49 protein-coding genes and 12 tRNA genes (2 of these 61 cut by a window edge) are annotated in these 56217 nt (G+C 66.4%); 40 read left to right on the top strand and 21 right to left on the bottom strand.

Annotated elements, in window-relative coordinates:
• Positions 1–219, bottom strand: partial view of a glycine C-acetyltransferase gene (gene kbl / locus LZ605_RS11510; RefSeq protein ID WP_249841816.1) — the 5' end (the start) only. Its footprint begins 990 nt before the window's first position; 219 of the gene's 1209 nt are visible here — the first part of the coding sequence; it begins with the start codon at positions 217–219; the stop codon falls past the left edge of the window.
• A gap of 198 nt (positions 220–417) precedes the next feature.
• Here kbl and LZ605_RS11505 point away from each other — a divergent pair, with 198 nt between their 5' ends.
• Positions 418–1110, top strand: coding sequence for a TorF family putative porin (locus tag LZ605_RS11505; protein ID WP_106551236.1), 693 nt, complete (start codon positions 418–420; stop codon positions 1108–1110).
• Between the two features lie 180 nt (positions 1111–1290).
• Here the strand turns inward: LZ605_RS11505 and tdh are convergent, their stop codons facing one another.
• The gene (tdh, locus tag LZ605_RS11500) at positions 1291–2313 is read right to left on the bottom strand and encodes an L-threonine 3-dehydrogenase (protein WP_249844903.1); all 1023 of its coding nucleotides are present in this window, start codon (positions 2311–2313) and stop codon (positions 1291–1293) included.
• A 294-nt stretch (positions 2314–2607) separates the two neighbouring features.
• On the opposite strand from tdh, the gene LZ605_RS11495 reads away from it, so the two are divergent.
• The 7 genes from LZ605_RS11495 (at position 2608) to LZ605_RS11465 (ending at position 11214) form a co-directional block, all read left to right on the top strand.
• A complete protein-coding gene (locus LZ605_RS11495; protein ID WP_249841815.1) occupies positions 2608–4773 on the top strand; it encodes a S46 family peptidase in 2166 nt (721 codons plus the stop codon).
• A gap of 240 nt (positions 4774–5013) precedes the next feature.
• A complete protein-coding gene (locus LZ605_RS11490) occupies positions 5014–5658 on the top strand; it encodes a histidine phosphatase family protein (protein ID WP_008268389.1) in 645 nt (214 codons plus the stop codon).
• A 41-nt stretch (positions 5659–5699) separates the two neighbouring features.
• Positions 5700–6971 (top strand): bifunctional tetrahydrofolate synthase/dihydrofolate synthase, encoded by a 1272-nt coding sequence (gene folC, locus LZ605_RS11485; protein ID WP_249841814.1) that lies wholly within the window; start codon positions 5700–5702, stop codon positions 6969–6971.
• Between the two features lie 81 nt (positions 6972–7052).
• Positions 7053–8078, top strand: a complete 1026-nt coding sequence (locus LZ605_RS11480; protein ID WP_249841813.1) for an SPOR domain-containing protein — start codon at positions 7053–7055, stop codon at positions 8076–8078.
• A 43-nt stretch (positions 8079–8121) separates the two neighbouring features.
• Positions 8122–8883, top strand: coding sequence for a CvpA family protein (locus tag LZ605_RS11475; RefSeq protein WP_249841812.1), 762 nt, complete (start codon positions 8122–8124; stop codon positions 8881–8883).
• Between the two features lie 30 nt (positions 8884–8913).
• A complete protein-coding gene (gene purF, locus LZ605_RS11470; protein ID WP_057497638.1) occupies positions 8914–10380 on the top strand; it encodes an amidophosphoribosyltransferase in 1467 nt (488 codons plus the stop codon).
• A gap of 18 nt (positions 10381–10398) precedes the next feature.
• The gene (locus LZ605_RS11465; RefSeq protein ID WP_249841811.1) at positions 10399–11214 is read left to right on the top strand and encodes a ferritin-like domain-containing protein; all 816 of its coding nucleotides are present in this window, start codon (positions 10399–10401) and stop codon (positions 11212–11214) included.
• A 66-nt stretch (positions 11215–11280) separates the two neighbouring features.
• Here the strand turns inward: LZ605_RS11465 and LZ605_RS11460 are convergent, their stop codons facing one another.
• Positions 11281–12738 carry a phospholipase effector Tle1 domain-containing protein gene (locus LZ605_RS11460; protein WP_249841810.1) on the bottom strand — a complete coding sequence of 486 codons (1458 nt, stop codon included), beginning with the start codon at positions 12736–12738 and terminating at the stop codon, positions 11281–11283.
• A 226-nt stretch (positions 12739–12964) separates the two neighbouring features.
• Between LZ605_RS11460 and LZ605_RS11455 the strand changes: the two genes are divergently transcribed.
• The gene (locus LZ605_RS11455) at positions 12965–14218 is read left to right on the top strand and encodes a M12 family metallo-peptidase (protein WP_249841809.1); all 1254 of its coding nucleotides are present in this window, start codon (positions 12965–12967) and stop codon (positions 14216–14218) included.
• Between the two features lie 87 nt (positions 14219–14305).
• On the opposite strand, the gene lpxH is transcribed toward LZ605_RS11455, so the two are convergent.
• The 11 genes from lpxH to LZ605_RS11405 form a co-directional block, all read right to left on the bottom strand.
• Positions 14306–15052, bottom strand: coding sequence for a UDP-2,3-diacylglucosamine diphosphatase (gene lpxH, locus LZ605_RS11450; RefSeq protein ID WP_249841808.1), 747 nt, complete (start codon positions 15050–15052; stop codon positions 14306–14308).
• Between the two features lie 94 nt (positions 15053–15146).
• On the bottom strand, positions 15147–15686 hold the full coding sequence (locus tag LZ605_RS11445) for a phosphatase PAP2 family protein (protein WP_249841807.1): 540 nt from the start codon (positions 15684–15686) through the stop codon (positions 15147–15149).
• Complete coding sequence (locus LZ605_RS11440; RefSeq protein ID WP_249841806.1) at positions 15667–16812, bottom strand: glycosyltransferase family 4 protein; 1146 nt, start codon at positions 16810–16812, stop codon at positions 15667–15669. The genes LZ605_RS11445 and LZ605_RS11440 overlap by 20 nt, the downstream gene beginning before the upstream one ends.
• 172 nt (positions 16813–16984) lie before the next feature.
• The gene (locus LZ605_RS11435; protein ID WP_249841805.1) at positions 16985–19924 is read right to left on the bottom strand and encodes a TonB-dependent receptor domain-containing protein; all 2940 of its coding nucleotides are present in this window, start codon (positions 19922–19924) and stop codon (positions 16985–16987) included.
• A 317-nt stretch (positions 19925–20241) separates the two neighbouring features.
• Positions 20242–21768, bottom strand: a complete 1527-nt coding sequence (gene ppx / locus LZ605_RS11430) for an exopolyphosphatase (RefSeq protein ID WP_249841804.1) — start codon at positions 21766–21768, stop codon at positions 20242–20244.
• Between the two features lie 216 nt (positions 21769–21984).
• Complete coding sequence (locus LZ605_RS11425) at positions 21985–22818, bottom strand: IS3 family transposase (protein WP_404830271.1); 834 nt, start codon at positions 22816–22818, stop codon at positions 21985–21987.
• Positions 22815–23108, bottom strand: a complete 294-nt coding sequence (locus LZ605_RS23200) for a transposase (RefSeq protein ID WP_019338990.1) — start codon at positions 23106–23108, stop codon at positions 22815–22817. The genes LZ605_RS11425 and LZ605_RS23200 overlap by 4 nt, the downstream gene beginning before the upstream one ends.
• Before the next feature lie 248 nt (positions 23109–23356).
• Complete coding sequence (gene ppk1 / locus LZ605_RS11420) at positions 23357–25444, bottom strand: polyphosphate kinase 1 (RefSeq protein WP_249841802.1); 2088 nt, start codon at positions 25442–25444, stop codon at positions 23357–23359.
• A 4-nt stretch (positions 25445–25448) separates the two neighbouring features.
• On the bottom strand, positions 25449–26780 hold the full coding sequence (gene phoR, locus LZ605_RS11415; RefSeq protein ID WP_107229993.1) for a phosphate regulon sensor histidine kinase PhoR: 1332 nt from the start codon (positions 26778–26780) through the stop codon (positions 25449–25451).
• A gap of 106 nt (positions 26781–26886) precedes the next feature.
• Complete coding sequence (gene phoB / locus LZ605_RS11410) at positions 26887–27576, bottom strand: phosphate regulon transcriptional regulator PhoB (protein ID WP_005408258.1); 690 nt, start codon at positions 27574–27576, stop codon at positions 26887–26889.
• 116 nt (positions 27577–27692) lie between these two features.
• Positions 27693–29393, bottom strand: a complete 1701-nt coding sequence (locus tag LZ605_RS11405) for a M48 family metalloprotease (protein WP_249841801.1) — start codon at positions 29391–29393, stop codon at positions 27693–27695.
• 88 nt (positions 29394–29481) lie between these two features.
• Here LZ605_RS11405 and grxC point away from each other — a divergent pair, with 88 nt between their 5' ends.
• The 6 genes from grxC to LZ605_RS11375 all read left to right on the top strand — a co-directional run bounded on the left by grxC (position 29482) and on the right by LZ605_RS11375 (position 34196).
• Complete coding sequence (gene grxC / locus LZ605_RS11400; protein ID WP_049400919.1) at positions 29482–29772, top strand: glutaredoxin 3; 291 nt, start codon at positions 29482–29484, stop codon at positions 29770–29772.
• On the top strand, positions 29769–30161 hold the full coding sequence (locus LZ605_RS11395) for a carboxymuconolactone decarboxylase family protein (protein ID WP_249841800.1): 393 nt from the start codon (positions 29769–29771) through the stop codon (positions 30159–30161). Before grxC ends, LZ605_RS11395 begins: the two co-directional genes overlap by 4 nt.
• A 321-nt stretch (positions 30162–30482) precedes the next feature.
• On the top strand, positions 30483–31487 hold the full coding sequence (locus LZ605_RS11390) for an isocitrate dehydrogenase (protein WP_107229995.1): 1005 nt from the start codon (positions 30483–30485) through the stop codon (positions 31485–31487).
• Positions 31488–31712: 225 nt separating this feature from the next.
• Positions 31713–32456, top strand: a complete 744-nt coding sequence (locus LZ605_RS11385; protein ID WP_249841799.1) for a cysteine hydrolase family protein — start codon at positions 31713–31715, stop codon at positions 32454–32456.
• 53 nt (positions 32457–32509) lie between these two features.
• On the top strand, positions 32510–33418 hold the full coding sequence (locus LZ605_RS11380; RefSeq protein WP_249841798.1) for a LysR family transcriptional regulator: 909 nt from the start codon (positions 32510–32512) through the stop codon (positions 33416–33418).
• Between the two features lie 25 nt (positions 33419–33443).
• Complete coding sequence (locus LZ605_RS11375; RefSeq protein WP_249841797.1) at positions 33444–34196, top strand: sulfite exporter TauE/SafE family protein; 753 nt, start codon at positions 33444–33446, stop codon at positions 34194–34196.
• Positions 34197–34303: 107 nt separating this feature from the next.
• Here LZ605_RS11375 and LZ605_RS11370 read toward each other — a convergent pair whose 3' ends face one another.
• On the bottom strand, positions 34304–35062 hold the full coding sequence (locus tag LZ605_RS11370) for a Bax inhibitor-1/YccA family protein (protein WP_107230000.1): 759 nt from the start codon (positions 35060–35062) through the stop codon (positions 34304–34306).
• A gap of 180 nt (positions 35063–35242) precedes the next feature.
• Here LZ605_RS11370 and LZ605_RS11365 point away from each other — a divergent pair.
• Together LZ605_RS11365 and LZ605_RS11360 are read left to right on the top strand one after the other, a co-directional pair.
• A tRNA-Pro gene (locus LZ605_RS11365) sits at positions 35243–35319 on the top strand.
• Positions 35320–35358: 39 nt separating this feature from the next.
• A tRNA-Arg gene (locus LZ605_RS11360) sits at positions 35359–35435 on the top strand.
• A gap of 162 nt (positions 35436–35597) precedes the next feature.
• On the opposite strand, the gene LZ605_RS11355 is transcribed toward LZ605_RS11360, so the two are convergent.
• Both LZ605_RS11355 and LZ605_RS11350 read right to left on the bottom strand, forming a co-directional pair.
• Positions 35598–36086, bottom strand: a complete 489-nt coding sequence (locus LZ605_RS11355) for a hypothetical protein (protein WP_249841796.1) — start codon at positions 36084–36086, stop codon at positions 35598–35600.
• 13 nt (positions 36087–36099) lie between these two features.
• Complete coding sequence (locus LZ605_RS11350; protein WP_249841795.1) at positions 36100–36999, bottom strand: hypothetical protein; 900 nt, start codon at positions 36997–36999, stop codon at positions 36100–36102.
• Between the two features lie 671 nt (positions 37000–37670).
• Between LZ605_RS11350 and LZ605_RS11345 the strand changes: the two genes are divergently transcribed.
• The 16 genes from LZ605_RS11345 to LZ605_RS11270 all read left to right on the top strand — a co-directional run bounded on the left by LZ605_RS11345 (position 37671) and on the right by LZ605_RS11270 (position 48371).
• Positions 37671–37747, top strand: a tRNA-His gene (locus LZ605_RS11345).
• Positions 37748–37826: 79 nt separating this feature from the next.
• A tRNA-Lys gene (locus LZ605_RS11340) sits at positions 37827–37902 on the top strand.
• Positions 37903–38098: 196 nt separating this feature from the next.
• A tRNA-Lys gene (locus LZ605_RS11335) sits at positions 38099–38174 on the top strand.
• A gap of 220 nt (positions 38175–38394) precedes the next feature.
• Complete coding sequence (locus LZ605_RS11330) at positions 38395–38691, top strand: hypothetical protein (protein WP_249841794.1); 297 nt, start codon at positions 38395–38397, stop codon at positions 38689–38691.
• A gap of 110 nt (positions 38692–38801) precedes the next feature.
• A tRNA-Leu gene (locus LZ605_RS11325) sits at positions 38802–38886 on the top strand.
• A gap of 188 nt (positions 38887–39074) precedes the next feature.
• Complete coding sequence (tig, locus tag LZ605_RS11320; RefSeq protein ID WP_249841793.1) at positions 39075–40370, top strand: trigger factor; 1296 nt, start codon at positions 39075–39077, stop codon at positions 40368–40370.
• A gap of 76 nt (positions 40371–40446) precedes the next feature.
• Positions 40447–41073, top strand: coding sequence for an ATP-dependent Clp endopeptidase proteolytic subunit ClpP (gene clpP / locus LZ605_RS11315; RefSeq protein ID WP_019659528.1), 627 nt, complete (start codon positions 40447–40449; stop codon positions 41071–41073).
• A gap of 126 nt (positions 41074–41199) precedes the next feature.
• Positions 41200–42489: an ATP-dependent Clp protease ATP-binding subunit ClpX gene (clpX, locus tag LZ605_RS11310; protein WP_004154600.1), complete on the top strand. Its 1290-nt coding sequence runs from the start codon at positions 41200–41202 to the stop codon at positions 42487–42489.
• Positions 42490–42631: 142 nt separating this feature from the next.
• On the top strand, positions 42632–45082 hold the full coding sequence (gene lon / locus LZ605_RS11305) for an endopeptidase La (protein ID WP_249844879.1): 2451 nt from the start codon (positions 42632–42634) through the stop codon (positions 45080–45082).
• A 217-nt stretch (positions 45083–45299) separates the two neighbouring features.
• A complete protein-coding gene (locus LZ605_RS11300; RefSeq protein ID WP_004146343.1) occupies positions 45300–45572 on the top strand; it encodes an HU family DNA-binding protein in 273 nt (90 codons plus the stop codon).
• A gap of 11 nt (positions 45573–45583) precedes the next feature.
• A tRNA-Val gene (locus LZ605_RS11295) sits at positions 45584–45658 on the top strand.
• A gap of 26 nt (positions 45659–45684) precedes the next feature.
• Positions 45685–45761: transfer RNA gene (locus LZ605_RS11290), tRNA-Asp, on the top strand.
• A gap of 83 nt (positions 45762–45844) precedes the next feature.
• Positions 45845–45921 (top strand) — tRNA-Asp (locus LZ605_RS11285).
• 87 nt (positions 45922–46008) lie between these two features.
• Positions 46009–46085, top strand: a tRNA-Asp gene (locus LZ605_RS11280).
• Positions 46086–46191: 106 nt separating this feature from the next.
• Positions 46192–46268 (top strand) — tRNA-Asp (locus LZ605_RS11275).
• 147 nt (positions 46269–46415) lie between these two features.
• The gene (locus LZ605_RS11270) at positions 46416–48371 is read left to right on the top strand and encodes a peptidyl-prolyl cis-trans isomerase (RefSeq protein ID WP_249844878.1); all 1956 of its coding nucleotides are present in this window, start codon (positions 46416–46418) and stop codon (positions 48369–48371) included.
• 221 nt (positions 48372–48592) lie between these two features.
• On the opposite strand, the gene LZ605_RS11265 is transcribed toward LZ605_RS11270, so the two are convergent.
• On the bottom strand, positions 48593–49792 hold the full coding sequence (locus tag LZ605_RS11265; RefSeq protein WP_107230007.1) for a lytic transglycosylase domain-containing protein: 1200 nt from the start codon (positions 49790–49792) through the stop codon (positions 48593–48595).
• The gene (gene gloB / locus LZ605_RS11260; RefSeq protein WP_249844877.1) at positions 49789–50553 is read right to left on the bottom strand and encodes a hydroxyacylglutathione hydrolase; all 765 of its coding nucleotides are present in this window, start codon (positions 50551–50553) and stop codon (positions 49789–49791) included. Before gloB ends, LZ605_RS11265 begins: the two co-directional genes overlap by 4 nt.
• 11 nt (positions 50554–50564) lie before the next feature.
• Here gloB and LZ605_RS11255 point away from each other — a divergent pair, with 11 nt between their 5' ends.
• The 3 genes from LZ605_RS11255 to dnaQ are packed head-to-tail and all read left to right on the top strand — an operon-like array spanning position 50565 to position 52411.
• Positions 50565–51209 carry a methyltransferase domain-containing protein gene (locus LZ605_RS11255; RefSeq protein ID WP_249844876.1) on the top strand — a complete coding sequence of 215 codons (645 nt, stop codon included), beginning with the start codon at positions 50565–50567 and terminating at the stop codon, positions 51207–51209.
• 13 nt (positions 51210–51222) lie between these two features.
• The gene (gene rnhA / locus LZ605_RS11250; RefSeq protein ID WP_014036151.1) at positions 51223–51675 is read left to right on the top strand and encodes a ribonuclease HI; all 453 of its coding nucleotides are present in this window, start codon (positions 51223–51225) and stop codon (positions 51673–51675) included.
• 4 nt (positions 51676–51679) lie between these two features.
• Positions 51680–52411 carry a DNA polymerase III subunit epsilon gene (gene dnaQ, locus LZ605_RS11245; RefSeq protein ID WP_249844875.1) on the top strand — a complete coding sequence of 244 codons (732 nt, stop codon included), beginning with the start codon at positions 51680–51682 and terminating at the stop codon, positions 52409–52411.
• Positions 52412–52498: 87 nt separating this feature from the next.
• Here dnaQ and LZ605_RS11240 read toward each other — a convergent pair whose 3' ends face one another.
• Positions 52499–53203 carry a PP2C family protein-serine/threonine phosphatase gene (locus tag LZ605_RS11240; RefSeq protein ID WP_107230011.1) on the bottom strand — a complete coding sequence of 235 codons (705 nt, stop codon included), beginning with the start codon at positions 53201–53203 and terminating at the stop codon, positions 52499–52501.
• Positions 53204–53369: 166 nt separating this feature from the next.
• On the opposite strand from LZ605_RS11240, the gene LZ605_RS11235 reads away from it, so the two are divergent.
• Positions 53370–53460: transfer RNA gene (locus tag LZ605_RS11235), tRNA-Ser, on the top strand.
• A 306-nt stretch (positions 53461–53766) separates the two neighbouring features.
• Entirely contained in the window at positions 53767–54171 is a 405-nt protein-coding gene (locus LZ605_RS11230) for a DUF6165 family protein (RefSeq protein WP_107230012.1), read from the top strand.
• A 46-nt stretch (positions 54172–54217) separates the two neighbouring features.
• Here LZ605_RS11230 and LZ605_RS11225 read toward each other — a convergent pair whose 3' ends face one another.
• On the bottom strand, positions 54218–55264 hold the full coding sequence (locus LZ605_RS11225) for a glycosyltransferase family 9 protein (protein ID WP_249844874.1): 1047 nt from the start codon (positions 55262–55264) through the stop codon (positions 54218–54220).
• Positions 55265–55284: 20 nt separating this feature from the next.
• On the opposite strand from LZ605_RS11225, the gene LZ605_RS11220 reads away from it, so the two are divergent.
• A complete protein-coding gene (locus tag LZ605_RS11220) occupies positions 55285–56034 on the top strand; it encodes a 3-deoxy-D-manno-octulosonic acid kinase (protein WP_057496945.1) in 750 nt (249 codons plus the stop codon).
• Positions 56034–56217: the start of an MBL fold metallo-hydrolase gene (locus LZ605_RS11215; protein WP_249844873.1), read on the top strand. Its footprint extends 584 nt past the window's final position; the window shows 184 of its 768 coding nt (coding positions 1–184); it begins with the start codon at positions 56034–56036; its stop codon lies off the right edge, out of view. Before LZ605_RS11220 ends, LZ605_RS11215 begins: the two co-directional genes overlap by 1 nt.

The following is a 56217-nucleotide window of genomic DNA, read 5'->3' as shown; positions in this document are numbered from 1 at the left end:
GTCCAGCGCATCCTTGGCCGCCTGGATCAGGTCCGGGTGGTCGGCCAGGCCCAGGTAGTTGTTGGCGCAGAAATTCAGCACCGTGCGGCCGTCGTCGAGGGTGATCTCGGCGGACTGCGGGCTGGTGATGATCCGCTCGGACTTGAACAGGCCCTGGGCGCGGATGGCGTCCAGTTCGTCTGCATAGTGGCGGGTCAGGGCGGAGGAGGCGTCGGTCATGGCGTGGGCACGGCTCAGCACGGGAAACCGCCGATTCTACCGGGCATCGGTGACCCCGGACCGGGTGATCGGCGGCGCCGTCATGGCCGGCACATGTTGCATCGCAATAGCAAACGGGTTAAAAATTCGTGAACCGGACCTGTCTGGCTCCGGTTCCCGCATCCGCCTTCCACGCCACCGCCCCCACCGGAGACGCCCATGAAGCACGCCCGTGCCTGCCTCGCCATTGCCGCCGCCCTGACCCTTGCGCCGTTCGCGGCCAGCGCCCAGGACAACGAATCGCCGTACAGCTGGAACGTCACCGCCGTGTCGGACTACCTGTTCCGTGGTGTGTCGCAGACCGATGAGGATCCGACCCTGCAGGCCGGATTCACCTACACCAGCCCGGTTGGCCTGTACGCCGGCGTGTGGGGTTCGGGTGTGGATTTTGGCCCGGGTGACCCGAAGACCGAGGTTGACTACCTGATCGGCTACGGCGTGGACGTCACCGAGCGCGTCAACTTCGACGTGCTGCTGAACCGTTACACCTACCTGAAGTCCAGCCACCAGAACTACAACGAGCTGATCACCACCACCACGCTGGATGACACCTACAAGCTGACGGTGGCCTACACCAACGATGTATGGAACAGCAGCACCGATGGCTGGTACTTCGGCCTGGGCGGCAGTTGGGGCCTGCCGAAGGACTTCACCCTGAATGCCAACGTCGGGCGCAGCACCTTCGAGGACGGCATTGCCAAGGACTACACCGACTGGAACGTTGGCGTCGCCCGCCAGTTCGGCCTGTTCAATGTCGGCCTGGGCTACTACGGCACCGACGGCAACGGCCGCGACAATTCGGGCAAGCTGGCCCACAGCCGCGTCATGCTGAGCGTGGCCGTGGGCAAGTAACCCTTGCTTCGGCAGGGGCCAGGCTTGCCTGGCACGCTTTGCGAAAAAGGCGCCCATCGGGCGCCTTTCTCAATTCCGCAGCGTTCCTGATCCCGACTTGAGGAGAGCCCCCTTGATGTTCAAGGGGGCGCGCCAGCGGCGCGGGGATTGGGAGACATGCGGGGGAATTGACCCGAAGGGTCAATTCCAGCTCAATACCACCTTGCCGGCCTTGCCTTCTTCCATCAGGTCAAAGCCCTTCTGGAACTCGTCGATCGGCAGCTGGTGGGTCATCACCTTGCCGAGCGGGAAACCGGACAGCACCAGCTGGGTCATCTTGTACCAGGTCTCGTACATCTTGCGGCCGTAGATGCCCTGCACGGTCAGACCCTTGAAGATGATCTTGTCCCAGTCGCAGCCGGCACCCTTGGGCATGATGCCGAGCATGGCGATCTTGCCGCCGTGGTACATGCAGTCGAGCATGTCGTTGAACGCGCGCGGGTTGCCGCTCATTTCCAGGCCCACGTCGAAGCCCTCCATGTGCAGTTCCTTCATCACGTCCTTCAGCGACTGGTTGGCGACGTTGACCACGCGGGTGGCGCCCATGTCGGCGGCCAGCTTCAGGCGGAAGTCGTTGACGTCGGTCACCACCACGTTGCGCGCACCGATGTGCTTGCAGATGCCCGCAGCGATGATGCCGATCGGGCCGGCGCCGGTGATCAGCACGTCTTCGCCGATCACATCGAACTCCAGCGCACAGTGCGCGGCGTTGCCGTACGGATCGAAGAACGCGGCCAGTTCCGACGGAATCTGATCGGGGATCGGCCACAGGTTGCTGGCCGGCATCACCATGTATTCGGCGAACGCGCCGTTGACGTTGACGCCGATGCCGACGGTGTTCGGGCACAGGTGCGGGCGGCCGCCACGGCAGTTGCGGCAATGGCCGCAGACGATGTGGCCTTCGGCCGAGACCCGCTGGCCGATCTCGTAGCCGGTCACCGCCGAGCCGAGTGCGGCGACGCGACCGACGAACTCGTGGCCGATGGTCAGGCCCGGCTTGATCGTGCGCTGGCTCCACTCGTCCCACAGGTAGATGTGCAGGTCGGTACCGCAGATCGCGGTCTTCTCCAGCTTGATCAGGACCTCGTTGGGGCCTGGGGTCGGCACCGGAACTTCTTCCAGCCAGATGCCCTTGGCCGCTTCGCGCTTGACCAGGGCCTTCATCGTTTGCTGCGCCATCGGGGTGGAACTCATCAGGGGGAAAACGCGGATTATAGGGTGCTGCGCGGATTTCCCATGTTGCGCTGCGGGTGCTTTGGCGGAACGAAAGGCGTGCGCCGGCGGGCGTTTCGAACGGCGCCGCCGCGCTCGCCGGGCATGGCCCGGCGCTACCGGGGCAGGGAATCGTACGGGTAGCGCGGGGCCATGCCCGGCGAGGCGGGGCCCATGACTTCCGGGGTTCGGGCCGGGGCAGGGCAGCGGGCTACAATCGAGGGTTCCACTACCAGGGGCCGCTCCATGCGCTCGAACCTGCTTGCATTCTCCATCGTCGCCAGCCTCGGGCTGGCCCAGGTCGCCCATGCCGCTGAAGGCATGTGGGTGCCGCAGCAGCTGCCGGAAATCGCCGGCCCGCTGCAGAAGGCCGGCCTGAAGCTGTCCCCGGAGCAGCTGTCCAACCTGACCGGCGACCCGATGGGCGCGGTCGTTGCCCTCGGCGGCTGCACCGCCAGCTTCGTCTCGCCGCAGGGCCTGGTGGTCACCAACCACCACTGTGCCTATGGCGCCATCCAGCTCAATTCGACCGCGCAGAAGAACCTGATCAAGGACGGCTTCAACGCGCCGAAGCACAGCGATGAACTGAGCGCCGGCCCGAACGCCCGTGTCTACGTGCTGGACCAGATCACCGACGTCACCGCGCAGGCCAAGGCCGCCATTGCCGCGGCCGGCAACGATCCGCTGGCCCGCAGCCGTGCGCTGGATGCCTTCGACAAGGCCCAGGTCGCCGCCTGTGAAGCCGAGGACGGCTTCCGCTGCCGCCTGTACACCTTCTCCGGCGGCAACACCTACCGCCTGTTCCGCAACATGGAAATCAAGGACGTGCGCCTGGTCTACGCGCCCCCGGGCAGCGTCGGCAAGTACGGCGGCGACGTCGACAACTGGATGTGGCCGCGCCACACCGGCGACTTCTCGTTCTACCGCGCCTACGTCGGCAAGGATGGCAAGCCGGCCGCGTTCTCGGCCGACAACGTGCCCTACCAGCCCAAGCACTTCCTGAAGTTCACCGACCAGCCGCTGGGCGCCGGTGACTTCGTGATGGTGGCTGGCTATCCGGGCCGTACCAACCGCTACGCACTGGCCGGCGAGTTCAATGAAACCGCCAACTGGACCTACCCGACCATTGCCAAGCACTACAACGCGGTACTGAAGATGATCGACGAGGCCGGCAAGGCCGACGCCGACGTCAAGGTGAAGTACGCCGCCACCGCCGCCAGCATGAACAACGTGGCCAAGAACTATTCGGGCCAGCTGGAAGGCTTCAAGCGCATCGACGCCGCCGGCCAGAAGCAGGCCGAGGAAGCGGCCGTGCTGGCCTGGCTGAAGAAGCAGGGCGCCGCCGGCAAGCCGGCACTGGCCGCGCACGCGCAGCTGGTCAAGCACCTGGACACCAGCAAGGCCACCCGTGAGCGTGACCTGTTCGTCGGCCAGTTCAACAACACCCAGGCGGTCAGCGCCGCCATCGGCCTGTACCGCCTGTCGATCGAGCGTGCCAAGCCGGACGCCGAGCGTGAAGTCGGCTACCAGCAGCGCGACCTGCCGACCCTGGAAGGCGGTCTGAAGCAGATGGATCGCCGCTACGTGGCGAAGATGGACCAGCAGCTGCAGACCTACTGGCTGGACCAGTACGTCGCCCTGCCGGCCGCGCAGCGCAACAACGAGGTGCTGAACAGCTGGCTGGGCGGCAGCGATGCCAACGCGGTCAAGGCGCTGGTCAGCAAGCTGTCGGGCACCGAGCTGGGCAGCCTGGACGCGCGCCTGAAGTGGTTCAAGGCCGACCGCGCCGCGTTCGAGGCCAGCAGCGATCCGGCCATCCAGTACGCGGTGGCGGTCATGCCCTCGCTGCTGAAGCAGGAAGAGCAGAAGAAGATCCGCGAAGGTGAATCGCTGACCGCCCGTCCGCTGTACCTGCAGGCACTGGCCGACTACAAGAAGAGCCAGGGCGAGTTCGTCTACCCCGATGCCAACCTGTCGCTGCGCATCACCTTCGGCAACGTGATGGGCTATGAGCCCAAGGACGGCGTGGCCTACACCCCGTTCACCACGCTGGAAGGCATCGTTGCCAAGGACACCGGCGTGGATCCGTTCGATGCGCCCAAGGCGCTGCTCGATGCGGTCAAGGCCAAGCGTTACGGCGGCCTGGAAGACAAGCGCATCGGCTCGGTGCCGGTGAACTTCCTGTCCAACCTGGACATCACCGGTGGCAATTCCGGTTCGCCGGTGCTGGACGCCAACGGCAAGCTGGTCGGCCTGGCCTTCGACGGCAACTGGGAATCGGTCAGCTCCAACTGGGTGTTCGACCCGGTGATGACGCGCATGATCTCGGTCGACAGCCGCTACATGCAGTGGATCATGCAGGAAGTGGCGCCGGCGCCGCAGCTGCTGAAGGAACTGAAACTGGTGAAATGATCCGTTTGCGGTCGCTGGCGGTCCATCCACGCATGGCGTGGATCTACCGGCCGCGTTCGGCAGCGCCGGGCCATGCCCGGCGGAATCGGTAGGAAACCTGAAACCCCGCGATCGACGTCGCGGGGTTTTTTCATGCCCGGTCCGGCCCGGTGCGCCGAACAGGTATCATCCCTGTTCCGCGTACTTCACAGGATGTGAACGAAACGCGGAAACCTCCTCCCCCCAGGACCCCTTGTTCGCATGCGCATCCTGCTTGCCCGTCACGGTGAAACGCCGTGGAACGCCGAAGGCCGCTACCAGGGCCAGATTGATATTCCGCTTTCGCCGATCGGTGAAGCCCAGGCCCAGGCACTGGGTGCCCGCCTGGCCTCGGTCGACATCACCCGTGCCGTCGCCTCGCCGTTGTCGCGCGCGCAGCGCACCGCGCAGCTGGCGCTGGGCGCCGCCCGTGCCGACATGCTGCTGACCGAGCCGGAACTGCAGGAAATCGCCCACGGCGAATGGGAAGGGCTGCTGGCCAGCGAGATCCACGAGAAGGATCCGTCGCGCCTGCAGGCCTGGCGCGAGGAGCCGGACACTGTGCTGATGCCCGGTGGTGAATCGCTGCGCCTGGTACTGGAACGCAGCTGGCGTGGCCTGGCCCGTGCCACCGAAGGCCTCGGCGAGCACGACACCCTGCTGGTGGTCGCCCACGACGCGGTCAACCGGGTGATCCTGTGCAAGGTGCTGGGCCTGCCGATTTCCCGCCTGTGGACCTTCCGCCAGGCGCCAACCACGCTCAACCTGCTCGAAGGCGCCGACCTGGACAGCCTGGAAGTGGTGCGCCTGAACGACTGCGCCCACCACACGCCGTTCTTCGGTGAAGCCAAGCATCGCGCTCTCTGATCCATCCCCTCGCATCAACTGCTTCTGCTGGAACCGCTGCCGTGACGAACACCCCGACCACCCTGGCCGACTGGCTGGACTACATTGAACGCCAGCACCCGGCGACCATCGACATGGGCCTGGAGCGCGTACGCGCCGTGGCCACGGCGATGGGGCTGGGCGCGCCGGCCAAGCGCACCATCGTGGTCGGTGGCACCAACGGCAAGGGCTCCACGGTGGCCTTCATCGAGGCCATCGCGCGGGCCGCCGGCTGGAAGGTCGGCGCCTACACCTCGCCGCACCTGCTGCGCTACAACGAGCGCGTGCGCATCGACGGCCAGGACGTGGACGATGCTGCGCTGGTGGCCGCTTTCAACACCATCGAGGCCGCCCGCGGTGACACCACGCTGACCTACTTCGAGTACGGCACGCTGGCGGCGCTGCAGCTGTTCGCCGACGCCGGGCTGGACCTGGCAGTGCTGGAAGTGGGGCTCGGCGGCCGCCTGGACGCGGTGAACATCGTCGACGCCGACGTCTCGGTGATCACCACCGTGGACATCGACCATGCCGAGTGGCTGGGCGAAGACCGCGAGACGATCGGGGCCGAGAAGGCCGGCATCATCCGTGGCTGGAAGCCGGTGATCCTCGGCGAGACCGATCCGCCCTCCAGCGTGCTGGCGCGCGCCTACCTGCTGGGGGCCAACGCGATCCGTGGCGGCAGCGATTATTTCTACGAGCCGATCGATGCCCAGCGCTGGCGCTGGCGCGACGTTGGCCTGCGCATGGAGCTGCCGACCCCGGCGATGGCCGGTCCGATCCAGCTGGCCAACGCCGGCGCCGCCGTGGCCGCGCTGCGCGCGCTGGACAAGCCGGTGCCGCGTGCCGCGTGGGCGGCGGGTATCGCGGCGGCGCGCATCGCCGGCCGCCTGCAGGCCTTCGAGCGTGATGGCGTGCAGATCCGCGTCGATGTCGGCCACAACCCGCAGGCTGCCGGCCAGCTGGCCCGTGCACTGAAGGCCGAGGTGTGCGGCGGCCGCACGCTGGCGGTGTACGCCGCGCTGCAGGACAAGGATGCGGTGGGCGTGGTGCAGGCACTGCAGGAGGTGGTGGGGGCGTGGACCCTGGCCGGCCTGGACGGCCCGCGCGGGCAGAGCGCGGGCCAGCTGCAGGATCGGCTGGCCGATACCGCAGCCGCCAGCGCGGCCCTGGCCGGCACCGTCGAGCAGGCGCTGGCGCAGGTGCTGGCGAAGGCCGAGCGGGGCGACCGGGTGCTGGTGTTCGGTTCCTTCCATACCGCCGCCGCTGCCCTGCAATGGCTGCAGGACCCGGCCTGATCCACGTTCAGCCAACGCCGACGCCGCCCGGTCCGGCACCCGTATAATCGACCGCAACCTCCGGACAGTTGCCTGCCTCACGTGGATACGCCTCTGAAACAGCGTCTGATTGGTGCCATCGTGCTGGTGGCACTGGCCGTGATTTTCCTGCCGATGCTGGTCAAGGGACCGGCGCCGGACAGCGGTGTCGCCAATGTGCCGATTGCCGCGCCGGATGCGCCGGCCGATGGCCAGTTCGAAACCCGTGAGCTGCCGCTGGTCGCGCCGGCCGGTGGCGCTACCGGCCTGCAGAGCGGCCAGGCCAGGCCACTGGCCGATGCCGCCGCGCCGGCCACGCCGCCGACGGTGGATACCTCGCCGGCCGTGGCCGCCGGCAACTATGCAGTCACCTTCGGTGCCTACGGCAGCAAGGCCGACGCCGACGCGGTGATCGCCCACCTGCAGCGCTCGCAGCTGCCCGGTTTCAGTGAAACCACCACCCTCAATGGCCGCCAGGCCTGGCGTGTGCGCGTCGGGCCGTATGCCGACCGCGCGCAGGCCGAAGCCGGCCGGCTGCAGGCGGTGAAGATCCGTTCCGACGTGAAGGCCGAGGTCATCACGCTGGATGCGGCCACCGGCAGCACGGCCGCTGCGACCCCGGCGCCGGCCGCGCCGAGCGCCAGCACCCCTGCCGCAGCCACCGCACCGTCGGCCAATGGCAACCCGGTGCGCAGTGAAACCCTGCCGCCGAGCACGACGACCGCCACCACCGCGCCGGCGGCCAAGCCGGAACCGCCCAAGCCGGCACCGAAACCGGAAGCCCCCAAGCCGGAAGCCACCGCCAGCAAGCCGGCGGCCGCGCCGGTCACCCCGGCCGCACCGGCCGCGGCAGGCGTCGGCTTCGCCGTGCAGCTGGGCGCCTTTGGCCAGGCCAACGATGCCAACGCGTTGCGTGACAAGGTCCGCGCCGCCGGATTCAGCGCCTTCGTCGAACAGGTGCGCACTGAAAAGGGCACCCTGCATCGGGTCCGTGTCGGGCCGGTGGCCAACCGTGCCGATGCCGAACAGCTGAAGGCGCAGGTCGCCGCCAAGGTCGGCGTGGCCGGCATGGTCCGCCCGCACCCGTGACCGGACGCGCACTCCGCCGCTGTCGAAGGCAGGAGCGGGTCGCGTGATCGACATCGTGCTGGGCGTGCTGATCGGCGCGTCCGCTCTGTTCGGCTTCATCCGTGGGTTCGTCGGTACGGTGGTGGCGCTGGTGTCCTGGCTGCTGGCCGGCTGGGCGGCGTTCACCTTCGGCAACCAGGCATCCCACTGGTGGGCGGCGCCGCAGTCTCCGGGCAGCGGCCATTACCTGGCCGGCTATCTGGGCGTATTCGTGGCCACCGTGGTGCTGGTAGGCCTGGTGGGCCTGCTGCTGAAGGCGGTGATCAAACTGACCCTGCTCGGTGGCGTCGATCGTCTGCTGGGCGGGGCGCTGGGTGCGGTCCGCGGTGCGTTCTTCGCCTGCGTCCTGCTGTTGCTGGCCGGCTTCACCACGCTGCCGGGTGAGTCGGCGTGGCAGCAGTCGCAGCTGCGCCCGATGCTGCAACCGGCGGTGGCGTGGATGCAGGCGCAACTGCCACAGCTGGACGAGGTATTGCCGCAGGCGTTGCCGCTGCAGGCCCTGCTGCCGGCGCGGCTGCCCTTGCCTCTGGCCGAGGACGCCCCATCTTCGCAGCAGGTGTTGGGCAAGCCGACGGTGACAGGCGATAATGGCGTTCTCAACCAGGTAGTGGCGGGCGGCGGATGGCCGCGGCCCGTGGACGTGGAGCCGGAGCCCAGGCGGGCCCCCGCACTGCCCAGCAACATCGAGCCGGTGCCCGCGCGCCCGGCCCGGCCCGCGCCTGACGCGGGCGGGATCCCCGGCCAGGCACGGCCATCTTCCTTGTAACTGGGCACAGCCCAGCGGAGACCTCGCACCATGTGTGGCATCGTCGGAATCGTCGGCAACCAGAACGTCGCCGGGCAGTTGTATGACGGCTTGACCGTTCTCCAGCACCGTGGCCAGGACGCGGCAGGCATCGCCACCGCCAACGGCAGTCGCCTGCGGGTGCAGAAGGCCACCGGCCTGGTCCGGGACGTATTCGATGCCCGCACCATGTCCACCCTGGAAGGCAGCGTCGGCATCGCGCACGTGCGCTATCCGACCGCCGGCTCGGAAGGCATGGACGAGGCGCAGCCGTTCTACGTCAATTCGCCCTACGGCATCGCGCTGGCGCACAACGGCAACCTGATCAATACCGAGGCGCTGCGCCAGCAGGTGTTCGAGCAGGACCGCCGCAACGTCAACACCGATTCGGACAGCGAAGTGCTGCTGAACGTGTTCGCCTACGAGCTGGAGCAGCAGCGCCAGCTGAGCCCGGAGGCCGCGATCCGTGCGGTGGCCGGCGTGCACCGTCGCTGCAAGGGCGGCTATGCGGTGGTCAGCGTGGTGCTGGGCCTGGGCCTGGTGGCCTTCCGCGATCCGCACGGCATCCGTCCGCTGGTGCTGGGCAAGCGCAGCCATGCCGAAGGTGATGAGTACATCGTCGCCTCCGAGTCGGCCGCGCTGGACGTGCTGGGCTTCCAGCGCGTGCGTGACGTGCAGCCGGGCGAAGCGCTGGTGATCACCGCGCGTGGCGAACTGTTCTCGGAGATCTGCGCCGAACCGGCCGAGCACACCCCGTGCATCTTCGAGTACGTGTACTTCGCGCGCCCGGATTCGATGATCGACAACGTTTCGGTGCACAAGGCGCGCATGCGCATGGGCATCAAGCTGGGCGAGAAGATCCTGCGCCTGCGCCCGGACCACGACATCGACACCATCATCCCGATTCCGGATACCTCGCGCGACGCCGCGCTGGAGATCTCCAACGTGCTGGGGGTGAAGTACCGCGAAGGCTTCATCAAGAACCGCTACATCGGCCGCACCTTCATCATGCCGGGGCAGGGTGAACGGGTGAAGTCGGTGCGCCGCAAGCTCAACCCGATCCACCTGGAGTTCCGCAACCGCGTGGTGCTGCTGGTGGACGATTCGATCGTGCGCGGAACCACCAGCCAGCAGATCGTGCAGATGGCCCGCGATGCTGGCGCGCGCAAGGTCTACCTGGCCAGCGCCGCGCCGCCGGTGCGGTTCCCGAACATCTACGGCATCGACATGCCGGCCGCCGAAGAGCTGGTCGCGCATAACCGCAGCGTGGAAGAGATCGAAGCCCACCTGGGTTGCGACTGGCTGATCTACCAGGACATCGAGGACATGGAGGCGGCGGTCAGCGAAGGTAATCCGGCGCTGCGCAGCTTCGATTCGTCCTGCTTCAACGGGCATTACCCGACCGGCATCGAGCCGGGCTACTTCGAGCGCATCCAGCAGCTGCGTTCGGACGACGCCAAGCACAAGCGCCGCGCCTGAGGTCCAGGCGTGGTGGATATGGCCGACGTAGGAGGCGATCTGCTGCGCGCTGCACAGCAGTGCCTGGCCGAAGCCGATCCGCTGCGCAAGGTGGCGCTGACCCAGGCCCATGCCGCCGCGTTCCGCGCCGGCCGGCTGAAGGTGGCCACCGATGCGCCGGCGCCGGAGCCGATCCGCATGCCGGGTCGGCCGGCGCAGCTGGTGCTGGTGCATCCGCGCGAGGTGCCGCGACGCGGACTGGGTGGCGTGGAGGGGCGCGCCGCCTTCATCCACGCCATTGCCCACATCGAGCTCAACGCCATCGATCTGGCCTGGGATGCGGTGTATCGCTTCCGCGGCCTGCCGTCGGCCTTCCATGCCGATTGGGTCAGCTGCGCCGATGACGAATCGCGGCACTTCATGCTGCTGCGCGAACGGCTGCTGGCCCATGGCCACGACTACGCCGATTTTCCCGCGCACAACGGCCTGTGGGAGATGTGCGAAAAGACCGCGCACGATGGCCTGGCGCGCATGGCGCTGGTGCCGCGCGTGCTGGAAGCGCGTGGCCTGGACGTGACCCCGGGCATGATCGACAAGCTGCGCAATGTGGGCGACGGTGAAACCGCCGAAGTGCTGGAGGTGATCCTGCGCGAGGAAGTGGCCCATGTCGCCGCCGGTTCGCGCTGGTACCGCTGGTACTGCGACCGCGCCGGCGTCGAGCCGCGCGCACGCTTCAAGGAGCTGCTGGTGGAGTACGCCGGCGGCTACCTGCACGGGCCGTTCAACATGGAAGCCCGCCTGTTGGCCGGCTTCGATGCCGACGAACTGGCCAACCTGGTCGAGCAGGCGGGTTGAAAAGAGGGGACGGAGGGAGTCAAGGCATTTGTGCCACAGACGACTTGATTCCCTCCGTCGCCTTTTTCATGCGTTGGGCAAAACCACGCGCTTGCCGTCGACCGTCGGGCGGTTGATGTAGAACAGCCCGGGCCCGGGCCGGTAGGGCAGTTCGCTGACCCCGGCGTCAGCGGCGTAGGTCAGTGCGGTGTCGCCCAGCGCGTCGAAATTCCAGTGCGCCGACTGCATCAGGTAACGCCGGCGCAGCAACGCTTCCTGCGGCTGGGTGAGCGCCTGCCCAGCCACCAGGCGACGCGCGATCGGCTGCAGGGCGGAGGGCAACGCCCACTCGGCAACATCGGCGGCATGGCCACGCCACTGCACACCGGCGTCGATGGCGTGCTGCTGCATCACCTGCAGTGCGATCAGTTGGTAGCGCCAGTCGATGCGCCGGCGCAGCACCACCGCCGCGGTCACATACAGCGTCGGTGCCAGCAGCACGCTGCGGCTGCCCGCACGGCGCTGCTGCTGCCACTGGTGCCAGACGTCCACCCAGACCTCGTTCGCGCCCGCCCCCAGCTGTTGCCGCCAGCGCTCGGCATCGGCCTGCGCTTCGGCATAGGCCGTGGTGGCCTGCAATACCGCCAGCGGCGGTGTCTGGTAATCGGCAACGGCGGGGCGACGCAGCTGCTGGCGCCGAGGCCGGCTCAGCAGCTTCGGTCCTTCCTCCACCTGGTTGTAGCCGCCACCGATGTTGGCATGCACCCCCGGCAACGCGATCTCGGCAAACGGGGGCGCCACGCTGGTGAGCGGATAGTGCTGGCGATGCTCGTCACGCGCGGTCAACTGCACCACGTGCGCGGCCACGCCGTCGCGCAGCCGTACCTGCGGCTGCTCGTCCGCGCGCCCACTGTTGACTGCTACCACCGTGTCGAACAGGCCGATGAAACGCACCACCGGTGTAGCCGGTGCGAAGTCCTCCGTGCAGGCCAGGCCCGAGGCCTGCAACTGCTGCCGCCAGCGCGCGCTGTCCCAGCCCTGCAGCTGGCTGGCGACGTCACGTGCCGCAGCGGCACCGCGCGAGTAGCCGAACAGGTCCAGCTGCACGCGCCGCAGCGGCGTTGTCCAGCGCGCGGAAAGCGCGGCCAGCGCCGCCGGCAACAGCACCTGCAATGCGCGTTGCACTTTGGCACGCACGCCGCTGGCGCCGATGCCGAACGCCAGTCCGATCAGATCGTCGTCGGCATCATCGCGGGTTCCCACCCCTTCCACGTAGATCGACAGCGAGGGTGAGGCATGGGTTTGGCGGCGGCTGTCCGGATACAGCTGCTGCAATCGCGCGATGTTGGTCAGGCCGTTGTCGTAGCTGCTGGTCAGCCGGCTCTGGTAGGTCGAGTCATCGTCGGCCCGCATCTGCGCCGGTCGCGGCTGCGGTTGCTGCGGGCGGCCGCGCGCCAGGTTGTGCGCGTTGTTGCGGGTGCCGTCGAAGAACAGGCCAATCCGCAGCAAGCCGACAGCTTCGTCCGTGTCCTGCGATGGTGCCATGTGCATTCCCCGTCGTGGCTGCGTCACGGTAGCGCGAAAGTGGTGTGTTGACGACGTGTAGTGACGCTTTTGACCTGCCTGAACGCAGATGCGGTCGATCACATTTCCCGATTTTCATTCTCATCATCTATTGAATTCACACGACCTGCGCAGGCCAGATGGCCGAACCCGGCAGATCCGGGTCGTGCTGCATCAACGCTGTTCACATCATTCAAGGAGCGACGCAATGTTGTCCAGATCGATTGGCAAAGCGGCAGATGGCCTGGTGTTGGGATTGTCGGTGGTAGCGGCCGCACACGCGGCTCCCCTGTTCGAACCGGTGACGGTACTCAGTCGCGCCTCGGCGTCGAGCGAGCCCGCGCTGGGCAAGCTGCTGGCGACCCCGTCCACGGCCACGGTGCAGGAAGTCCGCGTTGATGCGGCAGCCACTGCATCGACGCAGCTGGAGTTCGAGCTGCTCGGCCAGCGCGTGCAGGCAGTACGCAGCAAGCTCGAAGCGCTGCCCGACGGCGGCAGCATCTGGTATGGCCAGTTCCGTTCGCCTTCGGACAAGCTGACCGCCGCGACCTCCAACGGCCAGGACGATCCGGGCAATTCGCTGATCCTGGTGCGCTCGGGCAACACCCTCACCGGTTCGATCCGCAAGGACGGCAAGTTGTACCGACTGCGCCCGCTGGGCAACCGCCATGTGCTGGTCGAGGTGGACGAATCGCGGATGCCGGCCGACCATCCGGCCGACTACAACCAGTTGCCGAAGATCCCGATGGGCGACAGCGACCGCATCGGCATCGCGCAGGCATCGTCGGGCACCCCAGCCACCATCCGAGTGCTGGTGGTGGCAACCAACGCGGCGGTGGCGGCCTACGGCGGCAACATGCAGTCGCTGGTGCAGCTGGCGGTGGCCGAGTCCAACCAGGGCTACACCAACAGCAACGTCGGCCTCACCCTGCAGCTGGCCGGCTACGAGACCACCAGCTACAGCGAGTCGGGCAGCTTCGATACCGACCTGGCGCGGTTCCGTGGCACCAGCGATGGCTACATGGACAGCATCCACACCAGCCGCAACACCACCACCGCCGATGTCGGCGTACTGCTGATCAACAACAGCGCCTATTGCGGCCTGGCCTCGGGTATCGGCTCGACGGCGTCGACCGCGTTCGCGGCGGTGTACTGGGACTGTGCGACTGGGTACTACTCCTTCGCGCACGAGATCGGCCACCTGCAGAGCGCACGGCATGACATCGCCACCGACCCGAGCACCTCGCCCTATGCCTATGGCCATGGCTACCGCTATGAACCGTCCAGCGGCACCGGCTGGCGCACCATCATGGCCTACAACTGCACCCGCAGCTGCCCGCGCCTGAACTACTGGTCGAACCCGAACATCAGCTACAACGGCATCCCGATGGGCAATGCCAGTACCGCCGACAACCAGCGCGTGCTGGTCAACACCAAGCACACGATCGCCGCCTTCCGCTGAGCCCAGGCGCCGACCAGGGTCGGCGTCTACCAGGGCGCGTGCACCTGCTCTGGTAGATGCCAACCTTGGTTGGCAGCCTGCGATCCATCAGTCGCGCGCGAGGGTCTCCAGCGACCAGCCGCTGGCATCCACGCGCAGTACCGAGCCCTGTTCGTACCAGTCGCCCAGCACGATGCGGGTGCGGTCGCGGCCACCGGCCTGCAGCGCATGGATGGCCGGGCGGTGTGTATGGCCATGGATCATGGCGTCCACACCATGGCGCACGAAGGTGGCCTCGACCTCGGCCGGCGCCACGTCGGTCACGGTCTCGAACTGCGTACGATCGCCCTGCTTCATTTCCGACTGGCGGGCCTGGCTGGCGTCACGTGCCTTCTGTGCGAAGGCGATGCGAGCGGCCAGCGGCTGCGACAGGAACTGTGCCTGGAACGCCGGATCGCGGGTCTGCGCACGGAACTGCTGATAGGGGATGTCATCGGTGCACAGCAGATCGCCGTGCTGCAGCAGCACCGGGCGTCCGTACAGCTCGATCACGCACGGGTCGGGCAGGATGCGCAGGCCGGCACGGCGCGCATAGTCCTCGCCGAGCAGGAAGTCGCGGTTGCCGCGGATGAAGTACACCGGCACGCCACTGTCGGACAGCACCTTCAACGCATCGGCCACCGCATCGGCGGCGGGCGAGGGTGTGTCGTCGCCGATCCAGGCTTCGAACAGGTCGCCGAGAATGTACAGGGCATCGGCGCCGGGCGCCTGCTCGCGCAGGAAGCGCAGGAACAGGTCGGTGATCTCCGGACGGCTGGGGTCCAGGTGCAGGTCGGAAATGAACAACGTGGTCATGCCCGCATTCTAGGGCATCAACGATGACGGTAGCGCCGCAGGAGTAGCTGGGGTCAGATCCCTCTCCGAAGGAAAAGGCATCTGATCCCGAGGGCTACACCGGCAGCGGCAACCAGGCCAGGCTGGCCGAGGCCAGCCCGATGGCGATGCCGGTGGCGGCCAGCACATCGCTGGGGTAATGCAGCCCCAGTACCACGCGCGACAGGGCCACGCCGCAGGTGAACGGCACCAGCAGCGGCGCCAGCCACGGGTAGTAGGCCAGTGCGACGATGGTGAACGACACCGCGTGCAGCGTGTGCCCGGAGGGGAAGCTGAACTCGTCCAGCGGCGCCACCCAGGCGCGGATGCGCAGGTCGGCCGCGTACGGGCGGGGACGTCGGGTCCAACGCTTGAGGCCCTTGTACAGCAGCAGCGCAGCCAGCCCGGTGGCGGCCATGTGCACCGACGCGCGCAGGCCGTCAAAGCCATCGATCAGCAGCAGTGCACCCATCAGCACGTACCAGAACACGCCATCGCCGAGCCGGCTGATCACCGCGAACAGGCGACGCACGCGGCGGCGCCGGCAATAATGGTTGGCTCGCCGGCACAGGCGCGCTTCGCGACCGGCCAGCAGTTCAAGCGGCGTGGTGCGCATGACCGCTCCTCCGCGACTGGGCCAGTTCGGCCAGCAGGGCATCGAACTCGGCCACTACCTGCTGGGGATGCAGTCGCTTCATCGCACGTGCGGCGTTGCTGCCGAGCTCGCGCCGTTGCGCATCATCGCCCGCCAGCTGCACGGCGGCGTCGATGAACTGCTCATCGCTGTCCACCGCCGCGCCGTTCTCGTCGGTACGCAGGTACTCGCGCGCGGCACCGTAATCGAAGGCCACCGTTGCCACACCGCTGGCCATGCTTTCCAGAGTCACGTTGCCAAAGGTCTCGCTGCGGCTGGGGAACAGGAACAGGTCGCCGCTGGCGAAGTGCCGGGCCAGGGCATCGCCGCGCTGGATGCCACAGAAGATGAAGTCGGGGTTCTCATGCGCCAGCTTCTCGCGGGCGGGGCCATCGCCGACCCAGACGAAGCGCGCCTTCGGCCGGATCTGCTGCAGGCGGCGGAACGCTTTCACCGCAAGACCCAGATTCTTTTCGGCGGCAATGCGGCCCACATAGATGGCCACCAGGCCGTTGCCATCCACGCCCCATTCTTCGCGCAGCGCGGGATCGCGCCGGCCCGGATCGAACTGCTGGCTGTCGACCGCGCGGGCCAGCAGGCGCACCCGCTCGAAACCCTGTTCGCCGAGGAACTGCTGCAGTTCGCGGGTCGGCACCAGGGTGGCATCGGCCTGGTTGTGGAAGCGCCGCATCCAGCGCATCGCCGCGGCCTGCAGCCAGGCTACGCCGTAATCGGGAAGGTATTCGTCGAAGCGCGTGTGGAAGCCGCTGGCAACCGGAATGCCCAGGCGGCGCGCGGTGCGCAGCGCCGACCAGCCCAGCGGGCCTTCGGTGGCAACGTAGACCGCATCGGGGCGTTGCTGCTGCCAGTGCCGACCGAGCCGGATCGGCGCCGGCAGGCCGAAGCGCAGGCCCGGGTAACGGGGCAGCGCCGCGCCCGGTACCAGCAGGGTGCCCGGCGCCGAATCGAGCGCTTCGCTGGCCTGGCGGGGGCGTACCAGGTCGATCTCGTGCCCGGCCGCGCGCAGTCCCTGTTCCAGCCCCTGCACGGTAAGGGCAACGCCGTTTACTTCCGGCGGATAGGTCTCGGTGACGATGGCATAGCGCATGGCGGGCCTCCGGGTTTCGGGCATGCTCGGGCCTGGCGATGTAGCCAACATGACCGTATTGCGACCGCTGGATGACGCCGCTGCCGGCCACCGTATGGACAGCGCCGGGCAGAAAAAAAACCACGGCCCCGAAGGGCCGTGGTCGTGGTGCATCACATCACAGCGCGATGGATCAGAAGCGCTGCTGGTACTTCATGTAGACGAAGCGACCGATGTCGTAGCCGCCGTAGTACGAGAAGGCCGAATTCGGCTTGGTGTACATGATCGGGCCGGTCTTCTCGAACACGTTGTTGGCACCGACCGAAACGGTGGCGTCCCACGGCAGCGAGTAACGGAACTGCACGTCGTGGAAGGTGACCGAACCACGCTCGTTGTAGTTGCGTGCACCCTTGTACCACGGGGCGTACACGCCCGGATCGGAGCACTCGTCCGGATAGGCACGGATGTCCACGCACTGTTCCTTCACGCCGGAGTAGTAGCGCGCGGTCCAGCTGACGCCGAAGTTGCCCAGATCCCAGCCCAGCACCAGGTTCGAACGGACGCGGAAGTTGCTGCCGATGCCGTTGGAGACGGTCGGCACCACCGTGCTGTCGTTGGTCGAGCGGAACTCGCTCTTGCTGACATAGGTGGTGGCCCAACCGGCGTTGAACTTGCCGACGCTGGTTTCCAGGCGGTAGTTCAGGTCCAGGTCGTAGCCTTCGGTTTCCATGAAGCCGGCATTGCGGCTGCCGAACTGCAGGGTATCGACGATGCCGGCGGTCGGGCCGGTCGACTTGTCACGGGTGAAGCGCTGGCAGCGTGCATCAATGCCCTGCTCGTAGCAGTCGATCAGGATCTGGGTCGGGCTGTCGGCAACGATGGTGTTGTCGATGCGGATCTTCCACCAGTCCAGCGAGGCGTTGAAGTTCTTGATGAAGCTCGGGCTCCAGACCAGGCCCAGCGTCTTGCTGGTCGAGGTTTCCGGGGTCAGGCTCGGGTTGGAGCCGGACACGAACGGCACCGGCGTCGCGTCCACCGAGGTGGCGACCGGCTGGTTGCCCTGGCGCAGCTGGCGGAAGGTTGCAGCGTTGGCGATGTCACGGGCACAGCGTGCACGCACTTCGGCGCTGGTGCGCGAGGAGCCGAACTGCACGTCGCAGGGATCGCTGAACTGGGCGAAGGTCTGCGAGCCACCACCGTACAGATCGCTGATGGTCGGGGCGCGGAAGCCTTCTGCCCAGGTACCACGGACCAGCAGCTGGTCGAACGGCTTCCACTTGAAGCCGAACTTGCTGTTGAGCGTGTTGCCGAAGGTGTCGTAGTCGGAGAAGCGGGTAGCGCCGTTGAAGGTCAGTTCCTTCGCACCCGGCAGATCCGCCAGCACCGGCACGTTGATTTCCAGGTACGCCTCATTGACCTTGTAGCCGCCACCGGTCGGGCCAGCGGCCAGGTTGGTGGTGGCACCGGTCTGCGCCAGCGGATCCGGACGGTACTCACCGGTTTCCTTGCGGCTTTCCACACCGAAGGCGAAGCCCAGATCGCCGGCCGGCAGGGTCACGATGGAACCGGCGATGTTGGCGAAGAAGTTCTTGCTGGTGGTCTTGCCGGTGGTGACTTCCGGCGGGAACAGCCAGGCCTGCAGGTCGGCGTTGCCGTCGATGCCGTTCGGATCGATCGTGCCGTACGGCACCAGCGGGTTCCACGGCTTGCACACGTCATAGGAGATCGGCGCGGCAGCGGTACCGCACTGGACCTTGCCGGTGGCTGCATTGTAGAACGACGGGCCGACGCCGCCGGCGACGCGCGCCTTGTGCAGGTTGCCGGTGGCGATGGTTTCCAGCTCGTTGCGGTTGTACTGGTAGCCCGCTTCCCAATCGAAGTAGCGGCTGCCGATCTCGAACGAACCGTCGAACGAAGCCACCGCGCGGTAGGTCTTCAGCTCGCTGGTGGTCACGCGCGGCACTTCCCAGGTGCGGCGGTTCCAGGCCACGGCGGTCGGGGTGGCGTAGCCGTGCTGGCGGCCGAACGGGTTGAAGTAGCTGTCGATCGACATCGAACCCACGCCGGCGGTGCTCGACTGCAGCGGGTAGCCGGCGATCTGGCGCACGGCCTTGCGCTTGTTGTAGCCCAGCTCGGTGCGGAAGTTGACGTTGTCGGTGATCTTGAAGCGGCCGTCGAAGTACACCGAATCACGCTTGAGCGGGAAGTTCAGGTGCATCTGGTCGTTGCTGTTGCTGACGTCGCCGGTGAACCCGGTCGGATCGGTGATGTGGTAATTGGCCGGGTTGGTCGGGTCGGTACCGCGGTTGAGCGAGTAGTTGCAGCCGCTGCTCGACGTGCAGCCCGGGCGGCCCTTCACGCCGGTGAACTGGCCGTACTGGCTGATGGTGGCCCAGTTGGTCAGGTTGTCGGCATGGCGGTCGGTCAGGCCGTAGGCGCTGAAGCCACGGTCCTTGGCCCACACGGCCTTTTCTTCGGCATGTTCGGCCGCGACAGTCAGCGAGATGCGGTCATTGCTCCAGCCCGCCACCACGTCGAAGCGGTCGCGCGCGCCGTCGCCCTGGCTGAACTGGCCGTGGTAGACGTTGGCGGTCACACCGGTGACATTGGAGCGGGTGATGATGTTGACCACGCCGGACATGGCATCGGAACCGTAGATGGCCGACGCGCCATCCTTCAGCACTTCGATGCGCTCCACCGCCGACACCGGAATCGTGGAGATGTCCTGGTAACCCGAGGTGCTGATGCCCAGGCGCTTGCCGTTGATCAGCACCAGCGTGCGCTGGGTGCCCAGGTTGCGCATGTCGATGTACGAACCGCCCGCGTTCTCACCTGCGGTCAGCGCGTTGGCGCGGCTGATCGCCGGGCTGCCCATCGCGGTGACGTTCTGCAGGATGTCGGCGACCGAGCTGAAGCCCTGCTGCTCGATGGCGGTGCGGGTGATCGCGAACACCGGCTGCGCGGTTTCCACGTCCACCTGGCGGATGCGCGAGCCGGTGATCTCGATGCGGTCGAGGTTGGTCGGGTTGGCGTTGCTGCCGTCCTGGGCAAAGGCGGGCAGGGCGGCCAGCGCTGCAGTGGTAGCCAGGGCGTAGCGGATGGCCTGCCCCAGTGCGGTGGTGCGTGAAGTCATGGCGAGCTCTCTCTCTCAGGTCGTGCAAAGGACGCCAAAGCGGGCGTCGAAGGAAGCCGGCATGGCCAATGACCGAGCCGGTAACCCGATAGTAGTCTCGTTGGTTAATGCTCTGTAAAGAGTTCGTATCCATTTATGTCGTGACGCGCCCGGCCTTTTCACGAAACGTGAACAAAAGCAGGCGGTTACGTGGGGTTCACGGAAACGGCCGCGGCCTCGCCGTGCTGCGTGGCAGCACAAAAAACCGCCAGACTGCGCAAAGTGGGAGCGCGAAGCGCGTCACCCTGTCGCCCCGTGACCCGGATGGGGACGCCTATTCAGGCAACGAAGGGGCGGAACTGGATGCCCAGCCCGGCCAGGCCATCGTTCTCGCCGATCAGGTCGGCGCGCAGCAGCGGGCGGGCATCGATGAACGCCTGCGGCACGATCAGCGACAGCCGGTTGTCGTCGGCGGTCAGTTCCAGCGCCGGCAGCGGGTCGTCTTCATGCGCGCGGTTGAGCAGCACCGCCAGCCGCAGCAGGGCCGCCAGCCGGCGTGCGGTCAGCAGCAGGCGCTCGGGCAGGGCATCGAACGCGGTCTTGGGCACGCTGCGGCGATGGCTGCGCACCAGCGCGGCCAGCATCTGCTGCTCCTGCCGCGAGAAGCCAGCAATGTCCGAGTGCTCCAGCACGTAGCTGCCATGCACGTGGTAGCCGCTGTGCGCGATCATCAGGCCCAGCTCGTGCAGGCGCGCGGCCCAGCCGAGCATGCGTGCGTCGTCGGCATCCAGGGCCCAGCGCTCCTGCACCTGCTCCAGCAGCGACAGCGCGGTGTCTTGCACGCGGTCGGCCTGTACGGCGTCGATGCCATAGCGCTGGCTGAGCGCAGCCACCGACTCCTCGCGCAGATCGTTGTCGCCGGCACGGCCGACGATGTCATAGAGGATGCCTTCGCGCATCGCCGCCTTGCTGACCAGCAGCTTCTGCAGGCCCAGCGCCTGGAAAGCGGCTTCCAGCACCAGGATGCCGCCGGCGATGATCGGGCGACGATCGCTGGACAGGCCTGGCAACTGGATGTCGTCGATCTTCTTGGCTTTCAGCAGTTCGTCGCGCAGCTGCGGCAGCGCTTCAGCGGTGATCGCGCCCTTGCTCAGCTTCATCGTCGCGCAGATCTCGCTGATCGCCTTGTGCGTGCCCGACGACCCCAGCGCCTCCTGCCAGCCCAGCGCGCGGTATTTGCTGGCGAAGGGCTGGAACTCGCGGCCGATCTCGGCCAGCGCGTCCTTCCAGCGCTTGCGGCTGAGCTTGCCGCCCGGGAAGAAGCGACGCGTGCTGGCGATGCAGCCGGCCTGCAGGCTCTCTCGTTCCAGGGTCTGCATGCCCATGCCGATGATGAATTCGGTCGAGCCGCCGCCGATGTCGATCACCAGCCGGCGCTGGCCCGGCTTGGGCGGCTGCGCATGCGCTACGCCGAGGTAGATCAGGCGCGCTTCTTCGCGGCCGCTGACCACTTCGATGGCGTGCCCCAGCGCGGTCTCGGCCGGGACCAGGAACGATTGCGGCGAGCGCAGCTGGCGCACGGTGTTGGTGGCCAGCGCGCGGACCCGGTGCGGCGGTACATTGCGGATGCGCTGGCCGAAGCGCGCCAGGCACTCCAGCGCACGCTGCCGGGCCGCAGCGGAGAGGCCGCCCTTGCCGTCCAGGCCGTCGGCCATGCGCACCGTTTCGCGCAGGCGGTCGATCACCCGCAGCTGGCCGAGCGTGTAGCGCGCGATGACCATGTGGAAACTGTTGGAGCCAAGGTCGATGGCGGCCAGCAGGTCGCCATCCTGCAATGCGGGCGGAGTCGTGGTGGTATGCGGCATGGACGAATGTTAGCCGAAGGGGCGGTGTGCTCGTCACCGCGTGGCCTTCACATTTTGGAAGAGGGGAGTGCGGCAGGGCTGCGCCCTGCACCCGCAGAGGCCAGAGCAACGGCAACAGCAACAGCGGGCTATCCGTGGGATGGCGGGGGGGGGCGATGGCAGGGGACGCCGTGAACCTGTGGTGGTCCAGTATTTTTGGACACTCCCAAAGGGAGTTCAGGCCACCTGCTCTTCACAAAGCGCAGGTGGCACAAGGCCGTTGGCACTGTGTAGCCGACGGTGGTTGTACCAGTCCACGAACTGCTCGATGTCTGCTGCCGCCTCCTGTCGAGTGGGGTATTTGGAGTAAAGCCATTCCCCTTTGAGGGTGGCGAAAACCCGTTCCACCACCGCGTTGTCCCAGCAGTTGCCCTTCCGGCTCATGCTCTGGGTGATGCCGTTGTCACGCAGGATTTCGGCCATGGCATGGCTGGTGTACTGCCGACCTTGATCCGAGTGGAAAAGTAGTCGCCCGTTGGGACGACGCTGTTTCAGCGCCCCGCGCAGGGCTCTGACGGCCAGCCAGGCATCCCCTTCGTGAGAGTGAGCCCAGCCCACGATCCGGCGGGCAAACAGATCCACCACGATGGCCAGATAGAGCCAGCCTTGCTGGGTCGGGATGTAGGTGATATCCCCTGCCCAGACCTGGTTGGGGGCCGCCGGGTTGAATTGGCGTTCCAACACGTTGGGCGCCGTCAGTGCCTGCGGCCCAAGGCTGTGGTACTTGTGCCGCCGGTGCTGTCGCGCCCTGACACCGGCTCGGCGCATCAGCGTCCGGGCGCGGTAGCGCCCCATGGGTAGGCCGCAGTTGGTCAGCTCCCTGGCCATCTTGCGAGAGCCACAGCTCCCCCGATGGGACTGATGAATGCGACGAACCAGATCAACCTGGGCCAGCAGCGCCCGGTCAATCCGGGGCTCCCGGTGCAGCCAGGCGTAGTAGCTGCTACGGGGATAGTCCATCAACTGACACACCAACCGGATCGGAGCGACCTTCCCCAATTCCTGGATCACCTGTTCCGGTGATCGCTGTCCCGAATGAAGAAGGCGATGGATTTTTTTAGCAGGTCGCGCTCCTCCTTGAGCCTGCGATTCTGGGCCTCCAGCTCGGCGATTCTGACCTGGGCATCCACCGGCGGTGCCTCGGCCTGAGGGTCATGCTTTCGCCGCCATTGCTCGATCCAGCGCCTCAGCGCCGTCGGGCCGACATCCATCAGCTGGCAGACGTCCCTGACTGTCTGCCCCTCCACAACGACAAGGCGAACCGCCTCATCCCTCATGCCCTGAGTGATCTGTTTTGCCATGGGTCTACCTCGATGCTCGAAATTGATCCTATCGAGTGTCCAAGTTGATTAGACCACCACAACCCGTCCATGGGGGCTGGGTCGCCGCAGCCATGCGGCTCACACCCCTGTCACCGGACCCACCCCGCCTTAGACAGTTCTCTGCGATCTGATGGTGGGTGCCGACCGTTGGTCGGCACCGATCCAATCCCGATCAAAATCGGTGCCTACCGCTCCTGGCAGGTGTCGACCTTGGTCGACACACCGGGTCACAGCCCCTGCATCAACGCCATCTGGGCCGAGTGCGGCGCCTCGTCATGGGCCGGGGCGCGCTTGTGGTACATGCCGTTGGCATCGAGCTCCCACGCGTTGAGGTTGTCGTCCAGGTAGTTCTGCAGTACCTCGCGGTACACCCGCTTGGCCAGTTCCGGGTCCAGGATCGGGAAGCAGGTTTCCACCCGGCGCAGCAGGTTGCGTTCCAGCCAGTCGGCGCTGGCGCAGTACATCTCCGGCGCGCCGTCATTGCCGAACCAGTAGACGCGGCTGTGCTCGAGGAAGCGGCCGACGATCGAACGCACGCGGATGTTGTCCGACACGCCCGGCACGCCCGGGCGCAGGGTGCAGGCGCCGCGGATGATCAGGTCGATCTGCACGCCGGCCTGCGAGGCGGCGTACAGCGCACGCACCACCTGCGGTTCGTTCAGGGCGTTCATCTTGGCGATGATGCGCGCCGGGCGCCCGGCGGCGGCGATGCGGGTTTCGCGCTCGATGCGGCCAAGGATGCCGGAGTGCAGGGTAAAGGGCGACTGCAGCAGGCGCTTGAGCTTCATCTTCGAGGCCAGGCCGGACAGCTGCTGGAACAGCAGGTGCACGTCATTGCCGATGTCCGCGTCGGCGGTGATCAGGCTGATGTCGGTGTACGCGCGCGCGGTACCGCTGTGGTAGTTGCCGGTGCCCAGGTGCACGTAGCGGCGCAGCTTGCGGCCCTCGCGGCGCACGATCAGCAGCATCTTGGCGTGGGTCTTGTAGCCGACCACGCCGTACACCACCTGCACGCCGGCCTCCTGCAGGCGATCGGCCAGGCCGAGGTTGGCTTCCTCGTCGAAGCGCGCGCGCAGTTCGACCACCACGGTCACGTCCTTGCCGTTGCGCGCGGCCTGGATCAGCGCATCGACAATGAGCGAATCCTTGCCGGTGCGGTACAGGGTCTGCTTGATCGCCAGCACGTTCGGATCGATCGCCGCCTGCCGGATCAGCTCCAGCACTGCGGTGAAGGCATCGAACGGGTGGTGCAGCAGCAGGTCCTGGCGCGCGGCGATCTCGAAGATGCCGTCGCTGTCGCGCAGGGTGCGCGGGGTCATCGGCGGATACTTCAGGTCCGGCTGCGCGATCAGGTCGTACAGCTGGATGATGCGGTTGAGGTTGACCGGGCCGTCGATGCGGTACACCGCGTTCTCGGTCAGGCCGAAATTCTGCAGCAGGGTGCGCACGATCTCGCGCGGCATGTCGTGCGCGATCTCCAGCCGCACCGCTGGCCGGTAGCCGCGATCGACCAGTTCATCGCGCAGCGCCAGCGCCAGGTTCTCCACTTCTTCCTCGTCCACCACCAGTTCGGAGTTGCGGGTGACGCGGAACTGGTAGGCGCCCTGGACTTCCATGCCCGGGAACAGCTCGTCGACGAAGGTGGACAGCACCGAGGACAGGAATACGAAGTTCTGCGAGCCACCCAGCTTCTCCGGCAGCTGGATGATGCGCGGCAGCGAGCGCGGCGCGCGCACGATGGCCAGGTGGCCGGCACGGCCGAACGCGTCGGTGCCCTTCAGCACCACCACGATGTTCAGCGACTTGTTGAGGATCTTCGGGAACGGATGCGCCGGGTCCAGGCCCAGCGGCGACAGCACCGGCATGATCTCGTTGCGGAAGTAGGCGCGCAGCCAGCGCTTCTGGCGATCGCTCCAGGAATGGCGGCCGAGCACGCCGATGCCGGCGTCCATCAGCGCCGGGCGCAGCGTCTCGTTCCAGCAGCGGTACTGCTGGTCCACCAGTTCGGCGGCGCGTTCGTGGATGGCATTGAGGATGGCCTGCGGGCTCATCCCGTCCGGCGCCGGCGGCAGGCCGAATTCCTGCGCATGGCGGACGGCGGCGGCACGGATCTCGAAGAATTCATCCAGGTTGGTGCAGGAGATGCACATGAAGCGCAGGCGCTCCAGCAGCGGCACCTGCGGGTCCATCGCCTGGGCCAGCACGCGGAAGTTGAAATCCAGCTGTGACAGCTCGCGGTTGATGTACAGCGCCGGGTCGCGCAACGGATCGTTGTCCGGGCTCACGGGGAGGGGGAGGGATCCGAGGCTGCTCATGGCGTCATTCTTCGATGGTGGTCAGGGGGGCGGACTCACGTGGGCGCACGTGGTCGGCATCGAAATGGCAGGAGAACACCGAGCCCTTGCCGACTTCGCTTTCGATCTCCAGCCGCGCATGGTGCAGGCCGAGGATGTGCTTGACGATCGACAGGCCCAGGCCGGTACCGCCGCTCTCGCGCGAACGGCTGCTGGAAACACGGTAGAAGCGTTCGGTCAGGCGCGGCAGGTGGTTCGCCGGAATGCCATAGCCGGAGTCGCGCACCGCCAGCACCGCGCCGTCGCCTTCGCGGCGGAATTCGACCGCAATGCGGCCGCCGGCCGGGGTGTAGCGCACCGCGTTGGTGACCAGGTTGGAGAAGGCGCTGTGCAGTTCCTTGGTCGAGCCCTGCAGGTCGACGCCGGCAAGATCGTCGATGCTGATCTGGTGGCGGCCCTGGCTGTGCGCTTCGGCCTCGCGGCGCAGCGTGGCCAGCATCGGCTGCATGGCCACGGTCTCCTCCTCGCTGTGTTCCTGCGATTCCAGCCGCGACAGGGTCAGCAGGTCTTCCACCAGCTGGGCCATGCGTTGGCTCTGCTTGCGCATTTCTTCCAGCATCGGACCTGTGCCCGGGAAATCCTCCGGGTCCATCATGTCCAGGTAGCCGTGCACCACGGTGAGCGGCGTGCGCAGCTCATGTGAAACGTTGGCCACGAAGTCGCGGCGCACCTGCTCCAGGCGCAGCAGCTTGCTGACATCGCGGGCGATCAGCAGCCAGTAATCGGAGGAATAGGGAATCAGGCGCAGGTTCAGGCGGATCGCCGGATCGACCGGCGAGGGCACGTCCAGGATCGGCTCGGCATTGCGGCCGCCGGCCAGCCAATGCGCCAGCGGCATCGGCTGCAGGCGTTCGACCAGCGCCTCGCCGAGGTCGCCCGGATGGTGCAGGCCGAGCAGAGCGGTGGCCGCTTCGTTGAACCACTGCACGCGCTGGCTGTTGCGGTCCAGCACCACCACCGCATCGGGCAGCGCGGCGGCAGCGGCGCGGTAGCTGCGCAGCATGTCCAGCAGGCGGCGCTTGCGCACGCGCATTTCCACCTGGTTGCGGTACAGCAGGCGGTCCAGCTCGTTCCAGACACCGGTGCCTTCTTCGGCGGTGTCCCAGCGCTGGCGCGCGGTCAGCCGGCGCAGCACGCTGCGCAGGCGCCAGTAATGCCAGGCCAGCGTGGCCAGTGCGCCCAGCGCGATGCACAACCACAGGTGGCCCGTGAACCATCCCACCAGTCCGGCGAACAGCAGTACCGCGGCAACGGTGGCCAGGGTCTTCAACCAGGCAGAGCGGATGTGGCGGGGCATTGCGATCTCGTCGTTGAGGTGCGGCGGTTCACTGGGGTGAACCGAGGGTTATAGCAGAGTTGCCGGCACCGGCACCCGCGGGTGCGCGGCGCCGGCACGACGAGACTCAGGTGGCCGTGGAAAAGCGGTAACCGGCGCCGCGCACGGTCTGCACCATGTTTTCGGCGTTGAACGGTTCCAGCGTCTTGCGCAGGCGGCGGATGTGCACATCGATGGTGCGTTCTTCCACATACACGCTGCCGCCCCACACATGGTCCAGCAGCTGGGCGCGGGTATAGACGCGCTCGGGGTGGGTCATGAAGAAGTGCAGCAGGCGGTACTCGGTCGGGCCGATCGGCACCGGCTGGTCGTTGGCGAACACGCGATGGGCGGCGCCGTCGATGCGGATCGGGCCGACCGCCACGCTGCCGTCCTCATCGTCCTCGCGGGCACGACGCATGACCGCGCGGATGCGGGCCAGCAGTTCGCGTGCCGAGAACGGCTTGACCACGTAGTCGTCGACACCGGCTTCCAGGCCACCGACGCGGTCGTTCTCTTCGCCGCGGGCGGTCAGCATGATGATCGGCACTTCGCGGGTCAGTGTTTCCTTGCGCCAGCGACGGGCCAGGTCCAGGCCGCTGGTGCCGGGCAGCATCCAGTCCAGCAGGATCAGGTCGGGGACGCGGTCGGCGATCGCAGTCTGGGCCTCACGGGCATCGCCGGCGTGGACCGGTTCGTAATCGCCCTTGCGGAGGGCGAAGGCGACCATTTCACGGATCGCGGGCTCGTCGTCGACGATCAGGATGCGTTTCTGCACGAGGACACCGTAGGGCTCGGTTACTGGAGTGGTGCCAGTAGACTACGGTTTGATGACATGTTTGTGACTACCCGGCCGGAACCGGCCGCGATTGCCATCGGCCGGTCATGCGCGGCTCAGCGGCGGTCCAGATCCGGGTCCTGCACGCCCTGCCGGCGCAGTTCCAGCACGGTGGGGGTGATCGCCTCGATCCGCGCATCCACCCGGGCGCGGCCGATGTAGTCCAGGGCCGGGTTGCGCTTGAGCGCCTGCAGCTGCATCAGCGCCTGCTCCGGGCGCCCGCTGAGGAAGGCGGCCTCGGCATAGGCCTCGCTGGCCCGCACGCTGTCACCGGCCAGCTCGCTGGCGCGGGCGTAGCGCTGCTGGAAGACCGGATCGTTACCACTTTGCGACAGCAACGGCCGCAGCATGGCCTGGGCACGCTTGCCGGCGTCGGGGTTGCCCTGTTCGTTGAGGATCTCGGCATAGGTCAGCGCCACCGGGCGGCTGTTGGGGTGCTCGCGCAGCAGCTGCTCGAACCGGTTGTTGGCCTGCGCGGCCTGGCCCGCGCGCGACTCGGCCTCACCCAGGCCCAGGGCCAGCCACAGGTTGCCCGGATGGTCCTGCAACAGGCCGGCCAGCGTCTGCCGGGCCTGGCCGGCGCCACTGCGGCCACCGCGCATCACCGCCAGGGCCTGGCCGTAGCGCTGTGCGTCATTGAGGCCGTTCTTCTGGCGCTTGGCCAGGTCGGCATATTCGCGCTCCAGCTCGGGGGTCGAGTCGGCGCTGAGCACGCGCAGGCGCTCACGTGCCCAGTCGAAGTCGCCGCTGGCGCCACGGCTGAGCTGCCCCATCGGGACACGCAGCACACTGGCCGGCAGCAACGGGTTGTTGCCGCGCAACAGGGGTTCGGCCAGGCTGGGGTCGGCCGGGTCCACCCGTTCCCTGCGCTCGCCGGTCGGCGTTGTGGTGGTCAGCAGCACCGTGTCCTTCTTCATCTGCTCGGCGCGGGCCTTGGCCTCGCTGATGCGGGTGATGTTGACCGGGTGGGTGCGCAGGAACTCCGGCACGCTGTAGCCGCCCTCGTTGCCACGCATCGCTGCCGACATCCGCTCGAAGAAGCCGGCCATCGCATCCACGTCGTAGCCGCTGCGCGACAGGGTGCGGATGCCCAGGCGGTCGGCCTCGGACTCATTGGAGCGGGTGTAGTTGATCTGCCGCTGCTGCATCAGGCCCATGCCCGAGCTGATCGCGGCCATGGTGGCGTTGCCCGAGGAGCTGCTGTTGCTGGCCTGGGCGGCGACCACCGCCGCCAGCATGCCCAGCAGGATCGGGATCTGGTCGCGCTGGGCACGTTCGACCCCGCGCAGCACATGCTGCTGGGTGACGTGGGCGATTTCGTGGGAAAGCACCGCGGCCACCTCGTCCTCGCGCTCGGCGGTCAGCACCAGGCCGGCGTTGACCCCGATGTAGCCGCCCAGGGTGGCAAAGGCGTTGATCTGGCGGTCCTTCATCACAAAGAAGGTGTAGGGCTGGCGCGGCTGGTCGCTGTTGGAGCCGAGCCGGGTGCCCATGGTCTGCAGCCAGTCGTTGACCAGCGGATCATCCAGCAGGTAACCGTAGTTGCGCAGCTCGCGCAGCATCATCGCGCCGTACTCGGCCTGGCGCGCCGGGGTCAGCAGCTCGCCGGCCGAAGAGCCGATGTCGGGCAGCTTCTCCTGGGCCCGGGCCAGCGGCATGGCCAGGGCCAGGGTGACGGCGGTAGTCAGCAGCAGGGCTCGCAAGCAGAAGGTCCTCGGGCGGGGCCCGCCCAGCGTGGCAGGGCAGGGGGCAACCATTCGTTAATCCACAGTGTTGCGGCCGTGGCGTGGAAATTCCAGCGCACCGGTACCATATGTAGACCGTCGATCCATCGTGGAGTTTCCCGTGACAGCCCAGACCGCCGGCGGTGCCCCCGCCATCACCATCTATTCCACCGCCGTCTGCCCCTACTGCGTGGCCGCCAAGAACTTCCTCAAGAGCAAGGGCCAGCAGTGGACCGAGGTCCGCATCGACCTGGACCCGGTCGAGCGCGAGAAGATGATGGCGCTGACCCGCCGCACCAGCGTGCCGCAGATCTTCGTCGGCGACGTCCATGTCGGCGGCTACGACGACATGATGGCCCTGCACCGTGAAGGCAAGCTCGAGCCGCTGCTGGCCGGGCAGGGCCAGGCATGAGCGCGGCCGACGACGGCAGCAAGGACCGCATCGCCGAGTTCACCGACTTCCGCAAGCGCATGAACGAGCGCATCCTGGGTGAACCCAACCAGGTGGTGCGCCGCTTCTTCGCGCTGGACACGCAGACCTACCAGGCCGGCGCGCTGGACGTGAAGACCAAGGAGCTGCTGGGCCTGGTGGCCTCGATGGTGCTGCGCTGCGATGACTGCATCAGCTACCACGTGGCCCAGTGCAAGGACGCCGGGGTGAGCCGCGAAGAGTTCTTCGAGACCTTCTCGGTCGGCCTGGTGGTGGGCGGCTCGATCGTGATTCCGCACCTGCGCCGCGCGGTCGACTTCCTCGACCAGCTCGAGGGCGGCGCCGCCGCCCCGGCAGCGCACGAGCACTGAGGTAGTGCCGGCCGCTGGCCGGCAACCCCGACCATGCCGGGTTCAGGCAATGCCGGCCAGCGGCCGGCACTACCGGGCCGGCGAGGGGGCCTGCCCCGCGATCCAACAGCCCAGGAGCCCCCTTGTTGTTCAAGGGGGGGCGCCGACAGGCGCGGGGATAAGGTGGAATGCGCGGGCAATTCTGCCTTACCCGGCTCGGACTAATTGCCTATTTGGGGTCTCTGAGCCGGGTAAGGCATAATTGCCGGTGAAACTTCCTTTGCGCCGGCGTTTCCGGGCACGTCCGGACGGCGTTTTTCCCCCTGTTCGGAACATCGATCAATGACGCAGAAAATTACGGTCATCCGCGGCGACGGCATTGGCCCGGAAATCATGGACGCCACCCTGTTCGTGCTCGACCAGCTCAACGCTGGCCTGGAGTATGAAGATGCCGACGCCGGCCTGGTGGCCCTGGAAAAGCACGGCGACCTGATGCCGGCGGTGACCCTGGAATCGATCGCGCGCAACAAGGTGGCGCTGAAGAGCCCGCTGACCACCCCGGTCGGTGGTGGCTTCACCTCGATCAACGTCAGCCTGCGCCGTCATTTCGACCTGTACGCCAACGTGCGTCCGGCCCACACCTTCCCGAACACCAAGTCGCGTTTCGACAACGTCGACCTGATCACCGTTCGTGAGAACACCGAAGGCGCTTACCTGGCCGAAGGCCAGGAAGTGTCGGCCGATGGCGAGACCGCTTTCTCCGGCACCCGCATCACCCGCAAGGGCTCCGAGCGCATCGTGCGCTACGCCTTCGAGCTGGCCCGCAGCGTCGGCCGCAAGAAGGTCACCGCGGTGCACAAGGCCAACATCATCAAGTCGACCTCGGGCCTGTTCCTGAACGTCGCCCGTGAAGTGGCCGCGCAGTACCCGGACATCGAGTTCCAGGAAATGATCGTCGACAACTGCTGCATGCAGCTGGTGATGCGTCCGGAACAGTTCGACGTGATCGTCACCACCAACCTGTTCGGCGACATCATCTCCGACCTGTGCGCCGGCCTGGTCGGCGGCCTGGGCCTGGCCCCGGGTGCCAACATCGGCAAGGACGCGGCGATCTTCGAAGCCGTGCACGGTACCGCGCCGGACATCGCCGGCCAGGGCAAGGCCAATCCGTGCGCGCTGCTGCTGGCAGCCGCACAGATGCTGGACCACGTCGGCCAGCCGGAAAACGCCGAGCGCCTGCGCAAGGCCATCGTCGCCACCATGGAGGCCAAGGACTCGCTGACCGGCGACCTGGGCGGCACCGGCACCACCATGAGCTTCGCCAAGGCCATCGCCAGCCGCCTGTAAGCGGCCGGCCGACCTCGGTTGGATCCACAGCGGGGCGCCTTCGGGCGCCCCGCTGCGCTTCCCCGCTCTTGTAGAGTCGAGCCATGCTCGACTACGCAGAAGCAGTCGAGCATGGCTCGACTCTACAGTGCGTTTTTCGCACAGATCATGTGCTGTTACATGGCTGGTTCGTGCGTCAGGCGCTCCGCATCCTGTGCCCCACACCCATCGCACAGGAATCCGCACATGAACCTCACCGCCTTTGGCCTGGCCAGCCTGATCGGCATGGCCGCCGCTGCCCCGGTTGCCGCCGTCGAGCCGTCCCACCCCACCATCCGCCACATGGCCGGCGCGCCGTCGGTGACCGCGCTGGATGCAGCGAAGACCGCCGTGCTGGTGATCGACTTCCAGAACGAGTATTTCGATGCCAGCGCCGCATCGGGCTTTGCCGGTGGCCGCATGGTCATCCCCGATGGCGTGGCCGCGCTGCGCCAGGCCAAGCGGGTGGTCGAATTTGCCGACGCCAACGGCATCCGCGTGATCCACGTGCAGCACGTGCTGCCGGCCGGTGCGCCGCTGTTTGCGCAGGGCAGCGTCAATGCGGCCTTCCATCGCGACCTGCAGCCGCGCAAGGGCGAGACCGTGGTGCAGAAGGACAACGTCAGCGTGTTCGCTGGCAGCTCGGCCGCGGTGCTCGACACGGTGCTGAAGGACGCCGGCATCGACACGCTGATCGTCACCGGCCTGCAGACCCACGCCTGCGTGGCCGGTGCCGCGCGCGATGCGGCCGCTGCGCCGCGCGGCTATCGGGTGATCGTGGCCTCCGATGCCAGTGCCAGCCGTGACCTGGACCTGGCCAATGGCGGTCGCATCGATCATCGCGTGCTGCACGAGGCCTCGCTGGCGCAGATCGAAGACACCTTCGGTGATGTCATGCGTACCGATGCGATTCTGGCGCTGCCGGTGCGCAAGGCCGGCAACGGCGCTTGATAAGCTGGCGGGGTCCGCACGTCGCGGGCCTCGCCCTGTGGAGCCGACCACCGATGGACCACTTTGCCGCTCTGCGCGCGCTGCGCGCCATCGTTGATGCGGGCAGTTTTACCGCCGCCGCCGAGCGCCTGGGCACCACGCACTCGGCGATGTCACGGCAGCTGCGCCAGCTGGAAGAGCACCTGCAGGTTCGCCTGCTCGATCGCAACAGCCGACGGTTGTCATTGACCGAAGCCGGACGCGACTACTACCGGGAGGCCGGCGCGCTGCTGGACCGCCTGCAGGAAGTCGATGACCGCGCGCGCGCCGGGCAGGCGCAGCCCAGCGGCACCGTGCGGATCAGTGTGCCGCAGGTGGTGGCCAGCCAGGAGTTGCCGCAGTGGCTGCCATCATTCCTGCAGCGCTACCCGCAGGTGACGCTGGACCTGTCGGCCGATGACCAGCTGGTGGATGTGGTCGGTGGCGGCTTCGACCTGGCCCTGCGCATCGCCGCCACGTTGCCGGACAGCCAGCTGGTCGCGCGCGAACTGGCCAGCTGCCCGCGCATCCTGGTGGCTGCGCCGGCCTATCTGGCACGTCATGGTCTGCCACGGCAGGCTGCGGATCTCGAACAACACACGCTGCTGGGATTCAGTCCCACCCCGTCAATGCCGCTCTGGCAGCTGCAGGGGCCGCGCGGTGCCAGCGTGAGCATCGAGGCCGGCCAGCGCCTGCGCGTGGATGCCACGCCCGCGCTGTATGCCGCCGCGCTGGCCGGAATGGGCATCAGCCTGTTCACTGCACTGACCGTCCAGGAGGACCTGCGCGCGGGCCGCTTGATCCGCGTGTTGCCGGCCTGGCATGCCGGGCAGCGCCGCTACTTCGCGTTGTATCCGCATGCACGTGCACTGGCGCCGAAAGTGCGCGTGCTGGTCGAGCACCTCGCAGCGCACTACGCTGCCCAGGTGGGCGCGGCAGGGTAGCCGCGCATCTGCAACCGAGGTGGTGATGGAGTCGGTGTATCTGCTGGTCGCGCTCGGCGCGATCGTCGCTGGATTCGTGCAGGGCTTGTCCGGCTTCGCCTTCGGCATGGTGGCGATGTCGTTCTGGGCGTGGGGACTGGAGCCGCGCCTGGCCGCCACACTGTCGGTGTTCGGCGCGCTGGTCGGCCAACTGGTGGCGGTGTTCACCGTGCGCCGCGGTTTCAACCTGCGCCTGCTGCTGCCGTTCGTGCTGGGCGGGCTGGCCGGCATTCCGATGGGCGTGATGGTGCTGCCGCAGCTGGACATGGACTGGTTCAAGGCGCTGCTGGGCGGCTTCCTGGCACTGTGGTGCCCGGTGATGCTGATGGCGCGGTCGTTGCCGCCGGTCACCGTCGGCGGCCGCGTGGGCGATGCGATCGCCGGCATGGCCGGGGGTGTGCTCAGCGGCATCGGCGGTTTCGCCGGACCGGTGCCGACGCTGTGGAGCACGCTGCGGGGCTTCGGCAAGGACGAGCAGCGTGCGGTCATCCAGAATTTCAATCTGGCGATGCTGGCGGTGACCATGGGCACCTATGTCGGAAGTGGCCTGGTGACGCGGCAGATGCTGCCGTACTTCGCCATCGTGGCACCGGCGATGCTGGTGCCGACGCTGTTGGGCGCGCGGGTCTACATCGGCATCAGCGAAGCGCGTTTCCGGCAGGTCGTGCTGAGCCTGCTGACCGCCTCCGGCATCGCGCTGCTGGCGTCGTCACTGCCGGTGCTGCTGGCCGGGCGGTAGCTGTGGAAGGTCATGGGATCCTGCTCCGTAGCGTCGAGCAAGCTCGACGCTACGAAAAAGCCGCGACCCTTGCGGATCGCGGCTTGTCGTTTACGGCACGCCAGGACTCAGCGCTGCTGGATCTTCGACAGCAGTCGCAGGAACTCCACATACAGCCAGACCAGGGTCACCATCAGGCCGAATGCGCCATACCATTCCATGTACTTCGGCGCGCGCTGGGCCACGCCGGTCTCGATGAAGTCGAAATCCAGCACCAGGTTGAGTGCGGCCACCACCACCACGAACAGGCTGAAGGCGATGCCCAGCCAGCTGGCGTCGTGGATCACCGGCACGTTGATGTTGAAGAAGCCGAGTACGAACGAGGCCAGGTAGAGCAGGGCAATGCCCCCGGTGGCGGCGACCACGCCCATCTTGAAGTTCTCGGTGGCCTTGATCACGCCGCTGCGGTAGGCGATCAGCAATGCGGCCAGCGTGCCGAAGGTCAGCAGCACGGCCTGGAACACGATGCCCGGGTACTTCATGTTGAACAGGGCCGAGACCGCGCCCAGGAACAGGCCTTCGACCAGTGCGTACATCGGCGCGGTGACCGGCGACCATTCCTTCTTGAAGATGGTGATCAGCGCCAGCACCAGGCCACCGATCGCGCCGCCCATGGCGTACAGGCCGGCACCGCCGGTCATCTGGCCGTACGCGTCGACCGACTGGTTCCAGGCGAAGGCGGCGGTCAGCACGGTCAACAGCAGCAGGATGCCGGTCTTGTTGGCGGTGCCGTTGAGGGTCATCACCTGGTCGGGGCGGGTCACCACCGAACCGTTGGCGAGGTCGAGGAAAGTCGACTCGGAAAGAGCCGGGTTGCCGCTGCGCATGCGCGTTCTCCGTGCGAATGAGGGTCTGGACGGCCATCCGGCCGATCACCGCGAGCATAGCCGATGACCGCGCACGGCGCTGTTGCCGGCGCCTGCGTCGCGCTGCGCGCGTTGACAGTTCGCAATGCGCTTGGCGACAATGACCAGCTCCCCGGGCCCGGCCCGAGGGGATTGCAAGACCGGGGTATAGCGCAGTCTGGTAGCGCGCCTGCTTTGGGAGCAGGATGTCGGGGGTTCGAATCCCTCTACCCCGACCAATCCCACATCACGTCGGATTGGACACCGTTCCGGTTCGGGCGCCCGTAGCTCAACTGGATAGAGCACCGGCCTTCTAAGCCGGCGGTTACAGGTTCGATTCCTGTCGGGCGCGCCATTGGAATCAATGGTTTATAGATTATCTTGATGCTGGCGGAGCCTCTCCGGGGAACACCGGGGATGCGCGGATCGCGACATCGTGGGCAACAAAAAAGGCCAGCGCGGTGCGCTGGCCTTTCTGCGTCCTGGCGGGGCACTGCGTTGCAGTGCCCCGCGTGGATCACAGCTGCTCGAGTTCGCCCACATCAACCCTGCCGCCACCGCAGTTGCCGTGGCAGCCGCCGCTGATCGGGCCGCTGCCGCCACCACCGCCGCCGCCACCGCCACCGCCACCACCACCGCCGCCACGTGCAGGGGGCGGCAGGACGGTGGAAACAACCGTGCCACTGTCGAACACCTGGTTGTAGCGCAGGGTGTAGTCCGCGCAGACGATGCCATTGCACACCGTCAGGGTGTCGCCGGGCTTCATCCGGTTCGCGACCTGCCACACGGTCCCGCTCGAGGGGCTCAGGCGCTCACGCTCCCGGGACAGCACGCGATACGTTGCTTCATCCGGATTCGGTACGGTGACCGTGCACTCGCTGCAGTTGAGAACGCCGCGATTGGCCGCAGACGCCTCCCAGGCAGTCAGGAGTACCAGTGCGCCGAGCAGGATCGAAAGATGCTTCGTTCGAAACCCTGGAGTGTCCTTGATTCCCACAGTTTTCATGTTTTCCTTTCCCCTATTTCAGGATGCAACAGTTCTGATAGATGTTTTCAGCAAGGGTTCGTGAGTTGGCCTTCTCCTCCTGAGTCAGGTCTTTCTCGTAGCGCATCAGATCGTCATGGGTGACCAGGCGCGGGTTGACCCTCTGCAACGCGCGCGCGTATGCCCAGGCGCGCACAGGGTCGGGTTGGGTGAAGCTGCCGGCGGCGTACGCTCTTTCCAGATCACCGAGTGCGGAAATGTTTCCCTGTGCAGCCAGTGCATCGAGATAGTTGAGCGCGGTCTCCTTCCATTGGCTGAGCCGGGCCGGATCCCGAATGGCGTCATCCAGTGAGCCGATGACCTTCTCGGGAGAGAGCGAGTAGGCGCGCATGGCTTCCTGCGAGCCCATGGCAGCAGCCTTGGAGAGCCAATCGGTGTGGTAGATGTCACGCTCCAGCGCCAGCGATTCGCACTCCTTGAGCAGGCGCTCGGATCGTTCCAGGAACCAGCCGCCCGCACCGACGCTGGCGGCCGAGTCAGCCAGTACGTCGGCGCGGTCCGAAGTGAAGGTCTGGCACTGCTCGATGGTCAGATGGATCTCGTAGGTTGCCGTGGCATCGCCGGCGTCGGAGCGCAGCATCAGTTGCCTGACGTGGGCGAGTGCATCGCCCGCAGGGCGGAATTCGTGTGCCCGGGTGATCTGGTAGGCCTTGGGTCCCACTGCGGTGTACGAGCCGGGCGGGATCCTGCTGTCCCTCTCAAGCCGCTGTGCGGTTGCCGCACCGGGGCTTGGCGGCTGCGCCTGCCGGGTTGATTCCTGCGACGGGCCGACGCGTCTGGTTGCATCCGCGTGCATGGCATCTGCAGGCGCCTGCTGCAGGTGGACGAACAGTGCAATGGCCGCCGCTGTCAGCACCGCTGCCAGTGCGATCACTCCGATTAGCCGTTTTCTCATCTGGTGTTTCACCTTCGTTGCCGGACGGGACAGGGTTTCAAATGTCCGCCTCGCCTTCCATGTCCCACTGCTAACGGTGCATGAGCGGACCTCCCCCACTGTCATTCGCGATTCGTTCACTATTTGTTCATTTATTGTTCACGCGTCAGCTTGCCGATGAGGATCGGGGCTGGCGCCCGGAATTGGGCGTCGGAGGTGTTGCGGTGGCGGGCCGTCCGTGCGCTGCGGCGCAATGCCACCAAGTGGTGGGTGGACAGCCGTGTGTCGTGTTGTCTGGATGGTCGATCCGTTTCCGCGTCCATCACCGGACCGCGCGTTTCCGACCATGCGTGGCCAATGAAGGAGGCGTGCATCGCACTGCGTCCACACCTGGCCGCAGGAGAGTGGAGAACACGCGCGATGTTGTGGGTCGCCGCAGAGCAGAAACGCGGCTGGCGCCGCTGACCGTTCGCGGCACAGGGTGCGAAATTGTGGCCACGCATCGCTGATGCGGGTGCCTGCACATCAATGTGAAGAAACGCTTGCAATTCCTTCGCGACTCCCGGAAAATGCCGGACTCGCTTCGGGGGACGGACTTCTGGTTCCACCCGGTTGCAAAGCATCAAGGTTCCAACGCCAGCCTCATCGGCGAGGGAGCAAGCGTTTCAGTGGTGGCTGTAGCTCAGTTGGTTAGAGTACCGGATTGTGATTCCGGTGGTCGGGGGTTCGAATCCCCTCAGCCACCCCACTGTTTCAACCGCTTCGGCGCAGCCGAAACGGTATTGCAATAAACAGAATGCACGCTACAATGTGCGTCTGAGTTTCACGGGCCGTTAGCTCAGTTGGTAGAGCAGTTGACTCTTAATCAATAGGTCCAAGGTTCGAATCCTTGACGGCCCACCAAGACGGAAGCCACCTGGTACGCCAGGTGGCTTTTTTCTTTAAGTGTGACTCCTTCTTTTGGTTGGATCACACGCGGCAGACCCCCGCCTGGCGTGGATCTGCCGCAGCAGCGGGATCGCAGTGCTGGTTTCAACGATGTTGAAAATAGTGCTTGCGCCCACCGAGCGGATCGGGTCATAATTCGCGCCCCGATTTCGGGCTGTTAGCTCAGTTGGTAGAGCAGTTGACTCTTAATCAATAGGTCCAAGGTTCGAATCCTTGACAGCCCACCAGACGAAAGCCACTTGGTTTACCAAGTGGCTTTTTTCTTGTCCGCGCGTGTGGGCGGCCTTCATCCACGCATGGCGTGGATCTACTGAAGCGGTGATGAAAGCCGGGGCATACGCGTCATCGGTGTTTTCAATGCTGTGCGCTGCTTCTCACTGCAGTGCCTCCTGCATCGCACCCAATGGTGGTTCCGCGCCGATGGCGCATGCATGGAGGACCATCCTGATGGCTGATTTCAATCGACTGCGCCTGGCGCTGCTGTTGCCGTTCGCACTGGTGGCGCTGACCGCGTGTGAGGCTGGGAGTGAGGCTGCCGGACATGATGCCGCTGCGCAGAGTGCTCCCGCTGCTCCGGCTGGTCAGGCGACGCCGATGCAGTCGACCGCGCCGATGGAGGGGGCGGAGCCGTCCGGGGCGGTGCAGATGCGCCGGACCGGTGACGGTGGTGTCGAGATCCGCAGGATGGACGCGGCGGACGGGCAGGGCGCTGGCGCGGCGCCGGCCGAACCCCACCAGCCGTGATCCATCAGCGTCCCGGGCGGCTGCCAGTCGCCCGGGACGGCATATTCAGCTTTGTGCAGGCCTTCCGCTTCCTGCGCCCGCCTGCGACAATGAACGCCTGTGCCGGCCACGCGAAAGTGGCGGAATTGGTAGACGCCCTGGATTTAGGTTCCAGTGCCGCAAGGCGTGGGGGTTCGAGTCCCCCCTTTCGCACCAGTGCCGGCCTGTCCCCGCCCTGATCGGGCCATCGGCGCCCCCTTGACCGGCACGCGCTGGCAGTGCACGCCGAATTGGGCGAAACTAAAGGGCTGCGGCAAGCAGGCGCGTCCCAGACGTCGTGTCCTTACAACCGTTTCATCCCATCATCGAGCCGGGGGCCTGGGCCACCGGTGGCAGGAGTCAACATGCAAGCTTCGATCGAATCCACCGGCAACCTGGAACGCCGCCTGAGCTTCTCGCTGCCGGAAGACCGTCTGCAGAGCCACATCGTCGGCCGCCTGGGCGAAATCGCCCGTACCACCCGCATCAAGGGTTTCCGTCCGGGCAAGGTGCCGGCCAAGGTGATCGAGCAGCGCTTCGGCGCGCAGGTCCGTGGCGAGGCGCTGGACGGCCTGCTGCGCGAAACCTTCGACGCGGCCGTGCGTGAGCATGACCTGCGCATCGTCGGCAGCCCGCGCATCGACAAGGGCGAGGAAGGTGAATTCTCCTTCGTGGCCACCGTGGAAGTGGTGCCGGACTTCGGCGACCTCGACGTCAGCAAGCTGACCGTGGTGCGCCACACCGCCGAGATCAGCGACGCCGACATCGACCAGATGATCGAGAACCTGCAGAACCAGCGCCGTACCTGGGCCCCGGTCAGCCGTGGCGCGCAGGACGGTGACCTGGTCGCGGTGGAAACCTGGTCGCAGGCCGGCGAAGAGCGCCTGCCGGCCGAAGGCACCGAGAAGGGTTCGATCGTGCTCGGCCAGGGCATGATGTTCGACACCATCGAGAAGGGTCTGGTCGGCCTGGCCAAGGGTGAAGAGAAGACCCTGGACGTCGACTTCCCGGCGGACTGGCGCGTGCCGGTGCTGGCGGGCAAGACCGTGCAGGTCACCGTCAAGGTGACTGAAGTGTCCGAGCCGGTCGTGCCGGCGGTGGACGAAGCCTTCATCAAGAGCTTCGGCGTGAAGGGGGGCGACGTCGAGCAGTTCCGCAGCGACATCCGCGCCAACCTGGAGCGTGAGCTGAAGGGCGCGCTGATGAACCGCCTGCGCCGCGAAGTAGGTGAGCAGCTGATCGCCGCTTACTCCTCGGTGGAAATGCCGCCGCGCCTGGTCGACAACGAAGCCCGCGCCATGCTGGCCCAGCAGGTCGAGCAGATCCGCCGCAACGGCCAGAACGTCGGTGAGATCCCGGCCGACGCCCACGAAGGCTTCAAGGACGCGGCTGCCAAGCGCGTGCTGGTCGGCCTGGTGGTGGGTGAAGTGGCCCGCACCAATGATCTGCGCCTGGAACCCAAGCGCCTGAACGAAACGATGCGTCTGATCGCTTCGACCTACGAAGAGCCGGAACAGGTCATTGAGATGTACCGCAACGACCCCCAGCTGATGTCTGGCCTGCAGAACCGTGTGATGGAAGAGCAGGTGATCGACTGGATCGCCGAGCGTGCCCAGCACACCGAAGAGAAGCTGTCGTTCCAGGACGCGATCCGCCAGTAAGCCTGGGCGGATCACCGCATCCCCCGCGCCGTTGCCGGCGCGGGGTTGTTTCCCCCCAAGACAGGTACCTCACGTAATGGACAACCGAACCAAAGCCCTGAACCTGGTTCCGATGGTGGTCGAGCAGACCAGCCGCGGCGAGCGTGCCTACGACATCTATTCGCGCCTGTTGAAGGAGCGCCTGATCTTCCTCGTGGGCCCGATCGACGATCACATGGCCAACGTGGTGGTGGCGCAGTTGCTGTTCCTGGAATCGGAAAACCCGGAAAAGGACATCAACATCTACATCAACTCGCCGGGTGGCGTGGTCACCGCCGGCATGGCGATCTACGACACCATGCAGTACATCAAGCCGAATGTGAGCACCACCTGCATCGGCCAGGCCGCCTCGATGGGCGCCCTGCTGCTGGCCGCGGGCGAAGCCGGCAAGCGCTATGCGCTGCCGAACTCGCGCGTGATGATCCACCAGCCGCTGGGCGGCTATCAGGGCCAGGCCACCGACATCGACATTCACGCGCGTGAGATCCTGACCCTGCGTTCGCGCCTGAACGAGATCCTGGCCAAGCACACCGGCCAGTCGCTGGAGACGATCGCCCGCGATACCGAGCGCGACAACTTCAAGAGCGCCTTTGAAGCCCAGGCCTACGGTCTGGTCGACCAGGTGCTGGAGCGTCGTCCGGATGAGTCGATCCAGGCCGGCTGACCGGCCTTCACGGGGCCAGGGAGGCTCCGTTCCTGCAGGGTCGGGCGGGACTGGTGTCCCCTCGGCCCTGTGCTATTCTCGAATCGAACCCCCGTTCAGCGGGTGGGGTAACTGGGTAAGCGAAGCATGAGCGAAGACCGCCAAGGTCGTTCCACGGACACCGGCAAGATCCTCTACTGCTCTTTCTGCGGCAAGAGCCAGCATGAAGTGCGCAAGCTGATTGCGGGTCCGAGCGTGTTCATCTGCGATGAATGCGTGGAGCTGTGCAACGACATCATCCGTGAGGAACTTGAGGAAAAGGCGCAGTCGGCGCGCAGTTCGCTGCCCAAGCCGCGCGAGATCCTCGAGGTTCTCGACCAGTACGTGATCGGCCAGAACCGCGCCAAGCGCACCCTGGCCGTGGCCGTGTACAACCACTACAAGCGCATCGAGAGCCGGCAGAAGAACGACGACGTCGAACTGGCGAAGTCGAACATCCTGCTGGTCGGCCCGACCGGTTCGGGCAAGACCCTGCTGGCCGAGACCCTGGCCCGCCTGCTCAACGTGCCGTTCACCATGGCCGACGCCACCACGCTGACCGAAGCCGGTTACGTGGGCGAGGACGTGGAGAACATCATCCAGAAGCTGCTGCAGAAGTGCGACTACGACGTCGAGAAGGCGCAGCAGGGCATCGTCTACATCGATGAGATCGACAAGATTTCGCGCAAGAGCGAGAACCCGTCGATCACCCGCGATGTGTCCGGCGAAGGCGTGCAGCAGGCGCTGCTGAAGCTGATCGAAGGCACCGTGGCCAGCGTTCCGCCGCAGGGTGGCCGCAAGCACCCGCAGCAGGAATTCCTGCAGGTGGACACCAAGAACATCCTGTTCATCTGCGGCGGTGCGTTCGCCGGGCTGGACAAGGTGATCCAGGCCCGTTCCACCGACGTGGGCAGCATCGGCTTCGGTGCCAAGGTCAAGAGCAGCGAGCGCAAGCAGGAAGTGGGCAAGGTGCTGGCCGAAGTCGAGCCGGAAGACCTGATCAAGTTCGGCCTGATTCCCGAGTTCGTCGGCCGCCTGCCGGTGGTGGCGACCCTGGAGGAGCTGGACGAGCCGGCACTGATCAAGATCCTGACCGAGCCGAAGAACGCCATCACCAAGCAGTTCAAGAAGCTGTTCGAGATGGAGAACGTCGAGCTGGAGTTCCGTCCGGACGCGCTGTCGGCCATTGCCCGCAAGGCGCTCAAGCGCAAGACCGGTGCCCGTGGCCTGCGCACCATCGTCGAATCGGTCCTGCTGGACACCATGTACGACCTGCCGTCGCAGGAAAACGTCAGCAAGGTGGTGGTGGACGAGTCGGTGATCGAGCACAAGTCCGAGCCGTACCTGATCTACCAGACCCCGGCGGCCCCTGAACAGAAGGCCGCAGGCGCCGAGTGATCCTTCCAGGTTGTTGATTGGAAAGGATTTTCAAGGAATGCCTTGCATCTGAAAGCCGATGGCCCCATAACGGGGCCATCGGCTTTTTTTGTCTCCGGAAGATGCCCTCCCGGAGGCGGTTTTCCCCTTCCCTGGAGCCCCCATGGCCCGTTCCCCAAGTGAAACCCTCGACCTGCCGGTCCTGCCGCTGCGCGACGTAGTGGTGTTCCCGCACATGGTCATCCCGCTGTTCGTCGGTCGTGACAAGTCCATGCACGCGCTCGAACAGGCAATGGAATCGGACAAGCGCATCCTGCTGCTGGCGCAGAAGTCGGCCGAGACCGACGACCCGCATGCGGCCGACCTCTACCAGGTCGGTACGCTGGCGCAGGTGCTGCAGCTGCTGAAGCTGCCCGACGGCACCATCAAGGTGCTGGTCGAAGGCCTGTCGCGCGTGCAGGTCACCCACGTCGACGAGCGCAACGGCTCGCTGCACGGCCAGGCGGTGGAGATCGACGCCGTTGACGGTCGCGAGGCGCGCGAGGTCGAAGCGATCGCACGCTCGCTGATGTCGCTGTTCGAGCAGTACGTGAAGACCAACCGCAAGCTGCCGCCGGAACTGCTGCAGACGCTGTCGGGCATCGATGAGCCGGCACGCCTGGCCGATACCATCGCCGCCCACATCAGCGTGCGCCTGGCCGACAAGCAGCGCCTACTGGAGACGCTGGCGGTGAGTGAGCGCCTGGAGATGCTGGTCGGTCTGGTCGATGGCGAGATCGACGTGCAGCAGATGGAAAAGCGCATCCGCGGCCGCGTGAAGTCGCAGATGGAAAAGAGCCAGCGCGAGTACTACCTCAACGAACAGATGAAGGCCATCCAGAAGGAACTGGGTGACCTGGACGATGCGCCGGGCGAGCTGGAAGAGCTTGCGCGCAAGATCGCCGAAGCCGGCATGCCCAAGGCGGTGGAAGCCAAGGCGCGCAACGAACTGAACAAGCTCAAGCAGATGTCGCCGATGTCGGCCGAAGCGGCGGTCGTGCGCAACTACCTGGAGTGGCTGCTGGGCGTGCCGTGGAAGAAGCGCAGCAAGGTGCGCAAGGACCTGAAGGCCGCGCAGGACACCCTGGATGCCGATCACTACGGTCTGGAGAAGGTCAAGGACCGCATCCTGGAATACCTGGCGGTGCAGTCGCGGGTGAAGCAGATGAAGGGCCCGATCCTGTGCCTGGTCGGGCCGCCGGGCGTGGGCAAGACCTCGCTGGGCCAGTCCATCGCCAAGGCCACCAACCGCAAGTTCGTGCGCATGTCGCTGGGCGGCGTGCGCGACGAGGCCGAGATCCGTGGCCACCGCCGCACCTACGTCGGTTCGATGCCGGGCCGCATCGTGCAGAACCTCAACAAGGTCGGCAGCAAGAACCCGCTGTTCGTGCTCGATGAGATCGACAAGATGTCGATGGACTTCCGTGGCGATCCGTCTTCGGCGCTGCTGGAAGTGCTCGATCCGGAGCAGAACAACGCGTTCAACGACCACTACCTGGAAGTGGACCTGGACCTGTCCGAAGTGATGTTCGTGGCCACCTCGAACTCGCTCAACATTCCGGGCCCGCTGCTGGACCGCATGGAAGTGATCCGCATCCCCGGCTACACCGAGGATGAGAAGCTCAACATCGCCACCCGCTACCTGGTTCCGAAGCAGATCAAGGCCAACGGCCTGCAGCCGGAAGAGCTGGAGATCGGCAGCGATGCCATCCAGGACATCGTGCGCTACTACACGCGCGAATCGGGTGTGCGCAATCTGGAACGCGAGATCGCCAAGATCTGCCGCAAGGTGGTGAAGGAGATCGCGCTGGCCGGCCCGCAGCCGGCGGCGAAGGTGAAGAAGGGCGCGAAGAAGAAGGCGCTGGTGAGCGTGTCCGGCAAGAACCTGGACAAGTACCTGGGCGTGCGTCGCTTCGACTTCGGCCGCGCCGAGGAAGAAAACGAGATCGGCCTGGTCACCGGCCTGGCGTGGACCGAGGTGGGTGGCGACCTCCTGCAGATCGAATCGACGCTGGTGCCGGGCAAGGGCCAACTGATCCTGACCGGCCAGCTCGGCAACGTGATGAAGGAATCGGCGTCGGCGGCGTTGTCGGTGGTGCGTTCGCGCGCGGTCGGTTTCGGTATCGATCCGGAGTTCCTGCAGAAGCACGACGTGCACCTGCACGTGCCCGACGGCGCCACGCCGAAGGATGGCCCGAGTGCCGGTGCGGCGATGGTCACCTCGCTGGTGTCGATGCTGACCAGGGTGGCGGTGCGTGCCGACGTGGCGATGACCGGCGAGATCACGCTGCGCGGTCGCGTCACCGCCATCGGCGGGCTGAAGGAGAAGCTGCTGGCAGCGCTGCGCGGCGGCATCCGCACGGTCATCATTCCGGAGGAGAACCGCAAGGATCTGGCGGACATCCCGGCCAACGTCACCCGCGATCTGAAGATCGTGCCAGTGAAGTACATCGAAGAGGTACTGGATCTGGCATTGGAGCGTCCGCTGGCGCCCAAGAAGGCGCGTAAGAGTGCGCAGCGCGTCACTGTGCGCAGCAAGGCGAAACCGAGTGGAAGCGCGCGCGTCAAGCATTGACGCGCGCTGTCCAATGGCCCGAAACCCGCGTCGTTGCTGGCTTTCCACCTTGCGTGGGGGTAGGGCCGCTGGTATAAAAGCAGCACTCGCGAATGAGTGATCGCTGGCAGCGATGACTGAATCGGCGAACCGTTTCCACATGGCGGCCGCATGCAGAACGCATGCGGTTGCTTCCCTGTCGAATAAGCGGAACCCACCGCCAAAGGAGTTGTAGAGAATGAACAAGACCGAATTGATCGATGCCGTTGCTGAAGCTGCCGACCTGACCAAGGCCGAGTCCAGCCGCGCTGTCGATGCCGTCGTTGCTGCCGTCACCAAGGCGCTGAAGGACGGCGATGCGGTCACCCTGGTTGGCTTCGGTACCTTCCAGGTCCGCGACCGTGCTGCCCGCACCGGCCGCAACCCGAAGACCGGCGACACCATCAAGATCGCTGCTTCGAAGAATCCGTCGTTCAAGGCTGGTAAGGCCCTGAAGGATGCTGTAAACTAAGCGGCTCGCTGGGGTGCTTAGCTCAGCGGTAGAGCGTCTCCTTTACACGGAGAGGGTCGGGGGTTCGAAACCCTCAGCACCCACCACAGCACCGCGGTAAAAGTTTGAGTGTGGAGCGGTAGTTCAGCTGGTTAGAATGCTGGCCTGTCACGCCGGAGGTCGCGGGTTCGAGTCCCGTCCGCTCCGCCATTCAACGAGGCCTCCGGCCAAAAGCTGGAGGCTTTGTTTTCTCCCCGGTCCAGGCCGGCAGGAAACAAAAGCAGCAACAACGCGGAGCGGTAGTTCAGCTGGTTAGAATGCTGGCCTGTCACGCCGGAGGTCGCGGGTTCGAGTCCCGTCCGCTCCGCCATTACATCGAGGCCCCCGGTTCAACGCTGGGGGCCTTGTCTTCTCCCCGGAAGGTTCGGGAGGAAGGCGAAAAGGTTTTTGCAAGAACGGAGCGGTAGTTCAGCTGGTTAGAATGCTGGCCTGTCACGCCGGAGGTCGCGGGTTCGAGTCCCGTCCGCTCCGCCATTGCAGAATTCTTAAGTCCTTGTGAAAAAACTTTGAAAAAAGTGTTCACCGGGCTGGGTTTCCAGGGAGTCTTCGGATATACTGGGCGCCTGCAAAGTTTCAGCGCGGAGCGGTAGTTCAGCTGGTTAGAATGCTGGCCTGTCACGCCGGAGGTCGCGGGTTCGAGTCCCGTCCGCTCCGCCAACTCTAAAAGCCCTCGGCGCAAGCCGGGGGCTTTTTCTTTGTGTCGTCGCGAAGCGGTGCGCAGCCCACGCCGGTGCTGCTTTTGGTCCCTGCCACGAAGCGGGTTACACTGCCGGGCTCGCCAATCAGGCCTTGTGATTCCTCACCATGCTGCAGAAACTCCGCGACAAGACCTCAGGCTGGATCGTCACCGTGATCCTGGGGCTGCTGATGATTCCGTTCCTGTTCGTGATCGACAACAGCTACCTCGGTGGCGTTGGCGCACAGAACGTGGCCAAGGTTTCCGCGCCGCCGACCTGGTGGCGTTCGGCACCGTCGTGGTGGCCGGTGCGCATGCTGTGGCAGCACCATGAGATCAGTGCGCAGGATTTCCGCACCCGCTTCGAGCAGGAGCGCATGCGTGAGCGCCAGCAGCAGGGCGAGAACTTCGACCCGCGCGCGTTCGAAAGCACCCAGAACAAGCTGGCCGTGCTCGACCAGCTGATCGACGAGCAGGTGGTGCGCCTGGTCGGCGAGCAGGCCGGCGTGGTGATCGGTGATGGCGCGGTGCGCGAGTACATCGCCACGATGCCGGCCTTCCTCGATGCGAACGGCAAGTTCAACGAGAACAACTACCGCCTGGCGCTGGCCGGCGGCAATCCGCCGCGTACGCCGACCCAGTTCCAGGAGCTGGTGCGCGAGAGCCTGCAGCAGTCGGTGATCCCGGCCGGCCTTCAGAACTCCGGCTTCGTCACCCAGGCCGAAACCGAGCGCCTGCTGAAGCTGCTGGGCGAGACCCGCGACGTTGAACTGGCCGCGCTGCCGGAAGTGCCGGCCGATACCGCGCCGGTCACCGATGCACAGATCAAGCAGTGGTATGACAGCCATGGCAAGGATTTCCGCCAGGCCGAAACCGTCTCGCTGGAGTATGTCGAGATCAACGGTGGCAACCTGCCGGCACCGACCCCGGCCGACGAAGCAACCCTGCGCAAGCGCTATGAGGAAGAGAAGGCGAAGTTCACCTCGCCGGAGCAGCGCCAGGCCTCGCACATCCTGATCACCGGTGACGGTGCCGAAGCCAAGGCCAACAAGCTCGCGGCCGAAGCCAAGGCGGCCGGTGCCGACTTCGCTGCATTGGCCAGGGCCAATTCGGAAGATCCGGGTTCGAAGGCGCAGGGCGGTGACCTGGGCTGGGTCGAGCGTGGCGCGATGGTCAAGCCGTTCGAAGACGCCCTGTTCGCGGCCAAGGCGGGCGAGGTGATCGGCCCGGTCAAGACCGATTTCGGCTATCACATCATCAAGGTGGCCGCGGTGCGTGGCGGCCAGGGCAAGTCGTTCGAGGAAGTGCGTGACACGCTGGCCGCCGAGCAGCTCAAGGCCGATGGCGAACGTGGCTTCAACGATCTGGCCGGCCGTCTGGTCGATGCCATCAACAAGAGCCCGAGCGATCTGGCGGCGGCGGCCAAGGAAGTGAACCTGCCGCTGCAGACCCTGGGACCGATCACCCGTGCCACCGCCAGCGGTATTGCCGCCGATCCGGCCGTGCTGCGTGCTGCATTCTCCGACGTGCTGGTGCAGGACGGTACCGCCAGCGATCCGATCGCCCTGGGCGGTGCCACCAACCACAGCGTGGTGATCCGTGTGGCCGCGCACACCCCGGAACAGGCGCTGCCGCTGGACAAGGCGCGTGAGCAGGTGATCGCCGCGATCCGTGCCGATCGCCAGCGCCAGGCCAGCGACAAGGCCGCCGATGCCATCCTGGCCAAGCTGAAGGGTGGGGCCACCCTGCAATCGCTGGCGGCCAGCGAGAAGCTGCAGCTGAGCCCGATGCCGGGCCTGCCGCGCAGCCAGCCGGTGCCGACCCCGGAAATCAACCGCGCCATCTTCAGCGCGCCGGTGCCGGCCGAAGGCAAGCCGAGCTACGGCAAGGTGGATGTCAACGGCCACGCGCTGCTGTTTGCGGTGAACAAGGTCAACCCGGGCGACATCAAGGAAGTGACCGCCGAGCAGCAGAAGCAGCTGAAGGACCAGCTGAGCCAGATCGACGGCATGGCCGCTGCGAAGGGCTACATCGAGACGATGCGCAAGAAGTTCGTGATCCAGACCACCGAAGCGAACCTGTAAGCGTCGCGCCATCGGTGAACGGAAAAGGCCCGGCATTGCCGGGCCTTTTTTGTGGGTGTGCGTAAGCGTGGAGCCTGCTCTGCCACGTTCTCTAGCGTCGAGCTTGCTCGGCTGGGTACACAGAAGCGGTCGAGCAAGCTCGACTCTACGGGGCGGTGTTTCGAGGGCAAGAAAAAAGCCGAGCGTGGGCTCGGCTCTACAGAGAGTGCCTGGCGGGCGCGTCAGTCTTCGACGCGCAGCACCGCGCCCGGCTTCAGCACGCTGCTGCCGCTCAGGCCGTTCAGCGACAGCAGGGCCTTCACCGGCATGCCGTAGCGGCGTGCGATGGTCCAGGCCGACTCACCATCGCGGACGGTGTGGCGGCGGCTGCGCGGACGATCAGCGATCGCCGCAACGGTCTTGGCGGCCTGCGGCGTGGGCGCTGCGGCAGCCACCGGTGCGGCGCTGGCGACCAGCGCGGTCGCCGTCTCGGTTACCGTCGCATTGGCGGCCGAGACCGGCGCCAGCACGCGGGTGGTGCCCGAGGCGCGGCCACCGCCGGCCAGGGCCGGGTTGAGGCGGGTGATGCGGGCCGGGTCCAGGGCGCGCTGTGCGGCCCACTGCTGCACGCTGGTACCGGCCGGCAGGGTGTGGTCCTTCAGCACCGGTACGGTGCGGTCCAGCGAGGCCATTACGCCCGGCTGGTCTTCCACGTCTTCCAGCACGCAGGCCAGGGCATGCAGCTTCTCGACGTAGGCATAGGTGACCGGCGACAGGCCCGGCAGGGCGGACGGCTTGGCGTTCTGCGCGTTCATGCCGGCCTTGCGCAGCGATTGCAGCACGCGGTACTCACCGGCGTTGTAGGCCATCGTGGCCAGGCGCCAGTCGCCACCGAACATGCCGTGCAGGGTCTTCAGGTAACGCACCGCGGCCTGGGTCGAATCCACCGCCGACAGGCGGCCATCGTAGCCGTTGCTCATCGGTACGCGGTGGTTGCGTGCGGTGGTGGCGATGAACTGCCACAGGCCGGTGGGGCCGCTGCCGTTGCGGGCGTTGGGCCGGTAGCCGCTTTCCACGAACGGGATCAGGGCGAACTCGGTGGGCAGGCTGGCCTTGCGCAGCTCTTCGACCACATAGCCGAACAACACCAGGGCATCGTCATCCTGGTTGGCCAGGCGCGAGGGCGCATGGGCGAACTGCTTCTGCCAGCGCGGGCTGGTGGCCTCGGCGTCGCAGCTGGGCTCAGCCAGGCCGTCGCGGAAGCTGGTGAAGATCTCCTGGCCGTTGCGCACCGATGGTGCCGGCAACGCTGCCGGATCCAGCGGCAGGGCAGCAGCGGCGGTCAGGTTCTGGCTGATGCCGGCGCCCAGCGACTGCGCGCCCGCGTTCCCGGCCAACCCCAGGGCGAGCCCCAAGGCCAGCGTCAGACTTCGGCGCATCATGCGCGGAAGCCGTCTTTCCAGTGCCGGAGACCGGCCATCACGTCGACGTCGTCCACGACGTCACGGCCCAGGTGTGCCGACACCGACGCACGGATCGGCGCGGTGTGCACACGCAGGAAGGGATTGCAGTCAAATTCGTTGGCCAGGGTTACCGGCAGGGTGGAACGGTCATCGCGGCGCATGGCCAAAGCCTCCTCTTGGCGCTGCCACAGGGCAGCGTTGGCGGGGTCGACATGCCGCGCGAAGACGGCATTTGACACGGTGTACTCGTGGGCGCAACAAAGCAGCAGTTGCGCGGGCAAGGTACCCAGCTTGCGCATCGATGCCAGCAGCTGGGACGGCGTACCTTCGAACAGGCGTCCACAGCCCAGGCTGAACAACGAATCTCCGCTGAAAAGATGTTCAGCAGTGTGAAACGCGATGTGGCTGCGGGTATGCCCGGGCACGGATAGTACGTGGAACATCTGCCCCAGTGCCTGAACGCGTTCACCTTCGCCGACCCGCTCGGTCGCGCTGGCGATGCGCTCTTCCACGGGAGCCACCACCCGCACGCCGGGAAAACGGGCCTGCAACGCGGGCACGCCGCCGATGTGATCGTCGTGGTGGTGGGTGAGCAGGATGGTGTCCACGCGCAGGCCCTGATCGGCCAGTGCGAGCACCGGGGCGGCATCGCCAGGGTCGACGACCACGGCCGCGCCGTCGTCGCCGCTCAGTGTCCAGATGTAGTTGTCCGCAAATGCGGGCAGGGCAGTCAGTCGCATAGAATTGGACCATGCCCGCGCTGCAGAGCACCCGTCAAGCGAGCCAGACCCCGTGGTTCGATAGCGAACCGGCGGCGGCCCTGCGCGTTCTGGAACGACAGTTGCTGTTGCCGCAGCTGTCGGCGCTGCCTGCGCAGCCCTGGTTGTGGATCGCGCCGAGTGCGGCCTGGCTGCGCGACGCAGCACTGGGCGGGCGCGGCCTGCGCCTGTACCGGCAGGGGGGCGGCTATGCCGGTGATACCCGCTGCGCGCTGCCGTTGCCGCTGGCCAACGAGAGCGTCAATGCCATCGTGCTGCAGCATGTCACCGCCGCCGATGCGGACCGGCTGCTGGACGAGTGCGAACGCGTGCTGATGCCGGGTGGGCACCTGTGGTTGAGCAGCCTCAATCCGTTCAGCCCCTACCGCACGCGCTGGCGCCAGCATGGACTGGTGGTGCGCACGCCGCAGCGGATCCGCCTGCTGCTCGGCCGCCATGGCCTGGAGTGCGACGATATGCGTTACCTCGGCCCGCTCTGGCGCGGCGCCGGCAGCCGCCGACCCGGTGGCTGGGCGCCACTGCGCGCCGCCTGCCTGTTCCATGCGGAAAAACGCACGCTGGCCCTGCCCGGGCCGAAACCGTTGCCGGTGCGCTGGCACGGCACCGTTGCTACCTGATCCTGGAGTTGTATTGAAAACCATTGAAATCCACACCGACGGTTCCTGCCTTGGCAATCCCGGCCCGGGCGGCTGGGCTGCGTTGCTGCGTTACAAGGGCCATGAGCGCGAACTGAGCGGCGGCGAAGCGCACACCACCAACAACCGGATGGAGCTGATGGCGGCGATCTCCGGGTTGGAGACGCTGACCGAGCCGTGCAACATCGTGCTCTACACCGATTCGCAGTATGTGCGGCAGGGCCTGACCCAGTGGATGCCCGGCTGGATCCGCAAGAACTGGAAGACCGCCGGCGGCGATCCGGTGAAGAACCGCGAGCTGTGGGAGCGCCTGCATGCGGCCACGCTGCGGCACCAGATCGACTGGCGCTGGGTGAAGGGCCACTCCGGTGACCCGGACAATGAACGGGTGGATACCCTGGCCCGCAACGCGGCGATCCAGATCCGCGATTCCAGCCCGGTAAACTGAGCCCATGCGTCAGATCATCCTCGATACCGAAACCACCGGCCTGGAATGGAAGAAGGGCAACCGCATCGTCGAAATCGGCTGCGTGGAGCTGTTCAAGCGCCGCCCGACCGGCAACAACTATCACCAGTACATCAAGCCGGACTGTGAGTTCGAACAGGGCGCGCAGGAAGTCACCGGCCTGACCCTGGAGTTCCTGGATGACAAGCCGGACTTCGCGCAGATCGCCGATGAGTTCCTGGCGTTCATCGATGGTGCCGAACTGATCATCCACAACGCGGCGTTCGACCTGGGTTTCCTCGACAACGAACTTTCGTTGCTGGGCCCGCAGTACGGGAAGATCACCGACCGCTGCACGGTGATCGATACGCTGGTGATGGCACGCGAGCGCTTCCCCGGTCAGCGCAATTCGCTGGATGCGCTGTGCAAGCGGCTGGGCGTGGACAACTCGCACCGTGCGCTGCACGGCGGCCTGCTCGATGCGCAGATCCTGGGCGATGTCTATATCGCTCTGACCTCGGGCCAGGAAGAGATCGGCTTCGGCCTGGGCGATGACGAGGGCGGTGGTGCCGGTGCGGCGCTGCACGCGTTCGACACCAGCAAACTGCTGCCGCGCCCGCGCGTGGTGGCTACGCCGTCGGAATTGGAAGCGCACACCGCGCGGCTGGAGCGACTGCGCAAGAAGGCCGGCCACGCCCTGTGGGATGGCCCGAAGGTGGAAGAACCCGCCAGCGCGTAATACATCGAGGTAGTGCCGGCCGCTCGCCGGCATCTGCGTGATACGAGGTTTCCCGATGAGCCGGCCAGCGGCCGGCACTACCGTGCGTCAGTGGCAGCGCACCAGGATCACGCTGATGTTGTCGCGGCCGCCGCCATCGAGTGCGGCCGCCACCAGGGTGTCCACGCATTCCTGCGCGCTGGCATCGTCGAAGGCCAGGGTGCGTGCGATGCCACGGTCATCCACCTCTTCGGTGAGGCCGTCACTGCACAGCAGCAGCTGCATGCCCGGGCGCAGCTCACCGCTGGTGGTGGCCACATTCAGATGCGCCGGATCGGTCACACCCAGTGCCTGGGTGACCACGTTGCGGTGCGGATGTGCGCGCGCCTGTTCGGCGGTCAGGTTGCCCTGCGCGACCAGCTCCTGCACCACGCTGTGGTCCTGGCTGAGCTGGGCCAGCTGGCCGTCGCGCCACAGGTAGGCACGGCTGTCGCCAACCCAGGCCACTTCATAACGATTGCCCTGCACGCGTGCGGCGACCACGGTGGTGCCCATCGGCAGCGTGTCATTGCGCCGGCGCGAGGTGCGGATGATCTCTTCATCGGCGGTGCGGATGGCCTGCACCAGCGGTGCACCGCGCCGCACTTCGCGGACGATGGTCTCGCGAGCCAGCGCGCTGGCTACTTCGCCGCAGGCGTGACCGCCCATGCCGTCGGCCACCAGCCACAGGGCCAGCTCGCTGTCACCGTAGTAGGTGTCCTCGTTGAGCTCGCGGCGCAGGCCGGGGTGGGTGAGGTGTCCGAATTCGATCATGGTGGGTCGTGGGCGGGGTATTGCGGGGGAGACAGGCATCATCGGGGGGCCGCCAGCATCCGGCAAGGCATGCGCCGAGGAAATTTTCACTTCATTGGCTGGAATGACTTGTCGCCGGCCTCACTTCCTCGTATGATGCGCGTCCCCGGTCCGCCGGGGACCACCCGGAGAGGTGGCAGAGTGGTTGAATGTACCTGACTCGAAATCAGGCAGGCGTTTATAGCGCCTCGGGGGTTCGAATCCCCCCCTCTCCGCCAGATAAAGAAAAAGGGCTGCCGAAAGGCAGCCCTTTTTCTTTATCTGGCGCGGGACGCGACGCGCTTTGCGCGTCGCCCCACACGTTGCTGCGCAACGCGTGGGCCCCTGCCTTTGCCTGCCTCTCCCCGCCCCTGGCGGGGCAGCCCCTCAACAGAGGGGCTTGTTGCTCCAGATGCATCAGTAGATCCACGCCATGCGTGGATGCTGTTCCTGCCGGGCTGGACCAGCCGCGCATCGTGTGGATCCACCCATCCCATCGCGGGCCGCGGGTTAAACTGCCTGCATCATCTGCTGGAGCTTTCCCCATGACCGCTGAAATCCTCGTTCCCGTTTCTTTCGGCGAGCTGCTGGACAAGATCTCGATCCTGCAGATCAAGTCCGAGCGCATCAGTGACGAGGGCAAGCTGGCCAACGTGCGCAAGGAGCTGTCGGCGCTCGACCAGACCTGGATGGCGCACCCGGCGGCGGTGAAGGACATCGCCCGGCTGCGTGCCGAGCTGAAGACGGTCAACGAGCAGCTGTGGGACATCGAGGACGATATCCGCCTGAAGGAAAAGGCGCAGGCGTTCGACCAGGGTTTCATCGACCTGGCGCGCAGCGTCTACCTGCGCAATGACGAGCGCGCACGGATCAAGAAGGCGATCAACCTGGCGCTGGGTTCGGCCTATGTGGAAGAGAAGTCCTACCAGGATTACGCGCAGCGCGGGTGAGGTAGACCCGCCGGGCGTGGCCCGGCGCTACCGATGATCCATCGACTCAGGTGAGGTGGTCCGCCACGTAGCGTTCGAAGGCGGCGATGCCGTCCTCGACGGTGATCAGTTCCATGACCTCGTCGAACTCGATCTTGGTGCCCCACTTCAGGTCGGCCGCCTGCTTGCCGAGGTACTTGCGCGCAGCATCGTCATAGCGGTCCACGCAGTAGCGGCGGTCCGAGTAGGGGCCGCTGCGGTGCGGATTGCTGGCCGCATGCAGGCCCAGCACCTTGGTGCCCATCGCGTTGGCGATATGCATCGGGCCCGAGTCCGGGGTCATCACCAGGTTGGCGCGGGCCAACAGGGCGGGCAGCTGCTTGAGCGTGTCCTTGCCGACCAGATCCAGTGCCGGTACAGGCAGCTGCGCCTGGATGGCATCGGCCATGCTGCGCTCCAGCTCGCTGCGGCCACCGCACAGCACGACCTGCCAGCCGCGCTGTGCGGCATGGTTGGCCACGGCGGCATAGCGGTCGGCGTACCAGTTGCGGCGCACGTGGCTGGAACACGGCGAAATCATCAGCACCGGGCGACCGTCGTCCTGCCACTGCGCGGCAGCCCACTCATGGGCGGACGGCGGTACCGCCAGATCCCAGCTGACCTCGGTCTGGCGCAGGCCCAACGGTTCGCAGAAGCTGCCGATCGCATCCAGTACGTGGATGCCCGGGCGGTCGGGAATGCGTTCGTTGATGAAGAGCCCGTGCAGGTCCTTGGAGCGGCTGCGGTCGTAGCCGATGCGGCGATCGGCCGGAATGAAGGCCGACAGCAGATTGGCGCGGAATGCGACCTGCATCTGCAGCAACGCTTCAAATCGCCCCGGTGGCAGCTGCTTGCGCAGTTCCTTGACGCCGGCCATGCCGCTCTTCTTGTCGTAGGCGTGGAAGGTGACGCCCGGCAGGCCATCGAGCAGCTTGTGGCCGGCCTTGTCGATGATCCAATGGATCGGCGTATCCGGGCGCGCGGCCTGCAGGGTGCGCACCAGGGGCACGACATGGGTGACATCGCCGAGTGCGGACAGGCGCAGGAGGCACAAGGATGAGGACGCTGATGCCATGTGTTGTTAGACTCAATGAAATGGTCGCATTCGACGCCAATGAAGCGCTGACGCCATGCCGCGAGGGTCGCGGCATCGGGGCCATTCTGTTCGACCGCGAGCGGCTGCGGCAAGCCGAGATCGGCCTGTTCTCGCCGCAGCACTGGGGCAGCAGGGCCCGGCCGGTGGGCGAGGGTGGCCGGGGCAGTGCCTGGTTCGTCGATGCGCCGTTCGGCGCCAGCGTGCTGCGGCACTACCTGCGGGGCGGCCTGGCCGCCAAGCTCAGCCATGACCAGTACCTGTGGCGCGGCTCGGACCGGACCCGCAGCTTCGCCGAATTCCGGCTGATGCGCGCGCTGCGCGAAAAGAAGCTGCCCGTGCCCCGGCCGATCGCCGCGTTCTACATGCGCGAGGGCCTGCGCTACCGGGCTGCGATCCTGATGGAGCGGATCGAGGGCGTGCGCTCGCTGGCCGACCGTGCACTGGTGGCCGGCCGCGGCGCGCCGTGGGAGGAGACCGGTCGGTTGATCGCCCGCTTCCATCGTGCCGGGCTGGACCATGCCGACCTCAACGCGCACAACATCCTGTTCGATGGCAACGGCCACGGCTGGTTGATCGACTTCGACCGTGGCGTCATCCGTATTCCGGCCACCGCCTGGCGTGAACGCAATCTCAAGCGCCTGCTGCGCTCGCTGATCAAGCTGCGCGGTGAACGCAGCGTGGAAGACGTGCAGAAGGACTACGCGCGGCTGCGCCGCGCCTATGACATGGCCTGGAACCGGGGCACCTGATGGACTGGTCGTTGCGTTTCCTCGGCGTCGGCAATGCGTCGGCGGTCGAGCTGGGTTCGCCGATGTCGGTGATCGAACGCGATGGCCGGCCCTGGCTGACCATCGATTGTGGCGGCGAAGGCCTGACCGCCTTCAAGGCGCACTACGGGCACATGCCGCAGGCGCTGTTCGTCACCCATGTGC

It is taken from the genome of Stenotrophomonas maltophilia (assembly GCF_023518235.1).
GTDB lineage: Bacteria > Pseudomonadota > Gammaproteobacteria > Xanthomonadales > Xanthomonadaceae > Stenotrophomonas.
Note: the sequence above shows the minus strand (reverse complement) of the source record. Positions and strands in the feature narration are given on the sequence as shown.

Excerpts from the sequence above, each read along its gene's own strand:
- LZ605_RS11220 (WP_057496945.1), top strand. The coding sequence starts at position 55,285 with ATGGTCGCATTCGACGCCAATGAAGCGCTGACGCCATGCCGCGAGGGT.
- LZ605_RS11465 (WP_249841811.1), top strand. The coding sequence starts at position 10,399 with ATGGCCGACGTAGGAGGCGATCTGCTGCGCGCTGCACAGCAGTGCCTG.
- LZ605_RS11270 (WP_249844878.1), top strand. The coding sequence starts at position 46,416 with ATGCTGCAGAAACTCCGCGACAAGACCTCAGGCTGGATCGTCACCGTG.
- LZ605_RS11455 (WP_249841809.1), top strand. The coding sequence starts at position 12,965 with ATGTTGTCCAGATCGATTGGCAAAGCGGCAGATGGCCTGGTGTTGGGA.
- LZ605_RS11440 (WP_249841806.1), bottom strand. The coding sequence starts at position 16,812 with ATGCGCTATGCCATCGTCACCGAGACCTATCCGCCGGAAGTAAACGGC.
- lpxH (WP_249841808.1), bottom strand. The coding sequence starts at position 15,052 with ATGACCACGTTGTTCATTTCCGACCTGCACCTGGACCCCAGCCGTCCG.
- clpP (WP_019659528.1), top strand. The coding sequence starts at position 40,447 with ATGGACAACCGAACCAAAGCCCTGAACCTGGTTCCGATGGTGGTCGAG.
- LZ605_RS11405 (WP_249841801.1), bottom strand. The coding sequence starts at position 29,393 with ATGGTTGCCCCCTGCCCTGCCACGCTGGGCGGGCCCCGCCCGAGGACC.
- LZ605_RS11445 (WP_249841807.1), bottom strand. The coding sequence starts at position 15,686 with ATGCGCACCACGCCGCTTGAACTGCTGGCCGGTCGCGAAGCGCGCCTG.
- LZ605_RS11330 (WP_249841794.1), top strand. The coding sequence starts at position 38,395 with ATGGCTGATTTCAATCGACTGCGCCTGGCGCTGCTGTTGCCGTTCGCA.
- LZ605_RS11495 (WP_249841815.1), top strand. The coding sequence starts at position 2,608 with ATGCGCTCGAACCTGCTTGCATTCTCCATCGTCGCCAGCCTCGGGCTG.
- tig (WP_249841793.1), top strand. The coding sequence starts at position 39,075 with ATGCAAGCTTCGATCGAATCCACCGGCAACCTGGAACGCCGCCTGAGC.
- LZ605_RS11240 (WP_107230011.1), bottom strand. The coding sequence starts at position 53,203 with ATGATCGAATTCGGACACCTCACCCACCCCGGCCTGCGCCGCGAGCTC.
- LZ605_RS11390 (WP_107229995.1), top strand. The coding sequence starts at position 30,483 with ATGACGCAGAAAATTACGGTCATCCGCGGCGACGGCATTGGCCCGGAA.
- phoR (WP_107229993.1), bottom strand. The coding sequence starts at position 26,780 with ATGCCCCGCCACATCCGCTCTGCCTGGTTGAAGACCCTGGCCACCGTT.
- LZ605_RS11255 (WP_249844876.1), top strand. The coding sequence starts at position 50,565 with ATGCCCGCGCTGCAGAGCACCCGTCAAGCGAGCCAGACCCCGTGGTTC.
- LZ605_RS11460 (WP_249841810.1), bottom strand. The coding sequence starts at position 12,738 with ATGGCACCATCGCAGGACACGGACGAAGCTGTCGGCTTGCTGCGGATT.
- LZ605_RS11225 (WP_249844874.1), bottom strand. The coding sequence starts at position 55,264 with ATGGCATCAGCGTCCTCATCCTTGTGCCTCCTGCGCCTGTCCGCACTC.
- dnaQ (WP_249844875.1), top strand. The coding sequence starts at position 51,680 with ATGCGTCAGATCATCCTCGATACCGAAACCACCGGCCTGGAATGGAAG.
- purF (WP_057497638.1), top strand. The coding sequence starts at position 8,914 with ATGTGTGGCATCGTCGGAATCGTCGGCAACCAGAACGTCGCCGGGCAG.
- clpX (WP_004154600.1), top strand. The coding sequence starts at position 41,200 with ATGAGCGAAGACCGCCAAGGTCGTTCCACGGACACCGGCAAGATCCTC.
- ppk1 (WP_249841802.1), bottom strand. The coding sequence starts at position 25,444 with ATGAGCAGCCTCGGATCCCTCCCCCTCCCCGTGAGCCCGGACAACGAT.
- gloB (WP_249844877.1), bottom strand. The coding sequence starts at position 50,553 with ATGCGACTGACTGCCCTGCCCGCATTTGCGGACAACTACATCTGGACA.
- LZ605_RS11265 (WP_107230007.1), bottom strand. The coding sequence starts at position 49,792 with ATGATGCGCCGAAGTCTGACGCTGGCCTTGGGGCTCGCCCTGGGGTTG.
- LZ605_RS23200 (WP_019338990.1), bottom strand. The coding sequence starts at position 23,108 with ATGGCAAAACAGATCACTCAGGGCATGAGGGATGAGGCGGTTCGCCTT.
- lon (WP_249844879.1), top strand. The coding sequence starts at position 42,632 with ATGGCCCGTTCCCCAAGTGAAACCCTCGACCTGCCGGTCCTGCCGCTG.
- LZ605_RS11370 (WP_107230000.1), bottom strand. The coding sequence starts at position 35,062 with ATGCGCAGCGGCAACCCGGCTCTTTCCGAGTCGACTTTCCTCGACCTC.
- LZ605_RS11300 (WP_004146343.1), top strand. The coding sequence starts at position 45,300 with ATGAACAAGACCGAATTGATCGATGCCGTTGCTGAAGCTGCCGACCTG.
- LZ605_RS11435 (WP_249841805.1), bottom strand. The coding sequence starts at position 19,924 with ATGACTTCACGCACCACCGCACTGGGGCAGGCCATCCGCTACGCCCTG.
- LZ605_RS11230 (WP_107230012.1), top strand. The coding sequence starts at position 53,767 with ATGACCGCTGAAATCCTCGTTCCCGTTTCTTTCGGCGAGCTGCTGGAC.
- LZ605_RS11395 (WP_249841800.1), top strand. The coding sequence starts at position 29,769 with ATGAGCGCGGCCGACGACGGCAGCAAGGACCGCATCGCCGAGTTCACC.
- LZ605_RS11375 (WP_249841797.1), top strand. The coding sequence starts at position 33,444 with ATGGAGTCGGTGTATCTGCTGGTCGCGCTCGGCGCGATCGTCGCTGGA.
- ppx (WP_249841804.1), bottom strand. The coding sequence starts at position 21,768 with ATGCCGCATACCACCACGACTCCGCCCGCATTGCAGGATGGCGACCTG.
- LZ605_RS11355 (WP_249841796.1), bottom strand. The coding sequence starts at position 36,086 with ATGAAAACTGTGGGAATCAAGGACACTCCAGGGTTTCGAACGAAGCAT.
- LZ605_RS11490 (WP_008268389.1), top strand. The coding sequence starts at position 5,014 with ATGCGCATCCTGCTTGCCCGTCACGGTGAAACGCCGTGGAACGCCGAA.
- LZ605_RS11505 (WP_106551236.1), top strand. The coding sequence starts at position 418 with ATGAAGCACGCCCGTGCCTGCCTCGCCATTGCCGCCGCCCTGACCCTT.
- tdh (WP_249844903.1), bottom strand. The coding sequence starts at position 2,313 with ATGAAGGCCCTGGTCAAGCGCGAAGCGGCCAAGGGCATCTGGCTGGAA.
- LZ605_RS11380 (WP_249841798.1), top strand. The coding sequence starts at position 32,510 with ATGGACCACTTTGCCGCTCTGCGCGCGCTGCGCGCCATCGTTGATGCG.
- LZ605_RS11385 (WP_249841799.1), top strand. The coding sequence starts at position 31,713 with ATGAACCTCACCGCCTTTGGCCTGGCCAGCCTGATCGGCATGGCCGCC.